The organism is Shewanella piezotolerans WP3 (assembly GCF_000014885.1).
GTDB lineage: Bacteria > Pseudomonadota > Gammaproteobacteria > Enterobacterales > Shewanellaceae > Shewanella > Shewanella piezotolerans.
This window is the reverse complement of record NC_011566.1, coordinates 4,009,968-4,067,638: the sequence shown is the minus strand read 5'-3', so window position 1 is coordinate 4,067,638 and position 57,671 is coordinate 4,009,968. Positions and strand designations below refer to the sequence as shown.

Genomic DNA, 57,671 nt, shown 5'->3' with positions numbered 1-57,671 from the left:
AGACGTTAGCATTTCAGATCAATGAGTCATCGATCGTTGTGAATGAGCTTGAGAAAGACAGTGAAACCATAGGTAGCGTGTTGAGTGTGATTAAGTCGATTGCTGAGCAGACCAATCTACTCGCCTTAAATGCCGCTATTGAAGCGGCGCGAGCGGGAGAGCAGGGGCGTGGCTTTGCTGTCGTTGCCGATGAAGTGCGCAGTTTAGCGTTGAGAACCCAAGAGTCTACTGAAGAGATCTCCACCATAGTGCAGAACCTACAGAGCCGGACTCGCTCAATTGTTCAAGTGATGAGCGCTAGTCGTATCCAAGGAGATGAAAGCGCAGTGCAGGCTGCATCGGCTGGGGACCTGTTACTGCAGATAAACAATGACGTCACCAACATTATGGACATGAGCACTCAAATTGCAGCTGCTATTGAAGAGCAAAGCATGGTCGCCACAGAAGTGAATAAGAACGTGGTCGTGATTAGAGACATTGCCCAGTCTACTGCCGATAGTGCCGCTCAGAACTCCGCCGCAACAGAGAATGTTAAAGAGCGCGCAGAGTATTTAAAGCAAGCAGTGAGCAAATTTAAGATTTAAGATACAAGGCTAAAATAGGAAGGCTAGCTAAGTGCTAGCCTTTTTTGTGCCCGTTAGTTATGGCTCCGCTCTAGGAATTAGATGCAGCGGCGCTGAATCACTGAGGTAAGCTTCGTCCACTTGATCGAGTTTATTGTAACGGATCATCTGCCTGATCCCGTCAATATACGCTTGGCCTCTTTCTGAGTATTTATCGAGTGTACCAGCCAGCTCTAGGCCCGTAATCGGCGAGTTATTAGCGCGTAGACTCGCTCTTAAACTACGTAATTTCTTGTATGCATTGTTTGTATTCAGGTTAAGCATATAACCCTCAACAGATGCCAATGGGGTATCGAAACGGGCGAGGCCATAATTGCCTAGCTCTTTGCGCTGCTGTTTCGGAACCATACCATTTCCACTAAAATCCCACTGTCCAAAAAAGGCATTGCCCTCAACGGTGAACCTAGATGTAGCCCAACCACTCTCTTCTGCGGCTTGCGCCAATACTAATGATGGGGGAAGAATGTCTATCTCTTCCAGCAATTGCTGCCGCTGTTGTTCGGTAATTGTTTCATCGACCCCTTTTATTATCCGATATTTGACCGCAATGTTCAGCAGTACAATATCATCTAAAGGGGCTGACTCAATTAAGCGCCGCTCTAGTAAAATATTTTCGTTAGCCACTAAAATAAGTGGTGCTATTAGCCGGAAAAAAATCATCTTTTTTTGCTGAACGGGGATCTCATTAGAGGTTTTTTGCCAGCGTTCACTGACTGAGTCAAAGGTTAACCTAGGAACCTCTCGATTACCCTCTTGCCAGCTTTTTGTGTTGTAACTTAATGAGTCAAACAGTGTGGAAAGCTCGTCAAGGGAGTTAATATGGATATCTTTAGGCGCTTTAGTCGGTCTGTCATCTGAAACCTTTATAAAGCTGGTTTGGGTCTGAGTTGAACCTGCATCTGTAGCAAGATCGGCAGCAACAAGACGTTGTTCCGAAGCGTTACTATCCGGCTGTTCGCTACTGTTTTTATTGGGATTTACCTTAGTTAATTTTTCAGTTTTTTTCGCTGAATCTAGAGTATTAACTACGTCACTATCATTATCTGGACTAAATTGGGAGTTAGCCGCATAAACGAGCAACACAATTGCAGCGACAAGTAGCGCGAGTTGTACTTGAGGTTTTCTAAGCATTGAAGGGTCCTTTAGCTGCTCTTAATGGATCAGTATAAACGGGTGGCTTACGTCTAAAAGTAGTCGATTGCTGGCTAATATTCCCGCATTTTTATCAACTTAACTCGATTTAACTTGAAAGCGTATCATCGCCAACCTTAATGTGAGGTGAATGCTGGGGGAATCGAACCGCAGTGACTATTAATTGGGTGAGCGATTATGGGAGAGTGTAGTAAAAAGGCGAGTGGGCGCAGAGTGTATAAGCCCAGAGTTGTATCTGGGCTCAGTGGTGACACTTAATTATTGGCTTAGGTCAACGGCGGTTTGTTGCGAATAATAGAGTGCAACATCTTTCATTTCTGTTTCTGAAAGCATACTCGCTTGCCCCTGCATGATGGGGTTTATTCGCTCACCACGTTTAAACTGTACTAGCTGTTTAAACAGATAAGCCCCTTTTTGTCCCTTTAGGTTAGGATAAGTTGACATCATTTTTAGCATGGCGTCACCATGGCAAGCAACACAGCGTTGGTTAGCTAACACTTCGCCTTTACTTGCATCGGCCTGATAGTTGAGTAGATCACTTTCTAAAGCTAACTCTTTGAGGGCAAGGGTCTCCTTGAAGGAGTTGTCCGCAGCCTGTACATTACTTATTACTAAGCCTGTCAGTAGCGTACTGCAACATGCAATTTTTAATATAGAGTGCTGCACATTAATGCTCCTTATTGGCTGACGATAGCTTCACCGGCATAGGTGGCATTTTGTCAGCGTCTAAAGGTTTACGTCTGAAGATCTTCATATCAATGCCTGTTTCGTTGTAATAGGTTTCAAGGTAATCAAGCACAGGTTCCCAAGTATCAGACAAGTCCCAAAGCCCCTGAGTGTCGATCATCCACTGAATAGTTTCTCGCCACACTTCTCGGCTACCAACATTTTGTGGAATAATTAGGCTGGTATGGCAGGCGTTACATTGCTGCTTAACCACTTCCCACCCAGGTGCCATAATCAGTCCTGTCGTCGGATCAACCGGATAGCTTTTGACTTGAATCGCGTCCGCGGCCATCGCAGCAGGCATAAGCATTGTGCTTAGCACTGTGATGGAAAAGAGTGCTTTTCTCATCATACGACCCTTACTGCGACACGATGACAACCGTTGAAGAGGTAACCTTTAGGGTTCCATTGAGGTTGCACCATTGGCTGAGTATCGCCTTTTGCATCCGTTGCGCGGGCCCATATTTCGTAGTAGCCAGTTTGTGGTAGCTTGAGCTCAATACTCCACTGCTGCCACGCCATAGGGTTTACTGCTTTGGTTAAAGCTGCTGTCTGCCACGTTGTGCCATAGTCATAGCTGACTTCAACTTTAGCCACGTCACGGGTGCCTGCCCAAGCATGCCCACTGACTTGCAAAGCCTCTCCTAAAGAGAGTTCACCACCTGTTTGTGGTGCTGTAATAAGTGACTTTACGATCATCTCTTCAATGATTTTAAAGTCCTTGTTGTCGACTTTCTCACCTGGAGCTACAGGGTTGGTTGGCACTTGGTAAGCTGGAGCTGCCATTTTTTTACCATCATGAACACGGTCCCTAACGCCCATACCTACTGCACATTTTTGTGAAACCGAGCCTGGACGACCACCAAATACGATTCGTAGAGGATAGCCATGCATGTAAGGAATATCTTCGCCGTTCATGCCCCAGGCAATCATTGCGTTTTCATTCATCGCGGCTTCAATTGGTACGCCTCGAGAAATCGCTGCACCTTTACCACTAATGTGTTTATCTGCACCATAATGAGCGGTATAAACAGCATCACTTTTAACGCCACAATCTGCCAGTACATCTTTAACTAACACCCCGGTCCATTCGGCACAGAAAACTGCTGTATTACTCCACTGATTACCTTTGGCATTTGGGTAGAAGTTCTCTCGACTATTGCCACCACACTCCAATACTAACTGTTGAGTCACAGTTTTAAATTTTTGCTTAAGTTCAGCAATAGTGTAGGTTCTAGGGGTTTCGATAGACTCACCGTCGACGGTGAATTCCCAAGTGCCAGCATCAATGTTTTCAAAGTCTGGCATCTGCCCATTCCAGCGTATAAATGCGACATCTGCAGGTGTTTTTACTGGAGCAAGCAGGTGCTCAGGTGGAAACGCATTAAGTGGATTTGAGTTCAACACTTTAAAATGGCTAGGTAGGTCATCGACTTTTGACCAGGTGACCGCTGATACGTCAAGCGGTACCATTCCTGCTGGGCGGTTTTGAGCAAATGCCCAACTTGTAGGCAGCATTACTGATACTGAGGTTGCAACAGCACCTTTTATAAAATTTCGTCTATCGATAGCCATTAGTGTTGTTCCTTTCCTGTATAGAAGTAGTTTGCCATCTGTTGCATCTGCTCTTCGGTTAGCAGTTTTGCGACCTTGCTCATCGTCTTATCCGGCCGTTGACCTGATTTGAATTGTTTGAGCTGCTCAACCATATAGGCTGCGTTTTGACCCTTTAGGTTGGGGATCGAGCTGTAACGGTTACTACCATCAACTCCATGGCAGGCGATACACATATTCAGCAATTTTTGACTTTCTTGTGCCTGTAACTGCGGCACTTGTCCTGCAAGTGGTGCGAGTACAAAAATAAACGCAGCTAACTTAACTTTCATAACACTCATAGATAGCCCTTTTCGGGGTGATAATTATCGCTATTTTCACGTTTTTGGCTGGATGCCGTTGGTGCTTAAATGCCCTTTTCTTGCTGCACTAGTATCTAGAAATTGCAATCAGGGCACGCAATCATCACCTAGGCAATTTCTGACTGCACATCAATATGTACAGTTGTAATGCGCTTGGCGATTGAGATCGTAAAACTACAGATAATTGTGATCTTTACCCTGTAAAAAGTTCTAAAAAGTTCTAAAAGTAACGATTTAATCGATTGAATGTCGCTATAAATTGCATTTGTTATCGATAAATACGAATTTAAAATAGCGAAAGATATTTTTGCTGGATTATTGAACTTGATGTTTTAGCCTGCTAGGGAGGTCGGTTTTATGTTGGAATAAGTAGGAGAACAAGAAATAATTGCGTTGGTCGACGAAAGAGTAATGGTGTTTCAATGATGATTGAGGGAAGGTTAAGGGCGAGCGATTAGTCATCTTTTTAGGGTTTAATCAATGTCTGAATTTATATTAATTTCCAAAATACTCGTGTCCATCTTAGCTGTGTTAGGGCTCTCTTTCATTGCAGAGCGCGTTAGCCCAAAGGTTGCGGGGATTTTATCTGGTTACCCATTAGGAACGGCGATCGCTCTTTTCTATATAGGCTTAGAGAATGGCGAGCAATTTGCAGCTAACAGCGCTGTGTTTACCCTTTCAGGTTTTAGCGCCTCCTTGGTCTTAGTTTATGTCTACTATCGAGTCTCTTTCGCACTAGATAATCAAGTTAGCTCTATCTCAGTGCCGATGAATGTTGCTATTGCATCGCTTTGCAGCATTATTGCGTTTTTATCCGTCGGTTTTTTACTGACTCAATTTGAATTGGCTTTACTACCCAGCTTATTGTTATCGATAACAGCAATCATCCTATTTGGCTACCGACTAAAAACAATACGAGATGCAAAGGTGCAAGCAAAATCAAAGTTAATAGGGCGGGTGTTGTTGCTGCGAGCGCTAGCGGCAGCTGCCATAGTGGTCGGTATTACTGGCGCGGCTAAGCTTATTGGCCCAAACTGGTCTGGGGTCTTTTCAGCTTTTCCTATCACTCTGTTCCCCTTTTTACTGATTATCCACCTTACATACGGTAGTAAGCAAGTGCACACTATCATCAAGCATTATCCGTATGGTTTGGGGGCGTTGCTAGTCTATGCGGTTTGCATAGTGAACTTGTATCCGACAGTGGGGTTACGACTTGGCACCTTGTTGGCGTTTGTTGCAGCATCGATATACTTGCTACTCTTAGCCTTGCTTCAAAAACGATTATCGCGACAAAACTTGGCTCGAAATCTAAGCTGAGTATAGTGCTTTACACTTGTCCTGAACGGATCTCTTTTTGAAGCATAGCCCAGTTGATCACGCCAACTATATTGTCCGAATTATCTTGATAAATGTAGACCTCGCCGCGTCGTTCTATAGACAAGCATAGGTAAACCTCATTGAGAGTCGCTGTGTCTGGTATCCCTTGGATCGGATGCCTAGTTAAGGTGGTGGCAGTATCACTGGCTTGCAGCTCAAGTTGGATCATCTCGACGGCGTCATTGGTATTACGCGCTAATACCGAGCGACCTTCTGCGCGCTTTAACACCTCTAACAGCAACTCATCATCGTCGCGAACAATCACAAACCGCTTATCCATAAGATGACGCACGCCAACCTTTTGTAGACCTAGGTTCACTGGCGCGACTTTATAACCAAGCCCCATTATTTCAAGCTGCTTGAAGAAGATTGATTTGGTTTTAAACCCTTGGTGTGAGATTAAGAATGCTGGAATAACGACGAACATCGACGGCAAAATGATAGAAGCGTTATCCGTTAATTCTATCAGAGCGACTAGAGCGGCCAGTGGCGCACTCAAGCAAACCCCCATCATGCCTGTCATGCCAATAATGGTGTACAGGCCAATATAAGGCGCAATCGATGGGAACCACATTGCACAAATTAAGCCGAGTATTGTACCGAGCAGGGCGCCTATACCATATAAAGGACCGATTAAACCGCCAGGGATCCCAAGTCCAATTGCAGCTATGGTGGTCACCATCTTGCCAATGAGTATTGCGCTTAAAAATAAAATGCTTGGGTGCTCACTAATTGTTTCTGCAATGGCCAGTTCGCCGCTACCAATAGCTTGTGGTAACACCAACCCAACTAAAGTCGTAATGGCTCCAGCCAGCAGTAGTCTTTGCATTAATGGCCACTTTTGACCCATTGCGGTAATGCTCAGTAGTGAACGGTTAAAAAAGGCCGCAATACAACCCAGTACAATGCCAAACAGTGCCAACAGTGGGTACTGGCTAAGGGGGATGACTGTTGCACCTATCTGTTCAAACTCATGCACATTACCAAAAACTATCTGACTGCTTAATGCACCGCAAATAGCAGAGATCATTACTGGGAAAAAGTAGTGAATTTTGTATTCACGCAGCACCACTTCAAATACAAAAATAACCGCTGCTAACGGCGCATTGAAAATGGCTGCGATACCAGCAGCGATACCGCTGGCACACATAATACGGACACTGTTATCGGGCAGTTTGAATTTTTCAGCGAGTACGCTAGCACTGACGGCGCCGAGATGAATCGCTGGACCTTCACGGCCAACAGAGAAGTTGGTTGCTAGGGCAAACAGCGCTTGAAAGAACTGCCCCGGGGCTGATTGCAGTGGGATTTTGCCATAATGCAGCTTAACGCGATGAATTACATAGGCAATTCCCATGCGTTTATATCGTTTAGATCCCATTTTTGCTACGCCCCAGATCAAAAAAGATCCGAAAAGCGGCAATAACACTCGCCAGTCATCGATGATATCCGTAAAATTCAGAGCCTGAGTCTGGGTATAGGTGTCAAACCAAACTAAGAGCAATCTAAAAAGCAGGATGACACCTGATGCAAACAAGGCAAAAAGCAATGCAAGTAGACACAGCTGAACACTTACCTTCGCTTGAGAAAGCGTGTCTTTAAGTTCAGTACTGAGATACTTTTTAACTTGCTGCTGCATTTTAACGATTGTTTGATACAAAGACATTTCCAAAATTTTTGATTGTCACATTTACTTTCGAATGTGAGATTTTTATTAAGGGGCTGTTACTTAATGGCAAATTATCATCGTTGGCTCGATCGCTTGCAAGTGATTGAGCGACAATTTCGTACCTCTAGTACATATTTATTTTTATTGATTGTCACCGCTTTTGTTCTAGGGGCGTTATGTTTTGATGTTGGTTCTCGCTATTTTACGCCAAAAGTTGAGCAACAGGCTGATCGAACTCAAGAGTATAATGCGCTGTTAAAGGAGCAAGCCGATACGTTAGCTGCGCGCAATATTGAGTTGGCATTAGAGCGAGAAGCCAACAGTAACATGCAAGCTATGTTTGTTGAGCAAGAAGGTAAACAGAAGGAGCTTTCTCGTGAGCTGGCATTTTACCGTAGTGTGATGGCGCCTGAAAACAGCGCAGAAGGCATAGCGATTAATGGTTTAGAGTTGATACCTGAGCTATTACCCCGTCAGTACCGTGTTAAATTGGTGCTGACTCAACTTGAAAAGCGTCGGCGTTCAGTGTCGGGGCGCAGTGAAGTGAGCTTTATCGGTCTGCAAGATGGTAAAGCTAAAACCATTAAGTTATCTGAATTAAGTGAAGCAACATTCAAATTTAAGTTTACCTATTTTCAGGTTCTAGAAACAGAATTTACTTTACCTGAAGGCTTCATCTTATCTAGAGTGAAGGCTAAGGTTGTTGTTCCAGCAAGTCGCTGGACTAAAGGGTCACAGACTGAACAGGAATATAGTTCACAAGAATTACTTGTGAATGAAAATGAGCAGAGCATATTACTTGAACAAAACGGTCAGGTATTAGATAATTCTGCACAGCAAATAGATGTAAGAGGTAGTAATGACTGAACAAGCTGAAGATGCTTTGCCAATTAGCTTTACTGATGCGGCTGCATTAAAAGTAAAAACCTTGCTCGATGAAGAAGAAAACGATGCCCTTAAATTACGTGTGTACGTAACTGGTGGCGGTTGCTCAGGTTTCCAATATGGTTTCACTTTTGATGAGAAAGTAAACGAAGGTGACTTTACTGTAGAGAAGCAGGGTGTTCAGTTAGTTGTTGACCCTATGAGCCTGCAATACCTTGTTGGTGGTGAAGTGGATTACACTTCAGGCCTTGAGGGATCACGCTTTTTCGTGAAGAATCCAAACGCGACGACAACCTGTGGTTGTGGTGCTAGCTTCTCAGTATAGGTCAATTGCTAGCTGAGAATTAGTATAAGTTCCGTCCATTAAAAAGCCGTCAATAGACGGCTTTTTTGTGTCTGGGTATTCAGTACTACTCAACGCATAATATTGAGATCCACTTTTCGATTAAAGTATGAGCCAACTTTAGCTGTGAACGCAATCCACACTTGTAAAATCGCTAATACAATCAATATGCTAAATATTATCCAGTCCGGCACTTGAGCTTTAAAGCTGCCGATAGCAAAACTTGAAGGGCCTGACGCTGCAAGGTTTTCAGGATCGTACAATACGACTGGCAACATGCTAACGATAGCCAATTGCAATGAAGTGTATACCCGCAGCATGATTAACGCTGCTTTTTGTCTGCCAATAATTGCCAGCACCATAAATAGGGTCAATATACAAAATAGCACCCCCTGTTTGGCAAGTAGGCCACTGACTGAAATTATCACTAAAAAAGCAAGTAGAGCGATAAGCCGTTTTGGCATGTTCACTTTAGCCGGTACGGCAGTATTGTTAGCGGTATTATTGGTTTCCACTTTTTAATCTCTTTGCAGGCGATAGGGAATTATGGCTAGCGAATCGCTAGCCATAAAACGATGGAAATTAGTGACGCTTTTTAGGGGCTAAACGCTCTTCAAGCTCGAAGGGAGGGATTACCACACCCAGATCGTCCTGAACAGGGAATACTGCAACGAAAAGATCGTCATCTTGCATACCTGGCACCCAACGCTCTAACCACTCATCGACGGGGATTGCTAATGCTTGGCAGTCTTTCCAGTCATCTACTGCCCAAAGTGCAGCCGCTTCTTCTGTTGGCCACATAGGAATGCAATCTTCATCATCGGTTGTCAGCATTACGCAACCGTCTAAATCTTGTAGTGACCATAATGTCTTGTGTTCTTTAACTTGTTCTACTAAGTAGTCGTAACGAGATTCTGGCGTCATTTCAGTAATTTGCTTTAAGCTTTTGCTTTTGTTGCTCATGGTGTACATCTCTTAATTTTAAATGGGGCGAGCGTAAGCTGTGCACGCAATGCGCCGAATTGGAGTGGATAATAACATTTAGTGTAAGAATGAAAAAGAAAACAGAGCCGAAATGGCTCTGTTTTAATTTGAACTAGTCTTTTGCGTTAAAGAACTTATAGATAACGCCTGCGAGTATGGCGCCAATAATTGGAGCCAGCCAAAATAGCCAGAGTTGAGACAGAGCCCAATCACCAACAAAGAGTGCGGGGCCAGTACTTCGAGCTGGGTTAACTGAGGTATTAGTTACTGGAATACTGATAAGGTGGATAAGCGTAAGACCGAGTCCAATAGCGATGGGAGCAAAGCCTTTAGGAGCGCGCTCATCGGTTGCACCCAAAATAATAATAAGAAAAAAAAGTGTCATGACTATTTCACACACCAGTGCCGCAGTTAGGCTATATCCACCAGGAGAGTGCGCATCAAAGCCATTAGAAGCGAAGCCGTCAGCGAGACTAAAGCCATCTTGTCCCGATGCTATTAGATATAAAATACCTGCTCCTGCGATACCACCCAATACTTGGGCGATAATATAGGGTGCAAGCTCCGATGCTGGAAAACGGCCACCGGCCCACAAGCCAAATGATACCGCGGGGTTGAGGTGACATCCCGATATATGACCAATAGCATAGGCCATGGTTAATACAGTCAGACCAAAGGCAAAGGCGACTCCGAGTAAGCCAATGCCAACGTCAGGAAAAGCTGCTGCGAGTACCGCACTACCACAACCACCTAACACTAACCATAATGTGCCGATAAACTCCGCCGCCATTTTTTGAGATATATTCATAAGTCCTAATCCTTTTCGATTTGACCGACATACCTCAATGAATAGTCTGGGCGACAATATCCATTATGTGGTTTATATGTAAAGTTCACGCACTGCTATTGAATATAAAGCATAATTTGAATAAATGTTAATTTGATGACTATCATTACGCTTGATATAGAGAGCAGCATGCGTGGCTAAGCTTAGAACCGATAAGTTATTGGCTTACCATCTGCATCAATATTGCGGCAATGTCGGTATTATCTTGATGACCTGTAAACGCCGTGTATCCCTTGCCATAAGCAAAAACCTGAACATCTACGCCATCGTGCCCACTCGTTGTCCAGCCTGTATAAGTGACTTCATCAATGAGTTGCTTTATAAAGCGGCTTAGGTACTTTGTTGGCTTTCTTTCAAGTTTTGCGTCGGCAACGTTTTTGACAAGTCGGGCATTTTGCTCTTTCGTCAGTGCTAACTGAGTGGTTTGTTGCCAAATTGAACTAGGCTGCTCTGTTTGCAGCATTTTTTCTGCAATAGCCTTTGGCATAGCCTTAATATGTTTTAATGATTGCCCCTTCCATTGGTAAGTGCCAGCTCGACCTAAACTGAGGCCACCGGTGGAATGATCGGCTGTCATCACTAGCAGGGTTTCTGGATGAGCATCGATATAGGCTTTTATTAATGTGACCGTCTTCGCCAAATCATCCATCTCTGCCATAGCACAGCTAATATCGTTGCTGTGGCCACACCAATCAATTTGACTGGCTTCGACCATCATCATAAAAGGCTTAGTACTCGCGCTAACAAGCTCAAGTGCTTTTTCTGTCATCTGCATTAAGCGCTGTGGGTACTGACTGCCAAGCGCTGGCTCTAAGCCTTTTTTTGCAAATAGCCCGAGTGCAGGCAACTGCTTTAGTCGATCGAGATCCGCCATGTTATTGATGTAATGATAGCCGTGCTCAACAAATCCTTTACTGAGATCTTTATCATTGCGGGTGAAATACTGTTGCCCCCCACCGAGCATTAGGTCGGCTATTGGCTGACCTGCAATTAGATTTTGCAGGTAACTATCGGCGATTTCATTGTAGTTACGGCGGTGCTCATTATGGGCAAGAAAGCTTGCTGGTGTGGCGTGATTAATTTGTGAGGTCACGACCACAGCAGTGGTTTTATTGAGCGCTTTTGCTTGCTCTAGCAAGGTCGTTAATGGCAGCTGCTCTTTCGTTACTGCAATCGCGCCATTATAGGTTTTGTGGCTGGTGGCTAAGGCCGTTGCCGCCGCCGCAGAATCGGTGACATAAGTGTCATCATCGGGGTAGGTACTCGACATGCCGACCAACAGTTGGTCGAAGATGGTTTTTTCCACCGCCTTTGTGTTTGGGTCATCATTAAAGTAGCGATAGGCGGAGGTGTAAGCTGGCCCCATACCATCACCGATAACGTAGATGATGTTTTTCGGTACTGTTAGTGTTGAGGCTGTTGTTGCCAATGTGCTGGCAGAGTGGGCGCTAAAAAGAGTGAGTAGTGATAACAAAAATGCACAGGATTTCATTAAGTACTGCATAGAAATACCCCTAATTGTAAACGTAGAAGTCCTAGGGATGCCATTAGCTTAAGTCGTTGTATTAGTGATGGGACCTAATCGGTTTTACGACTTAAGCTAAAGCATCTCAATGGAATAAAAAAAAGGCGTCTAGAAGGAGCAAGACGCCATCAAGGGTGTTGTTAGAACTTTTGTGAGTAACCGAAGAACACGCTGCGGCCAACGGCTGAATAACTGCTGTTGTCCTCTTCATAGAAGGGCCAGCTGTTGTGCTCATCATTTCGCTCATCGTATAAAGGTGGCATTTCGTCGGTGAGGTTTTTTACACCTGCGGTAAACTTACCATCCCACGGAGCGCTATAGCTTAATGTCAGGTTAAGGGTTTGGTAAGCGCCCAACGTGTCGGTGTAATCATCTTCTTCATACTCTTCACCATCTGCGTCGATAAGGGTAAAGGTGTCGGTGCCTTTAGCTTCGCCTGTGTAGTAGTAGGCTAAAGTCGCGGAGAAGTCTTCCATCTTCCAATTGATGCTCGCCTTACCTTTCCACTTAGGGAAGTAATCGGTTTCAGTCTGTTCTTCAATATCGCTATCAAGCGTTTCTTGATACTCTTTTTTGATTAAGTATGAAGCGGCTAGCTTAAGCTTAAACTCACCCGCTGCGGTTTCGGGGAATAGGTAATTAAAGCTAGCATCAATACCTTCAGAGGCTTCATAAGCGCTGTTGATTGGGCCTTTTCGCATGCACTGCAGGTTTTCTATGCCATCGTCATCAAACTCGTTAAGGTAACCGACGATATTCATTTGGTCGCAACTGGTGTAGTTACCTGTTTGATCATACTGAGCTGCATCATCTAACATCTCGTCAGTTGAAATTGTTTTAACAGCACCTTCGAGTTCGATATTCCACCAATCTAAGGTTAGATCGGCATTGTCTGTGATATTAGCGACTAAACCTAAGTTCCAAAAGTCACCTTTCTCTTCGGTGAGGTTTAAGTTGCCTGAACTAATGCCGTCATATTGATCTTCATACACTTCATCTGGAATCGTTGGGTGAGGGTATTCGGTCGAGCCAAAGCTACGGGTAATACCAGCATAGAGTCGATGCATATCTGGTGCCCTAAAGCTTTTTCCCCAGTTTGCTCTCACAAGTACTTCTTCAATTGGGCGATACATGAGCCCCACTTGTGGAGTGGTTGCGCCGCCAACACTAGAGTCATCTAAGTAGTGGTCGTAACGTAGTGCAGCAGACAGTTCTAATGATTTAACCGCTGTGATATCAGCCAATAGTGGGATCTGCAGTTCGCCTGCAATGGCAACGCGATCTCTATCGCCTTTACCGCCGGTGCCACCCATACCAATATAGCCACCGCTGGTGGTTGTAGCATCTAAGGTATCTTCATAGCTTTCACGAGCCCATTCTGCAGTCGTGGCAAAAGCAAGAGTTCCAGCCGATAGTTCTATTAAGTCGCCTGTAAACACGGCTTGTAATTGGTGCATGCTTGAGTCTGACTCTTTAGTTGAGTCGCCAATTAGTGACTCGGCTTGCTCAGTGGTCAGTTTATTGTTTGGATACCATTTGGATGCATCGGTATCATTTGGGTCAAATGTCACTAAATCGAGCAGTGCATCCGCTTTGACCATATGGTGGTTTTGTTTTTCGTATTTGTTGTAACTGCTTGACCAAGAAACATCGAGCTCGTAATCACCTATAGCGCCATCAATGCCAAAAGAGATAGCAGCTTTAGTATTTTGAGTATCGTAAGTGCGTGTGCCTGGGTACTCTTCCATGCGGCGACGCATTTGGAACTTGTTGTAGTCATCAAAGTCGGTTTTTTCATAGCTTAGTGCACCTGAAGCTGTGTCTTCGTAGATATAGGTGCCAAAGCCTTTCTCATCTTTGTATTTGGTTGACTCTTTATAGGAAGCGTTGACCATGCCGTATAGCTGCCAATCATCGTTGAGATCATAGGTGCTGCTAAGTACTAAATTTAGGCGGTCATATGCTGATTGTAAGCCGCGATCGGCGTACTTATCATAGTAACAGTCATACTTTCCTACAGGGGTGTAGACTCCCTTATCACCAAAGAGGTTTTCACATTGTGCTTCATCGACAGGGCTGTATTTGTCGCTGGTATAAACCTTATCGTAGTCACGCACCCACGAAGCCCAGCTTGATGCTGAAGCATCTCCATATGGACCCGCCCCCCAACGTGTTTCGCCCTCGTCATCTTCATAATAAGCAGGGCTATAGAAAAGATCTCTTTGATAGGTTTGGATCTGTTTTACGTTTTTATATTCGAGCATGACCAGTGTCTGGCTATTCTCAGTATTGAAACCTTGTAGGTAAGAAAGGTCTAGCTGTTCACCGCCACCTTGAGTAGGGTCGTTATATTTTACCGCAACCTTGGCTCCTTCATATTCCGTTTTAAGGATAATGTTTACTACACCACCAACGGCATCAGAGCCATAAATTGCAGATGCACCGCCAGTTAGGATTTCAATTCTCTGAACTGCGGCGGTGGGAATGTCTGACACGTCTACAAAATTTGAAGTGCCTCCCGCTGCGCTTGGGAATGAAGCTTGGCGGCGGCCATTGATAAGCACTAGGGTTCGGTTGGCACCCATTCCTCGTAAATTGACTGAGCTTGCACTGTCGGTAAAACCATCGCTTTCGCCATTAAGAGAGCCACCACTACTGGCAATTGAAGACTGCAATACTTCGGCAATAGAAGTTAGACCACTATTGGCTATCTCACCTGCCGAGATAACAGTAACGGGGGCTACCCCTTCAAAATCGGCGCGTTTAATGCGAGAACCTGTGACCTGAATTTTCTCTATTGGCTCGTCTGCAGTTTGCGTCTGCACTGCTTGTGCTGCAAAGCTAGTAGCGGGTGTAATGCTGGCGAGCGCAATCGCCATACTTAATATTGAACGTTTCATCTGTCATCCTTTCGTTTTTGTTAGCCATTAGCATTGGGAGACTTACTGGCTATTTTTTATAGGAACTTACTCACTAGAGTTGCTGTGACCTCTCCAAATTGCTCTGGGGTTATTTGTAAATTCTTTGTTAACCTCCAGCAACATTAAGAGAGTCGTTTCTTCGTTGTTTATATATCTATTTAATATCTATTTTGTTTTTAATTAATGGGTTAGTATGTTTTTAAAGTGTGCTGCAAATGTGTCTGGCATGTGACAATTTTACTTGGGGGGATTGCTGAGGTTGTAGCGGTTACCCTAAAAGCTACTCGTTAGGCTTTTTAAAGAGGTGAGGTGACTATGGTAAAGCTGGGAATTAAGTTTGAACTTGGTCGTTGCATCGTTGATCCAAGCGACCATAGCTTGCGCTTTCTGTCCTCGCTTGAGAGTGCCGAAGCTTGTACTACGTTGCAGCCTAAGTTTATTGAAGTACTTGCTTACCTCGCGAGCCGCTTTCCTGATGTCGTATCTCGGGAGGAGATTATTGAGCATATTTGGGATGGTAATGCGTATGTCGGTAGTAAAGCACTTACCAATGCGATTTGGCATTTAAGACAACAACTTAGTCCTATATCCGATGAGCCCATCATAGAGACTGTGCGTAAAAGTGGTTACCGCTTGCTGATTGAGCCTCAATATAGTTCAGCTGACTTAGTCGACGATGTTGACGTGTTGCAGCAACTACAAAGCCGGGCTGAATCGTTAACTATTGCCTTAAAGCGCAGTTGGATTACGGTAGCAGCTGTCAGCGTGATAAGCCTTATTACACTGGCCTATCACCTTTATCATGATCAGATAAAAATGATGGAACCTCAGGTTTCTAGACTGTCTTGGGGCGGCGAAGCTGAACGTTTCCCTGCCGTGTCCCCAGATGGCCAATGGCTAGTATATGGCAGTCGTAATAATGGCCAAAGCTATAGCCTGTACTTGAAAGATCTATCAGACTTTAACAGTAGCCCTAAACGACTAACCTCTAACGCAAGCCGAGAAGCTCGTGCAGTTTGGAGCTCTGACGGTACAGCGTTATATTTTCCAAGTACTGACAAGCGAACAGGTGATTGCTTTATAAAACAGTTCACTATCGCCACGGCCAATACGGTTGATCTTAGTCGTTGTAATAGCTATATGTCAGCACTTGACCTTGCCCCTAACGATACAGAGCTGGCCTATATTGGCTTTGACTTAGACACTAGTACTGGTGGCTTATATACAGTTAATCTGCAAGAGACAGAGGCGCCGCCCCGTAGGCTTTCTTGCCTGGTGGATTGCAACTACCGCGATCGTGATTTAGCCTACAGTACCGACGGTAAATGGCTCGCTATCGCACGACGTTTTGGTAATATTTCAGAGGATATTTTCATTCGAAACCGCGCGACCGGAGAGGAGCTACGCTTAACTGAGGGGTTGGAGGATATTCGTGGACTTAGCTGGCATCAAGATAATAAGCGCTTAGTATTTAGCACTGAAACATCGGGGGTGCGTAATGGGTTCATTATTGATATTAGTACTAAGCAGTCTAAAGCTTTAAACATCGCCGGCTTTAGTTACCCAAGCTTTCTTGCGAATAGCAATGCTCTGGTGTTTGAACGTCATAAAAAAGAGTACCAGATCGTTTATTTAGCAACCGATGCCGCTGTGGCTAGTGCACCATTTCCGATGTTGCAGTCAGGGTTTAGCTTTCGAAATCCAGATTATTCTGAGCAGACCAAGCGTATTGTTTATGTCTCTAATCTCACTGGCGCCAATGAACTTTGGACTGCAGATATAAACGGTGAGAATCGGCGTCAATTGACACGGTTAAATCAGCGAGTTGCTTACCCTAAATGGTCTCATGACGGAAAGAATATCGCTTTTTTAGCACCTGATGCTAAAGGCGAGGGGAATGTGATCCATATACTTAACTTGGCCAGTCAAAGTTTGAGTATATTAACCTCACCGTACATCGACCATGGACGATTGAATTGGAGTCATGATGATAGCGCTATATTTACCTCAACGGATGATGGTTTAACGCAGTTCTTTCTTTCTGAACACCAAGTTAAAGTTATCTCTGATGTGGATATTCGTTTAGCCCAGGCCACTAACGATGGACGCTTGTTATTTACGCGAGATGATAAAAATGGCTTGTGGGAAATGGAGCTTGATAAGCCTGATAAGCTCACTAAGATCATCTCTTCGTCGGTTTTTAGAGAGAAGCACAATTGGACTGTGGTTGATAACGGCCTTTTTTTTAAAGCCAATGGGGCTGGCTTTCAACAGATAAACTATTGGAACTTTTCAGAGAAGGCATTGAAACCCATTATACGTCTACCTAGCTCAAGCCTAAGTTCATTTGGTTCAATGAGCTACAGTATAGCGGAGCAACAGTTGCTGATGACGCTGTCTAAATATTCAGAGCGTGACGTGATGATGCTTGAGCATAAGTTGCTAAGGTAATAGCAACTTATGCTTTGAATACTATAAGGCGCTAAACTTTCCGCCGAGAATAGCTGCACGGTTTGCACCCGTCACGGCAGGTAAATTACCAGGTAACCCCAGGTGGAAGCGCATTGCTAGCCAAGCAAAAGCAATGCCTTCAACCCATTGCGGGTTAATGCCCAACTCGGCAGTGGTAGTGATTTTATAGTGGGGCAAAAGCTGTTTTAGACGGCACATTAGCTCGGTATTATAAGCGCCGCCGCCACAGACATACATCTCGCCCATCGTTGATAATGCTAAGGTGTCATTGGCAATACTAAAGCAAGTTAAATCGAGCAAGGTTGATTGAATATCGGCATCACTAAGGTGGTTAAACTCGGCGAGTTGCTGCTCCAGCCACGCTTGATTGAATAGCTCTCGTCCGGTGCTCTTCGGAGCGGCGAGTGAAAAGTAGGGGTGGGATAACAAATGCAGCAGCATCTTGTCGTCGGTGGTTCCCGTTTTGGCCCAAGCACCATCTTTGTCATAAGGTAAGTCTTGGTGATATTGGGTCCATGCGTCCATTAAGGTATTGCCAGGTCCTGTATCAAATCCGGTAACCGCTTCGGTGTTGCCTGGCAAGTAGGTAATATTGGCGATGCCACCAATATTCAAAATAATACGTTTATGCTCCGGCGTGGCAAATACCTGCTGATGAAAGGCTGGAACCAGCGGTGCACCTTGGCCACCAAGGGCGATATCTTTGCGCCTAAAATCTGCGATTACATCAATGCCGGTTTCTGCTGCAATGGTATTTGGATCGCCAATTTGCAAGGTAAAACCCATTTCAAGGTTGGGCATATGGCGAACGGTTTGGCCGTGGCTACCAATTGCAATAACTGCAAGCTTATCGACGCCTGCTTTATCTAGTAGCGTATTGACCGCTTTTGCAAACAGCTTTCCTACGGCGCGATCGAGATGGCCTAAACGATTAATCTCATCATTTCCGGGTAAACACAACTTTTGCAAATTTCTTAACAGGGCGGCAGGGATCTCTTCTGAGTGGTGCGCTATCAAGGATGGCGTATCACCGCTAAACTTAACGAGCACTGCATCGACACCGTCCATACTGGTGCCAGACATTAGACCAATAAAGTAGCTTTTATTCATGGTATTGATCTCTTCTGTTAACCTTGATTGAGCAAGCATTAATGCGATGCAAACTGTACTTGTTTATTGTGTTCAAGCTCACCCATCAGCTTTTTACTTACGATAGCAAATTGGGCTTTCTCTTTCTTAGCAATCGCTTGTGACTTGGGCAGCTTAACTGTGCGTGGGTTACGGTGAACACCATTTACAATAAACTCATAATGCAAATGCGCACCTGTTACACGCCCTGTCGAACCTAGGGTACCAATTATTTGCCCCTGTTTGACTGAAGCGCCAGTTTTCACTTTACGCTTTTTAAGGTGCAGATACTTAGTGGTGTAGGTGTCATTGTGCTTGATGAAAACGTAATTACCGTTGTATTGATTATAGGCTGATTTAATCACTCGGCCTTTACCCGCGGCTTTTATTGGTGTGCCAACTGCGGCAACATAATCAACCCCTCTATGGGCTCTAACTTGACCTGTGACTGGATGTAAGCGACGTGGATTAAAGCTTGAGCTTACATATTTAAAATCAACCGGGGAGCGTAGAAATGCTTTACGCATACTGCGGCCTTCAGCGGAGTAATAGTTGCCGTCTTTATAACGCACAGCGGTATACAGGTCACCCTGGTTAGTAAACTCAGCCGCTAAAATATTACCGTTGCGCAAAAACTCGCCGTCGGCGTATTCCTCCTCGAACAGAATGGAAAAACTGTCACCTTTCCTAAGGTCCAAGGCGAAATCAATATCCCAGCCATAGATTGTGGCCAGTTGCATGATTTGATTGGGGGTTAACCCAGCAGCAACGCCTGCATTCCAAAAGTTATTTTCAATGGTGGCATTGGCAAACTTGCTGCGAATTTCAACTTGCTTAGTGCTGATGCTCTCTTGATATTTACCATCAACTCGGTTGACCACTAAGGTTGAGATCTTGTCTAAGTGGTAGCGTAGCTGCATCAATTGGCCTTCATCGTTTTTAGCAATTACTAGCTCATCGCCAGGCATGATTTTAAGCAGGTTCTTTTTTGACTTAGGCAATTGAGTGACATCATAGACATCTTTAGCAGTTAAACCAGCACGGCTAAAAAGTGCTGCAAGGGTGTCACCACTTTTAACCTGAAAATGTTTTTCGTTTAATACCGGTTCAATATCTACAGTTGTTTGTTCTGTTTGCGCTTGGTTGGATGAAGACGATTGCGCTAGCGGCTGTTTTCGAGTCTCTGCATTATGTTGATTGATTGAATCAGAACCTGCTGGAGGAGTCGGTGTTCGAAATGCTAAAGGTACGTCATAACGGGTATTTAAGTCATATTCACCGTTTGATGACACCGTCTGTTTTGATGCTTGAACATCATCTGACGGTATTAACACAATAATTAGGGTGACAAAAACTAAGATACAAAGGAGTATTTGATGTAATTTTGGCAGTAATTTAAATAAAGTTATAACCTTTCCCATTGACCTCGGTACCAAATTCGCTCTTTCTTAGTGATCCCCTTAGTGTACACACTTTCATTTGTGCTGGCTAACAAGTAACATTAGTCCCCAGATTTTATGATTAGGCTCCCAGGAGTAACCGCCGACATGGCTGATTTAGAGCAAGCATTAGCAGAAATTAAACGTGGTACTGACGAAATTTTACTTGAAGCGGATCTGCTGGAGAAGCTAAAAGAGGGTCGTCCACTAAAGATCAAACTTGGCGCCGATCCAACCGCGCCAGATATTCATTTGGGCCACACCGTTATTTTAAACAAAATGCGTACCTTTCAAGAGCTAGGTCATGAAGTGATCTTCTTGATTGGTGACTTCACTGGTATGGTCGGCGATCCAAGTGGTAAAAACAGTACTCGTCCGCCACTGACACGTGAGCAAGTACTTGCTAACGCCGAGACCTATAAAGAGCAGGTGTTTAAGATTTTAGACCCCGCTAAAACCCGTATTGAATTTAACTCTAGCTGGTTAGAGCCGCTTGGCGCTGCTGGTATGATCCGTTTAGCATCGCAGCAGACTGTTGCGCGTATGATGGAACGTGATGACTTTAAGAAGCGTTATGGTTCAGGTCAAGCTATTGCGATCCATGAATTTATGTACCCATTACTGCAAGGTTACGATTCGGTTGCACTTGAGTCAGATGTTGAGTTAGGTGGTACGGATCAAAAGTTTAACTTGTTGATGGGGCGTGAACTACAAAAGTCGTCAGGTCAAAAACCACAGACTGTGATCATGATGCCGTTACTTGAGGGTCTTGATGGCGTTAAGAAGATGTCTAAATCTGCCCACAACTACATTGGTGTGAGCGAACCTGCTGGAGAGATGTTCGGTAAAATCATGTCTATCTCTGATGAGTTGATGTGGCGCTACTTTGAATTGCTATCATTCCGTCCGTTAGCTGAGATTGAGCAATTTAAAGCGGATATTGAAGCCGGTGCTAATCCGCGTGATGTAAAGATTGCATTAGCCAAAGAGATTATTGCTCGCTTCCATGATGAAGCTGCTGCAGACGCTGCCCATCAAGAGTTTATCAACCGTTTCCAAAAAGGCGCGCTTCCTAGCGATATTCAAGAGTTAGAAATCGCAGCGGGTGAAGGGATAGCGATTGCTAACCTACTTAAAGAAGCAGGTCTGGTTAGCTCAACATCTGATGCTATGCGCATGATTAAGCAGGGCGCAGCTAAAATAGATGGTAACAAGATTGAAGATACACGTATGCAGCTAACGGCTGGTACAACGGGTGTTTTCCAAGTGGGTAAGCGCAAGTTCGCTAAAATCACTTTGATATAGGACTTTATTTTAATATAAAGCCTTATATCGTCACAGTGCTCATAAAGCGCTGGTTATTAACAACGGTCTGTACCAAAGTGCAGGCCGTTTTTGCATTGCCAAGTAAGCTTAGCGGCATCTACACTCCACAAACCTTTCTGTTTTTCCATCGACAATATCAATAACATTTTTGGATGTTTACTGTTCTGTTGGCTAACACTGTAAGTGACCACTTTACCCTCGAAGTTTTTAATTCTCGCTAAGGTAAAGTTATCGCCTGAGTAATGGGCTGAGATAGATTCTGGTGCCTGTGTCCACTTTAATGACTCTTGTTGAGCTTGACCAAGTTGCTGATTAAATTTGTTTATTGGTTGCACAGCGTAAGATACCACGATCGGATTTTCATAGGCCGACGCAGCGCTGCAAAACAGGACTGAAAAAGCAAAAAGCGTACGAATAATATTGATAAAACTCATAACAACCTACAGCAAAAAGTATGTCTCTATTACTTTGACAGGCTAGATTGAAAAAGTTTCCTACTGCAGCTTTAAAATGCGATCCAGCGCTCACTGAAGATATTCAGTTTGCTGGTTACCCGCAAATTTTTGCGATTATTGAGTGGATAGCTGATCCGACATGGTTTGATAGTCCATCAGATCTTGGTGCTCTTTGACGCGATTATTCGTCATATCTAGGTTTAAAGTTGTCACGCCTGGGATGGCGAGATCAATAATACGGCCGGGCTTACCAAATTGCTCTCCAGGGCCTCTATAGTGGTAGTTACCAATTAGAATAACCAAAGAGCCTGAGTTAAACATATGCTCAATATTAAAGTCGTACTCAAGTACGCCTTTATGGGCCCGTTTTAAAAAACTTAATATGTGGCGCTTCCCAGTGTATTTGCGGCTTGCGGTTCTGTCATTAAACACGCTGTCACGATTATAAAATGAGGTTAGCTTAGCGTAGTCTTGGCTAGTGAGAGCTTTAATATACCTGACTGCTAGTTGTTGTTCTTTAGGCATGTCACCGATGTTGGCGAAGCTTGGCAAACTGAAAAAAACCAGGAGTAAACTAAATAATTGTAATCTCATTTTTGTTGCGTCTTTAAGTCAAATGCAGGTAAGGATAGATGCCAGCGTATTGCAGCTAATCTTATAGTTAATGCGGTCGCCATAGCAAACAGCAGCGCAAACATATCTGGCGCTCCCCAATATAAGCTAATGGTGTAACAGATCCCACCCATAATTGATGCAGTAGCATAAATTTCTGTGCGCAATACCATTGGCACTTGTTGGCAAAGCAGATCACGTATGATACCACCGCCTACACCGGTTATTAGCCCCATCACAACCGCTATCATGCCACCTAGCTCGAGGCTCAAAGCCTTCTCTGCGCCAATAATAGTAAACAGAGCTAAACCGAAAGCATCAGCCACAGGAAAGATATATCGAGGTACACGTTTGGGTTTACGCACGAATATCAGTGTCAGTAGCACGGTCGCTAAAATAACAATAATATAGTTAGGATCCTGGATCCAAAATACAGGCGTAGTGCCTAATATCGCATCGCGAATACTGCCGCCACCCACGGCGGTAACAGAGGCTAAAACAATCACCCCAAACGGATCCATTTTATGTCGACCAGCTGCTAGCGCACCAGAAAGCGCAAATACAGAGGTGCCGCATAGGTCGAAGAAATAGATCCAATCTATCATTTGTCTAACTCTTTCAGGTGGATGTTTAACGCATCGACAGAGATGCGGATTTCAATGACAGACAACAGCAGCGAGTAAAGCAATAACAGCAAGCTACAACCAAAAATTAGCGAACCAATTTTATTAAAGCCAATATAGATAAAAATCATACACAGTACACAGAGCGCAAAACTGAGTACGCCTGATTCTTGCATTCTTTTGATTATACTAATTCGCTGGCGTAAGTTTTTTAGCTGGCTGTCGTGGATTGGTTGGCCATCTGCACTTAAACTGCGGATAAGTGCAGCTAGCGCAAAAAAACGGTTGGTATAGGCGAGCAATAGCAGAGAAATTGCCGGAAACAGCAATGCAGGTGTTGTAAGTGACACATGGATGTTATCTAGCAAACTGAAAGCCTATTACGAAGATATTAACTAGGTTAAGAATAATACCTATGCCAACAATATATACAAGAAGGCGATAATTTTCTGGATGAATTTACATCAAACTGCTTAATTATGATTCATCGCGGCGCCAGAGGTTACAATAGCGAGCACTTTAACCATTGATAACTCGCAATGCCCCCCAGAGCGTTGGGAGCAAAATGATCGCAAAGGTCCATAAGCCAAATGCCATCGAGTTGAGTTTTAACGCGCGCTGAATATCCGCATGTCCTGGCAGTGGGCCATATTTTAGCTTGGGGAAAGTGACCTTTTTATCTGTGTCGTTGCCACTTTGAAATTTTGCTGGGCCACCAAGCTCAATACGCAGAGCGCAAGCAACAACGGCACTGGTTTGATACTCAACAATGGGAGGTGCATTGACTTTCGGGTTCATTAGCACCGCTAAGCTCTTGGGTCCCCCCTGAAGTGCAAGGCTAAAGCTCCATAGTTTAGCGGGAATGAAATGAACAACACTACTAAGTGCATACACCCCGACGCCAAAGAAACGATATTGCGGGTTATAAACAGGCCAAGCGTTATCTAACTGCTTAAGCATTCTAGCTGCGAGGAGTAATGGCACTCCGCCGATACTGTAAAACAGCGCAGTAGAGGCTATACCGTAGGTGGGGGTTGTTGCTAAGCGCTCAATAGTGACTTTACTCAATCCTACATTAGACAAAGATTGGGTGCGTCGATTGAGCCAAGGTTGTAATAATGTGCGAGCGCGGCCCTTATTATCTCTTTGAATAGCAATTGAGACTTCGCGGGCTATGTATCTAAAATGGTCATCTTGCAAACAAATATAGATAACGAGTGCTTCAAAAAACCAAGGGAACTCAGCAAGCTCGATAAAGAAGCTGATAATAAGCCAAAAGGGGAGTAGCAAAAGCAGCATCGATAGTACGCCAGCAATGATCTGCTGCGATGGTGCTCGGTGGGTATGATTAACTTTAATACTTAAATTCAACGCTAGGTTGTTCAGCCACACAAGAGGTTGCAATTGGCGCGGTAACGGCGCCATACGTGCGAGCAGAACCGACATTAACAGCACTATAGCACCGATATAAAGTTGACTATCTTGTGAGAAGATTTTTGTAAACTCCGGAACCATAGTGTCTGTTATATCCTTATTCTATTTGCTAAATATTATGTTTTACAGTTGCTTAATGAGTGCGATAACCATTAACGCTGAATGCAGACCCGCTTTAATAATATATTCGTCAAAATCGACAGCTGAGTCATCGTTAGCATTATCTGATAGCGAGCGGATCACCACAAAAGGTACTGCAAACTGATGGCAGACTTGAGCAATTGCTGCCGCTTCCATTTCGCACGCTGCCATCGTTGGGAAGTTCTCTAACATAGTCTTAGTGCGTACAGGATCGCAAATAAAGCTATCACCGGTACAAATCAGGCCTTCAATCGCTTTGACCTCACCAAGACTAGCAACGGCTTTTTGCGCTGCAGCAACCAGTTTAGCGTCTGGAAGAAAGGCAGCTGGCTGTTGTGCCATTTGGCCAATTTCGTAGCCAAAAGCAGTAACATCTACATCGTGATGACGCACTTCTGAAGAGATGACAATATCGCCAATAGCAAGATCATCGGCGAAACCGCCAGCAGAACCGGTATTGATAATGGCGTCAGGCGCATATTTCTCAATAAGCAGCGTTGTAGCGATACTGGCGGTAACTTTACCAATACCAGAGCGAGTAACAATGACTTCTTGACCGGCTAATTGACCGGCGACAAACTCGATACCCGCAATAGTGGTAGAAGTCGAATTTTCCATCGATTCAACTAAATGCGCAACTTCTGGCTCCATAGCGCCAATAATACCGATTTTCATGAAATGACCTTTTTTTAACTGCCTGAATGATTATGGGCGCTAATATACCACGGCCTATGGTGATAGTGAAAAAGCCATAGTGGTAAGTTGAGATATGATGCAAGCGCGGCTAGCTGCAGCTTGCTGGCTGCAAGCCATTGGAGTTGTTTCTGCTCGTGGTTAACTGGGATGTGTCTCAAAGTTAATTGGCCTTCGAATGAAGACTGATTACATTTTTTGAATTGTGTTGCCAAGCAACCTGTTTGAACTTGTGTTCCCGACACCATTACGACATTTCCCATATCCCTATGGGTTAAATGTGAATGAACGATCGCATGTGTAGACACTGCCGTGACACGCAGCAAGTCCATCCATGGAAGCTCGGCCATGACGTCCATGTCATGGACGGTCACGGCCGTATCTGCACTTGGATAATTGGTGTTTTAATTTGTAGTGTAGTGGCAAGGCTTCTAGTACGGAAATACCCCAAAGTCATTTTCACTGATTAAAATGGTTAGTAGCACAATAAAAAGTTTGGGCTTACAAAAGCTAATGTGGGACGCAAGATAAAACACCTGCCCCCGAATTATCATATATGCCGCAGCCTAGAGACTTTTCTTCCTGCGTGAGCATTGCACTTTATGCAATGATAGAGGTTCTTTGTTTCACTCAGTCAAAGAAACAGGGAATCAGTTCTTTCTATGTTATAACTCATTGTTGATACGTTGTTTTACTGTTAATCTTGAGTGATTAAAGTACTAGCAGCTTGTTCTTATTAAGACCGTTCTTATGCGGAATTCAGCCTAATATACTGTTAGCCATCTTTTTATTCACACTAGGATTTATTAATGACGACAAGAGACGACAACCCTAAAGTTTTTATTTCTTATAGTTGGAGCAGTCCAAAACACGAAGAATTTGTTTTGAATTTAGCTGAGAGACTTATGGCTGACGGAGTACATGTATTACTTGATAAGTGGGACTTAAAAGAAGGGCATGATAAATATACATTTATGGAAAAGATGGTTACTGATCCTGATGTAGCTAAAGTCCTTATAATTTCAGATTCAAAATATGCCACAAAAGCAGACTCCCGCGCGGGAGGTGTTGGCACTGAATCACAAATAATCTCCAACGAAGTATACTCGAAAACAACTCAGGAAAAATTCATTCCTGTTGTTACTGAATATATTGATGGTGTAGCATGTTTACCTGCTTTCTTAAAACCCAGAATATATGTAGATCTAGCTACTGACGAAGTGTTTTTTGATGAATATGAAAAACTATTACGGAATATCTTTAGTAGACCCAAAATTGTAAAGCCAGTGTTGGGTAAAGCACCTTCTTTTCTTTTTGATGAGAGTCCAATATCGGTAAATACCGCTTCTATATTTTCCTCAGTAAAAGACTCAATTGAAAAAGAAAAGAAATCTTATAAAAGGTTAGTTAAGAGTTATTTATCAAAACTTCTAGAGTCCATTGAATCCTTTAGAATTACAGAAACGTCTGAAGAAATTGATGAAAGAGTAGTTGAAAGTATCAATGAATATAAACCTTATCGAGATCAGTTTGCTGAATTAGTAGAATTGCTCTGTGATTATGGTTTAGTCAATACCTGTCGTGATGAGATGTTTTCATTTTTTGAAAACTCTTTGGCTTTAAACGAACCTTCATCAAACATGGGTTCATATAACGATATGTGGTTTGATAACGTTAAATATATGAACCAAGAATTGTATTTATATTTCATTACCATATTAATTAAGTCTTCAGAATTTGATGAGATAGAATTTTTCTTAACAGAAAAATATTTTACTCGTGGTATTAGGGGGCGAAAAGTTAAAGATTTTACAGAGTTTAATTCATATATCTCTGTTTTAGATAAGCGCCGTAAGAATCGATTAAAAATGAACAGAATTTCTATAACTGCTGATATGTTACATGATTCAGCTAATGTTAAAGGCATTTCATTTGACTCATTAATGCAGACTGATTTCATACTTTGTATGAGAAGTATTTTGAATTTAAATGATTACTATAATCGGTGGTTTCCTAGAACTTTGGTATATAAAGGTAGATGGGACAGCGAAGCGTTTGAACTGTTTTTGAGGGCGGAGTCTAAAAGTCATTTCGAAATAGTGAAAAAACTATTACTTATTAAATCTAAAGAAGATTTAATAGAAAAGTTTTCTGCCGCCGATAAAGCTTATAACCTTCAAAACTGGAGATTTGATTATGACAGAATCCCATTTGAATCTTACCTAAATTTAGAGTCGTTATACAATGGCTAACAAGTCGTTTAAACGGAATAAAAACAGTTGGTTATCGCTGCGCGATTTTAACCAACCATTTTTATCCGCTTAACGAGGCGTTAGCTGTATGGCATTGACCTGTCGTTAAGGTGACGTAAATGTGTCGTATACATAAAAGGAATTTTTCAACAGGATATAGCTTCAATATATTCATGTGATAAATATAAATGGAAATGAAAATACACGCTGAAAAAATCATAGAAGAACGTAAAGTTAGAGCTTGGAGCCAGCAACATTTAGCCGATGTTAGTGCTGTAAGTTTAAGAACGATTCAAAGAGTCGAAAATAATGGTTCTGGTTCACTCGAAACGGTTAAAGCACTAGCTTCTTGTTTTGATCTAGATGTGGCTAAGTTATTTCAGCCTGAAACCCCATCGAAGAAAAGTTATTCTAAATCTAAAATAGCGATATTATCTTCAACGATAGCGGCCATTTTTAGTAGTGTTTTATTCCTAGCGCCGTCTACGATGGCATCTGATATTAAAATATACTCAGATGAAGTCATAACATCTACAAATAATGATTACCGAGTCTACAGTAACAATGTAGAGATTTTCTTGCCAAAAACTCTTACTTATGAGGTTTTAGTTGATTCAAAGTGGGAAACAGCTACACCAGAAATCGCCAGTGGTAGTGTTAAGGTACACTTGGAAAACTCAGTTGTTTTTATTGAGAAAGCAATAATAACGAAAACTGAAAAAGGAACTAAAATCACTACTAATTATGCAAAATTTGCTTACACTGAGTAATTTACTGCAATAAAGGCATTCAAACGGACAAAAAACAGTTGGCTGTTTTCCTTCGTTCAACATTTTAGCCAACACTTTTTTGCTGCTTAATGTGGCGTTAGTGTTCCTTAAAGATGGGCTTTCAAATTTAAGATGAATGGAGAAAACGAAGATTACTTTATAGCAAAATATGTGGCTGGTGCTTGTGATACTGATGATTTGGTCAACTATGCAAATGATAAGTTAAACAATGGCGTTTATTCTGATGAGTTACTGGATATCATTGATGCAGAACCTAAGTGTTGGGATATCGTTTCACCTCTTTTTGAAAAACTTATTGCTCAACTTCCTTCATTTGAGGATTCAATTCATTTAATAATCAAACATCACTTAAAGTTGATCGCCGGTGAAAAATTAGACCCATTCATTCAATTTCGGCTGTTACTCAATGATATTGATAATTTTGATTTACATGAAAATGTGACTAAATATGTTGGAGATAATGTAGGGATCGAGCATCTATATGGATTTTATTACGCTAGAGATGAATTAGAAGTAAATGATAATTATGGTGTTATTGAAATAGGCGCTCTAATGCAAGAAGAATCTAAAAAGTGGCTATTGGAACACTAATAAACCGTTCAAGAGAGAAAATTTACAGTTGGCTGTTTTCGTTCCTCAACGTTTTAGTTAACAATTTTTTGCCCATTAGTTAGGGCTACATGGACTCCCCTTTGTCAAGCAATAGTAATCACACAAAAACAGTGGATCTGACAGCAGCTCTACATTCGGCGTTTGATTAGCTTGCTGCCTAAACAGCTTTTGGCTATCGCCCTGATGATTTGCGCTTGAGCAAAGATCTCATTCGTTAAACAGTATTACTTTCTCTTTCAAGAAAGATGTACTTCCCAACTAACCAGATTCAATCGCTCTCGGTCTGACCGTGTTATCGTCAATTGCTAATGCGTCGACTCGGTGGGGTTAACCGTTTGGGTTAATCCTTTTTACGTTTTTACATAGTTAACTTGGTACTCTTGTCCTGATTGCAATAATGACCAAATTAGCCGTGCATTTTTAGCTGCCAAAGCAATGACAGCTCTTTTGAAACCTCTTCGCTCGATAAGGGCTTTAATCCATAAACTAGTTCTATCTATTTTATTGGCACAGTTTGCGATGACAGCGCGAGCACCATGGATTAGCGAGGTGCGGATATGCTTCTCACCGCGTTTACTTATTCGACCTAGTGTTGGCTTTCCGCCAGTGGAATACTGCTTCGGCACCAAACCTATCCAAGCTGCAAATTGGCGGCTAGTTGAGAAGTGTTTTGCATCACTGACTGTCGCGACTACTGCTGTTGCGGTAACTTCGCCAATACCTGGTATGGTCATTAACCGCTTAGCGTCTTTCATCTGGTTAGCAAGGGCATAGAGCTTTCGGTCAGACTTTAATATGTCTTGGTTTTGTTGTTTTATGCTCAGCCATAAATCATGGAGTAGTTCGCGGGCTAAATCAGGCAAACCGTTCTCAGCATCCTCGAGAATTTCAACAATATGCTTTTGAGCAGGATAACGACCTTTAGGCATAATAATACCAAACTCGGATAGTAAGCCACGTAATCGGTTTATCATCGCCGTACGGTCTTTGATTTGGCCTTGTCGAATGCGGTGTAGGCATAAAACGGCTTGTTGCTCTTCGCTTTTAATACAAACAAAGCGTGTTTTTGGTCTAGTCACTGCCTCACAAATGGCTTCAGCATCATTGGCGTCATTCTTTTCACTTTGGCGATAAGGAATAACGAATTTAGATGCCATGATACGTACGTCGTGGCCGTATTTTGTAAACTCTCTTGCCCAGTAGTGAGCGCCAGAGCAAGCTTCCATCCCGATAATACAGGGTGGAATGTTAGCGATTTTTTCTAACAGCTTGTTTCTTTTAACTGTTTGCTTTAGTTTAGTTTTACCGTATTCGTCAACACCATGAATACTAAAAACTAATTTGGCTAAATCGATGCCAATTGCTTTAATTAAGGACATATGGACTCTCCTTGATTGAATGTTTGCACTTTCAATATGGCACATAGTGGCCAATTGGTAAGGGGAGTCCATATCATTCGTTACCACATATCCGATTGCTATATTTTCACTAATGAAATTCATCACTGCAAGAGCTTTAGCTCTAAGGCATTCCTGTCCAATAATGAGCTTCCCCGTTGGGCAGATATCTAGTGACTAACAGCCATTACAGACTCACCTAATACACCCATTCCCCATCGGAGTTGCCGAAGTACGTTGAAGAAATAGCCGTAATGCCCACATGGACGTGGGCATAGCTTTCGCGGGACAGGATGTCCCATCGGAAGCGCTAGGCTATTTCGAATAAGTATGAGGAAGACAACTTCGTTTGGGGCGCAGAGGGATTGTTAAGGGGCGCAAGCGCTTTGCCCCTTGGCTCGGGGGTGGGCGAAGCGCCACGATCTTATATCAAACGAAGTTTGATTGGTTTGGCTTTTAGATGTCGAAGTGCTCAAGCACAAACAAACTTTTGTCCAATAATGAGCTTGGTCGTTGGGCAGATATCTAGCGACTAACAGCCATTACAGACTCACCCAATACACCCACTCTCCATCGAATAAGTATGAGGAAGACAACTTCGTTTGGGGCGCTGAGGGGGGGACTCATGTGAAATCAAGAGCTGGGCGCAAGCGCTTTGCCCCTTGGCTCGACTCTTTGTTGCAAGTCTGGGCGAAGCGCCACGACCTTGGCCAAGCGAAGCTTGATATGTGGCATAGCCACGACTTTAGTTGTTAGACGCAGCCTAACTCTGGATAAAGGGGAAAACGTTCGCCCCACTTTTAGATATTGGTTTGCGTCCCGTTAACGAAAGACAATGATTACTCATTTACAACAATAGCTTACAGATGATAAGTTTGCGACTTAAGTATGATTTACCAGTGTTTAGATCTGCTACTCATAACTGCCAAAATGGTAAGTGATTTAATTTATAGGGATATAAAATGGAAGTAAAAGTATTTAACCGGACTGAAACCAGCGATAAGATCATCAGTGGTTCTGTTTATAATCTTGTTATCGGCCTAACTTTGATTTGGGGCTTTGCCGTAAATTGGTTGATGGTTGTCAATATCCCTGTTGAATCGATAAGTAGTATTAACCCGATAATGTTCTTTATTGGTTATTTTGCATCATGCTTTTTTGGTATCTATCTATTCAGTAAATCCGATAGCCCGATTGTTAGTTTCATCGGTTACAATTTTGTGGTGGTACCTTTTGGGTTAATCATTAACTTGGTGGTAAGCCGATATGATCCCAATATTGTAGTAGAAGCAATCAGAGTCACGGGTATGGTAACGTTTGTGATGATGCTACTCGGTTCTATGTATCCAGCCTTTTTCAACAAAATAGCAGGTGGCCTTACCGTCGCACTGCTGTGTGTTATTGTGGTAGAACTCATTGAAATATTCATTTTTAACACTCATCACGGTATCTTAGATTGGATCGTTGCGATTATCTTTTGTGGTTATATTGGCTACGATTGGGCGCGAGCAAATGCTATTCCGAAAACCTACGATAATGCAGTAGATAGTGCAGCTGCTTTATACATGGACATTATTAATTTGTTCTTACGCATACTGAGAATATTAGGTCGTAAATAGTTGCTAAAAGAGAAGGTTACTCATGGCTAACATGCAGCTCCGAGTTGGAGAGTTAGACAACCCGCAAGTGATGGTGCTGTTGCAACAGCACCATCAAGATATGTTGTCCCATTCGCCCGCAGAGAGTGTTCATGCACTTGATACCTCGGGGCTTAAGGCGGTTAATGTTACCTTTTGGAGCTTGTGGAGCGCGGAACATTTAGCAGGTATTGGCGCGCTAAAACAGCTGGATGAATACCATGGTGAAATTAAATCAATGCGCACGAGTCTTCAGTTTCTTCGCCAAGGTGTAGCGCATAAAATATTGGCGCATCTGATTGCTGAGGCACGAGCACGAGGTTATCAGCGCTTGAGCCTTGAAACGGGTTCAATGGAAGCGTTTCAGCCCGCAAAAAAATTATATGAACAGTTTGGCTTCCAAGCGTGTGCGCCTTTTGCAGACTACAAAAACGACCCTTACAGTTCTTTTATGACCCTTTCTCTATAAATTGAGCATTACAACTTCTGCTTCTTTGTCCCCTTCATCGAATTGCTCTGCAACTTATTACAGCATCTAATCTGGATGCTTCAACGTATGCACCTTGCCATTCTTTACATAAGTAAATTATTAAATCCCCATTTGAGCCTCATTTTTAACTGTGTTAAATTTAAATGAGAATCATTCGTATTTGAGCGTTGTTGAATGCAATTTAATAATCTTACTGCTGTTCGGCTGACTTATAACGAGTGAATAACCTAGTGCAACTAAATGGTGATGAAATGGAAAATTGGCAGCAACTCATGAACTCTGGCAATCAGCATTTTAAAGAGGCAGCTTGGCTGGATGCTCAATATTGCTATCAGCAAGCAGTTTCTTTGATTGAGAATGAATGGTCACATCAGTTGAGTGACCGGGAACTATTGTTTGCTTGGATAGCAGGCATGCACAATTTAGCTCATCTGTATGAGTCTCAACACCAAAGCGAAATGGCATTACATTATTTGAAGCACGCTCATAAACAGGTGCAAACATTATCTGCCGATGATTCTGTCTGCGCCGAAGTGCGGAGTTCTGCTTTTAACAGCTTGAGTTTAACCATCCCGCCATTACTTGACTTTGCTAAGCGACATCCAATTTGCGATGACTGTGTATCAGCATTAGAAGATACGGCAGCATCACTCGGCGGACAAAGTAGCGCATTACATTAGTCACCAAGAGCACTATCTATACGGGCATTAGCCTGCAGAGACCGTTTGTTAAATAGTTCAATTTGGATGCTCTGAACGTTTTGCATCAATTTATACATAAAGGAATATCGATGAATAAAAATTACCTGATAGCAATTATGACAAGCTTGCTAGTCATATTCTCAACCTCTGTTTTGGCCCATCCGGGCCATGATCATAGTGCAGAGTCTTCAAATCTCATCCATTTGCTATGGGCAGCTCCTGTAGCTGTTGCTGCCATATTGGCTTACAAAATACTTAGAACAGCTTTGGTAAAAAGATCATCGTTTGATGGAAATAAATAGGAGCTAAAATGTTAGCGAAGTTACTAAACCAAATTGACAGCAAGCACCCTTTTACGACAGTCTCGGCCCACTGTGATATTCCATGTAAAATCTACGATCCAATTACAGCGCAACTTGCTGTGTTGACGATGATCCGCATGGTCGATTTGCTTAATGAATTACCTACAGCAAATGAAATGTCGGCGGCTCAACTAGCACAGTTCAATCGTTTGCTGGGAGAGAAAGAGTTGCATGGGAAAAAAGTGAAAGCTGAAATACAAGTTATCTGGGGCGATTATATAAAACAACCTCAACTTGATGCTTTTCCTGAGTTACACTCGCTCACACATAACATCATGTTAGCTGCGTCAAAAAGCAAACAGCACATTGATCGGGCGGCAACGATGGAACTGCTTACACTGGTCAATCGCTTCGCAGAGATATTCTGGCTGAGTAAAGGGGTAGAGGTTTACTCGGCAAACTGTCCGTATCCACCTGCTGAACTTGTCATTTATCCAAAACTAGCGTCGTAATCTGCAACCATGTTTGGATTTAGCCTTAATAAAGTCGTTGGAAACAGCATGTTTCCTCGGCTTAAAAGTGGCAACTTCGTACTGTTATCAGAACACTTTGATAAACAGGCTCTAAAAGTGGGTGACATTATCAAACTTCTTCACCCTCGATATGGCTACATCGTCAAGACTTTAGTAGGGATTGACCATACTGGTCGGTATTGGTTTAAAGGCGAGAATAGGGATAGCGTAGGCATTGACGAAATTGGGCCTATTAAAGCCTCGCAAATAAAGAGCAAAGTGATACTGGTAGTGGGTTAATACCAATCAGTATAATAACTATGCTCTTCATTCATTGCTAACCACATGGATGTGGTGAATGTCATTAATGCAGGAGCATTTAATGACCTTACCTCAAAGTCGCTAAACTCTCGCTGAGCGATCAAATCTTTATACTGATTGGTATAAGTGCTTTCAAGGCCGCAATCGAGCCTTGAAGTTTAATGGATATAGGCTGGTTAATTAGCCTTTAGCGGCATCATCTGCTTGGATCTGTCCAACCAAAAGTACTGGCGCAGCGTCTAGCTCGTTGGCATCCATCATTGAAGCGATACGTTCAACTGACGATAATAGCTGGCTTTGTTCCCACTGCTCTAAATTCTGATAGCGGGTAATAAAGTGTTCTTGTAATGGCTTTGGTGAGTTGCTTAGCAGTGCTTTACCTGAGTCGCTGAGCGATAAATGCACCTTACGCTTATCGGTTTCACTGCGGGTTCTAACCACCAATTGACGGCTTTCTAATTTATCGACAATAGTGGTTACCGTCGCTGGACTTAAAGACACCTCTTTAGCTATCTCTTTGGCCAATGGCGCATCAAGCTGTTCGATATTTTGCATCACCATTAACTGCGGCCCCGTAAGCCCTGACAGTTTATTCAGTTGCCGAGAATGGATATCAATGGCACGGATCACTCGACGCAATGAGATCAATAATTCTTCGTACTTTTCCATAACTTTCCCATGCTGGTGATACTGAATTAACGGTAATTTTACGCCAAAAATAAAAATACGGCATAACGACAGAGCGTTATACCGTATTTTAGACTGCATGTGCAACTTAGCTAAACGATCTAAAAGCTAATCGCTATACCAATTGCATTAAGTATTTGGCCAGTTCAGAGCCCCTCAGCCTTTTCAATTCAAAGCGCATTGGTAAAGAAATGGTTATTCCCTTTTAAGCCAATGCAAAGCAGAAGTGGAAAGACTGAGGGTCTCACCTAGTGCGGCTGAGGTTAAACAAATTGGCAAACGCTGTATGCTTCGCTATGGGATTTGGAAATAGAATAACTATTAGCTCAAATTCCACTACTTGCCTACAGCGTTTTTAATTCCCGCTCAATGGTCAAACTTTTAATGCAGTTGCTATTAGAAGTTAAAGGTTCTTGCAACAGACAGTACGGCGCGAGTATCGGCAGTATCGATGTCCATACTGGTGTCTTCAACGGCTAGGTTAAAGTCGAAACCTTTCCAGCTTGTCATGTACTCAGCGCGGTAATGGTTGTAGGCTTTATCGCCATCCCAAGACCACTTGGCTTCATCGGTAGAGGTAGAACGATCAAAGCTAATACGGATATCATGACCTTCTGCAACAGTAAAGGTGTGTGCTGCCATCATGATGTAGTGACCTGCATCAACACCAAAGTAATCCCAGGTATACCAGAAGTTCAACTCGGTTTGCCCTGCTGATGAAGCGTAACCAAATTTGGTGTAAACCTCTGGGTATTTGTAATCGCTAGAAGCGTCGTCACCATGGTAAGTATAGTAAGCTATACCTGCATCGAGAGAAACACGTTCGCTTAGCTGGTAAAACATACCACCGTAAAAGTCTAGTTCTAACCAAGTGTCATCGCCAGAGCCGTAATCAACGTTCGATGCCCACGTTCCAACATACCAACCCGCATCGGCTGCATAGTCGAGGCTTGCCTGCAGGGCTGGACCATTGTCTGTTTGGCTCACACCGTTAAAGGTGTAATCAGAGGTCGCGTTAACGGTTGAGCTTACACCTGCAAAGGCAGAGGTAGGTAAAGCCATTAGACCTACTAGCGCAAGACTTTTAATTGTTGTTTTCATCATTTCCCTTTCTTTCTTATTAGTTAGCTAATTCAATTTTGCTAAAATCAATTTTGTTTTCTTTTGGTGAATGCTCAATCGCAGCAACCTTGTTAAATTTGGTGGCTAAGATATAGCCGAAACAAGCCAATATGAGTGCAATGGCTAATGCGCCAACCCACTGGATCTCAAGGAAGTTAAGCTGGAACAGTAGCGTCAGGCCACTCATCAGTGCGATATTGCCGACGATATATTTGGTCTTGCCGAAACGTTCGACCGTAAGGTTTAGGTTGTCGGTGTATAAGCGGATCAATGAGTCAAGTGAGTTGACTACAAAGGTAATGCCCACTAACACCATGGCGATGTTGTAGAAGCCTGTGGTGGCTATTTCATTGGCACTATAGTAGTACAGCACTGTAAACCAAACGGCGATAGGCAGTGATGGAAATACCATCATCGCAATCAATACCTGATAGGTTTTCATGCCGCCGACAAAGCGAGAAGTAAACTGACCAATCATGATGCTCCAAGCAAACCACCAGAAAAGGTAGAACTCGTGGTAATCATTGAGTGGCAGCACAAACTGGTGGATATTACCGAAGTAGTCCCCGAGCATGGCAAAGGTAGTGACAAATTCGCCCACACCAGAGTCTTTTGATAAGAATGCGCCGGCCCACATCAAGACAATTAAGCCCATAAACAACCAAGTGCTAGCTAAACTCAACTTACGTACGTAGCGAATACTCGTGCTTGAGTAAACTGCAGCGGCAATTATCACAAATACGATGAGATAGAAGCTACTAACAACCGTTTCGCCATCGCCCATCTCAGGTAGATACCAAGGTAAGTTGGTCAGTAGTAGGTAAGCGGTAAACGCACAAGTACCAATAATTACCACGTTATTAATGAACTTGATCAGCGGGATTTCGAAGAACTTGACTCTTGGCTCTATGACACAAAAATAGAAACAGGTCAGAAAGTAAAACGCCCAGATCAGAAATGCCCAAAAGCCAAACTCAATCGCGAGCGGATTGGTAAAGCCGTATTCAGGGCTAGCCGCGACATCAGCGTAGCCGCCAAACTCGGTCAGTGGGAACATAATCAGTCCCACGTCTAACCCTGAGGTAAACAAAATGGCGATAAAGGTGAAAGTACGCACGGGGGTGACTCCGACACACTTAACATTGCCCCAGCGGTAAATCACAAAAGCGATGGCTGCGAACGTAAATAATATCCCTATAGTAAGCCAAGTAGTCATTATAGAACTCCAGACTTATTGTTGTTATAAAACATGGGTTTAAATCCTTATGTTTATTGTTATTATGCTAACTTGCAGCAAATTTTGGCCGCAAAAATCCCTCAAGCCTTAATTATCGATTTAACGAAAGTTAAGGTTTGATAAATTACAGTTGGCGATTATGGCCATTTAGCCCTACTTGGCTTAGGCTGACCGAGGCCTATACCCAGCTATTTTGAAATGCGCAAATTGATTGCGGATCATCTCCAGTTCGCTGGGGACATCGACTGGCTTAGCACTTAAATGCTGCGCTAAGCCAAGCGACCTATCTTGTGGCGCTATCTCTTGGGTAAATGGTTGCGCTGTTGTTGCTGCCAATTGTTGGCGGTAATCACTGGCGCTGTACTCGGCGATAATGGGCTATGACCTAAAATCAAGTCTGCTGCTCGCTCTGCGACCATAATGGTCGGCGAATTTAAATTGCCGTTCGGAATGGTAGGGAAAATAGAGGAATCAACCACTCTAAGGCCTTCCATGCCGTGTACTCGGGTTTGCGAATCAACCACAGCCATCGCGTCTTCGCCCATTTTGCATGAGCAAGATGGGTGGTAAGCACTCTCAACAGAGCTTCTGACAAAACTGTCTATCTGCTCATCGGTTTGCACGCTAATACCTGGCTGGATCTCTTCGCCGCGATATTCATCGAGTGCGTTCTGATTGCTGATCTCGCGAGTAAGGCGAACACAGGCGCGAAAGCCTTCAATGTCATCTTGATGCGACAGGTAATTAAACTGAATACTTGGCGCAACATGCGCATCACTAGAAAGCACTTTAATACTGCCGCGGCTTTTAGGCTTGTTATGGCCAATGTGCACCTGAAAACCATGGCCTGCAAAAGCTTCTTTGCCGTCATAGCGCATGGCAGCAGGCAAGAAGTGATATTGTAAGTCTGGCCACTCAAGTCCAGCTTTTGAGCGAATAAAGCCACAAGACTCAAAGTGATTAGTGGCGCCCAGTCCAGATTTATTTAAGATCCAACGGGTACCGATAAATAGCTTATTCAACGGGTCGAGTTTGCCGTTAAGCGATATTGGCTTAAGGCACTTAAATTGGAAGTAGAACTCTAAGTGATCTTGTAGGTTTTCACCGACCCCTGGCAGTTCATGGACTTGCTCAATGCCAGCTTGTTTTAGCGTATCGGCTGCGCCAATACCTGATAGCTGTAGAATGTGCGGCGAACCGACAGAGCCAGCCGAGAGGATGACCTCTTTATTGGCGTTGACCTCTATGTGCTTACCTTTACGCTCAAAGTGCACCCCGACCGCTTTTTTGCTTTCGCCAGCTTTAGTCGAGAACAACACTTTATGTACCAGAGCATGGGTGATAACAGTGAGGTTACTGCGCTTCATCGCAGGGCGCAGATAAGCATTAGAGGTTGACCAGCGCACACCATTTTTAATGGTCATGTGCATGGCGCCAAAACCTTCTTGCTGTGCGCCGTTGTAGTCATCAGTGGCTAAGTAACCAGCATCAACTCCAGCGTCAACAAAGGCTTTATAGAGCGGATTTTTCATCTCATTGCCGTTATTAACCGCAAGAGGCCCGGCTACGCCGCGGTAATCGTCTCCACCAAATGCCCAGCTTTCTGCTTTTTTGAAGTAGGGCAGGCAATGGGCATAATCCCAATCTTTAGCACCCTCTTGCTGCCACTCATCAAAATCACGCGCATGGCCACGCACATAGACCATGCCGTTAATTGATGACGAACCGCCCAGTACCTTGCCGCGAGGGCAGTGCATACGGCGGTTATCAAGATGCGGCTCAGCTTCGGTTTCAAACTGCCAGGCATACTTAGCGGTATTCATTGGAATAGACAGTGCCGTTGGCATCTGGATAAAGATGCTCTTGTCACTACCACCGGTTTCCAGTAGCAGCACTTTGTTGTTGGCATCGGCAGATAGGCGGTTGGCGAGTACACAGCCCGCACTCCCTGCACCAACAATGATATAGTCGTACTTTTCATTTGATATAGAGGTCATGTCAGCGCCTTAAAACGGACTTTCAAGCGGCTGCATACCAACGTATACGGCTTTGATTTGAGTGTAAGCTTTTAGGGTTTCACTGCCGTTTTCACGGCCAATCCCCGACATTTTATAGCCGCCTACAGGCATCTCTGCCGGTGAGGCACCATAGGCATTTATCCAGCAAATACCTGCTTGCATCTGATGGATAACGCGGTGCGCGCGGGTAATGTCTTGAGTAAACACGCCTGCGGCCAAGCCTAAGCGGGTGGCATTCGCGCGGCGAATAACTTCATCTTCATCACTAAACGGCAGTACCGACATCACCGGACCGAAGATCTCCTCTTGGCTTAAGGTCATTTCATCGCTGCACTGACCAAAAATAGTCGGCGCAACAAAGTAGCCACTAGGGCTGTTATCAGGGCTTAAAGTGTGGCCGCCTGCGAGTAGCTCTGCGCCTTCTTGCTTGCCAATCTCAATGTAACTCATCACCTTGTCGAGATGCGGCTTTGAGATAAGCGCGCCAAAGTTTGTTGCCGGATCCATCGGATCGCCACAGACAATATTCTCTTGAGTGCGTTTAAGGAGTTTTTCAATAAACTGAGGGTAGATATCCTGCTGCACAAATACCCGTGTGCCATTGGTGCAAATTTCGCCCTGGGTGTAGAAGTTACCTAGCATGGCAGCCGATACTGCGTTGTCGAGATCAGCGTCGTTGAAGACGATTAGCGGTGATTTACCGCCAAGCTCCATAGTGACCTCTTTGAGTGAGCTGGCAGCAGCTGCCATTACTTTTTTGCCTGTGCCGACTTCACCGGTGAACGACACTTTTGCTATCTCTTCATTATGCGTTAGCCAAGCGCCCACGCGGCCATCACCTTGCACTACGTTAAATACACCATCGGGTACGCCCGCTTCGGTAAATATCTCTGCAAGCTTTAATGCACCTAAGGGCGTTTCTTCCGATGGTTTAAAGATCATCACATTGCCGCAAGCCAGCGCCGGCGCTGATTTCCAGCAGGCGATCTGTAGCGGATAGTTCCAAGCGCCAATCCCGGCACAAATACCTAATGGCTCGCGGCGGGTGTAATAGAAATCATCACCAACGGTTTGCTGATTGCCCTCAATACTTGGCGCAAGACCGGCAAAGAACTCAATTGAATCTGCACCGGTTACCACGTCAACCACTGACGCTTCTTGCCAGGGTTTACCTGTGTCTTGCACTTCTATTGCTGCTAGCTCGTCGTTGCGCTCGCGAAGCAGTGCAACGGCTTTAAGCAAAATACGACTGCGCTCGAATGTGCTCATTGCAGACCAAACGGCAAAGCCTGTTTTTGCACTGTCGATTGCCGCTTGCTGGATCTTTTCATCGGCAACTTCAACTAAATAATTGACCTTGCCAGTCGCTGGGTTAATCACTTCAAAGGTTTCGCCGCTACTGTTTCTAAGGGCTTGTCCGTGGATATAGTTTGGATATACAACTAGTGACATCGGGTTTCTCCGTACTGCATGATCACTGCCTCGATAAAGGCCTTACATAAAATTTGTGCCTGTTCGAACTCTTTCTCTGGTGCAGCGCTCAACGCACTACGTAGCCAAAAGCCATCAATCATGGCGGCAGTTTGTTTGGCTGCAGTGATGGCGCTGGTATCGGGAAGTAGCTTTTTGAAAGAAAATAAGAGGTTGCTATATAGACGTTGGCTGTTGATATGTTGCAGCCTTGCAAGCCCTGGCTCGTGCATTGCTTGTGACCAAAAGCTTAACCAGGTCTTGGTTGCCGGTCTTGAGCGTTGCAACTCGGTAAAGTTGGCCTCAACAATGGCGTGCAACCTCGCCAGTGGCAATAGCTCTTTATCTGCTGTGCGACTCAGTAGCGCTTGTTTAAGCTGATCGAGCAAATACTTTTGCGTTGCTTCAATTAACCCTTGTTTGCCGCCAAAGTAATGGCTAATTAATCCTGATGACAACCCAGCCAAACCACTAATCGTATTGATGGTGGTGTTGTGTAACCCATGTTGTTCAACCGAGACTAAAGTGGCGTCGATGAGCTGTTGTTGGCGGACGGTTTTCATTGGCGGGCGCGGCATAAAAGGCGAGATCCTGAATGGCTATTATTGTTAGTATTTTTGTAGCTCAAATTGTTAATTGAACGTTCAATTAATAACAACTCTAATGGTTAGAGCTGTAACTATCAACCTTTATTGAAATTTGCGACCTGAATCACAGAATCGTTTTGTGAATTTATGCTTGGAGTGACGTTGGTGTAAGTGTCTGATTAAATTGGCACAAAATCATAGAATGATAAGTGTTCAATAGTCGCTGTTTTGCAAAAAATAAAGTTTGAACAAAAATTAGTTTCAACCGTAATCTTTAGCATTCGATAGCTCTTAGATGTTGTTACTCGAACTGAGGGGCTTTTGTATTTAGCGGAGGCGATTAGCCCACAATCAGCTGATTGGCGTTAAGGGTAAACCCAGCATTATGACCACTGATTAAAAGCACTTTTAAAACACAAGTTTGATATACGAACCAAGTTGTTCTCTTTTTTGTAGAAGTTCTTGGTTTTATCACACTCCTTGTTTAACACTGTCCGTATATTAGGGGGTTGTTAAGCTGCTAAGCTTTTTACGTATTCACTTTTAACTCATTTGATATTGATGTTTATGTCGCTAGGCGCTTAATGTGCAACAGCGCAACCGCTGGGTATCGATATCACGAAAACAGGATGATAGATTCAATGACTAAAAAAATAATATTAGACACAGATCCAGGGATTGATGATGTCATGGCGATCCTGTTCGCTGAGGCGCATCCTGACATCGAGCTCAAGGCGATAACCACTATTTACGGTAATGTGGCCATTGCGGGCGCGACGCATAATGCTTTGTACCTAAAACAAAAGTATGGCTTTGGGGCCGATGTAGCAGAAGGCGCTAGCAAACCTATTGTTAGACCTCCGGTTGGCCCTACTGTCGCGGTACATGGCGAAAGTGGATTTGGTGATGTCCAAGTACCTGCTGATGTGGCGGGCGAGGCCGATAGTCGTCCTGCTTACCAATACATCATTGACGCGGTAACGGCCGAGCCAAACGAAATCACTTTAGTGGCTATTGGACCTTTGACTAACCTCGCACTGGCGCTGAAAGCTGAGCCTAATATTGTTAATTTGGTTAAAGAAGTGGTGATTATGGGCGGCGCATTCGGGGTTAACGATCACCGCGGTAATGTGACGCCATATGCAGAAGCTAATATCCATGACGATCCCCATGCTGCTGATATTGTATTTGGCGCCGCTTGGCCAGTAGTGATTATTGGGCTTGATGTTACTGAGCAAAGCTTCTTTACGGCAGACTATTTAGACCAGTTGCGTGATGATGCCGCTGAAGTGGGTCAGTTTATTTGGGACGTTAGTCGCTTCTACCTTAAATTTTATAAAGAGAAAGTGGGCTTAAATGCTTGTCACGTACACGACCCATCGGCGATTGCTTATGTGATTAAGCCAGAGTTGTTCACCCTCAGAGAGGGGCCTGTACGCGTGGTGACCGAAGGACCTGCAGAAGGGATGACTATTCAGAAATTCGATGGCCGTCAATACATGCATGATGAGTGGCAAACTCAAACATCACAACGTATTGGGGTTGCAGTGAATGATAGTGAGTTGCTGGAAATTTACCGCCAAACCATTATTGATTATGGCCAAAAGCAACGATGATTATCAGGCTTGAAAATTTTAAGCTGTTTAAAGATTAGAACCGTTTTTAAGTTGTGAGTATCGTTAAAAAAAGCCTAGTGTTTAATACTAGGCTTTTTTGTCTCTAGCGGTCGTATGCGAGTAGGGAAACTGTTATAGCTCGGGCCATTACAGCCTTGCAGCCACTAAGCTCACATCTGGCATATTCGCTGCGCCTTCGCGCTCTACAGCCAACGAGGCATAGGCGTTGGCAAATCTTGCTGCATCTAATAGGCTGTCGCCCTTTACTATTTGTGCCACCAGTGCACCGTTAAAGGCATCCCCAGCACCCGTGGTATCGGTCACTACGCATTTTACTGCGGCAACTTCGCTGAAACGGCCGTTTTCATACAAGAGTACCCCTTGTGCCCCTCGGGTTATCACCACCTTGTTTACCCCCATTTGACTGATTTTTATTGCGGCTTGTTTAGCGCTATCGAGATCTGTCACTTCGATGCCTGTCATCAAAGACGCTTCAGTTTCATTTGGGGTCACCATATCCACATACTCCAGTAAGCTTGGAGTCTCGTTGTGGTAGGGCGCAGGGTTTAGCACAACACTGACGCCATGGGCATGAGCTATCTGCATTGCGCGCTTCACCGCATCGATATTGTTCTCCAGTTGAGTCAGCAGCAAATCAGCCCCCACAATGTGTTGCTCCGCTTGTATGATCTCTTGCTGGGTAATTTCAGTATTGGCACCAGAGTGCACTGCAATCATGTTTTCACCGGTTTGCTGGCAGACATAGATGAGGGCATTGCCTGTAGGGCTGTTGTCTGATTCGGCGATAATGGTGTTATTGATCCCCGTCGTAGCCAGATGCTCTTTAGCGAAGTGGCTAAATTGGTCTTTACCGATTTTGGTCATAAAGGTGACATTGGCGCCAGCCTTTGCCGTTGCATATGCTTGGTTTGCCCCTTTACCGCCAGCACCAATATTGTTGCTCAGTGCATGTAACGTTTCACCAGGTTGGGGAAAGCGCTCCAATGTAGAGACGATATCGACATTAAAAGAGCCGAGTATAAACACCTTGTTATTCATTTCATTACCTCTACGTTTACTAGGAGTCTGTGCGGATGGACTCGATAAACTGGCATTGCTGGTTAACTGTGATAACAGGTTATCCAGACAATATTTATCAGCATCGAACTCCGCTGAGATCTGTACACCACCATGAGTCCTTATCACTTGCCGCTCATTTTGCAGTAACACCAGATCGCAACGAATGGTCTTGGGTGTGACTTGCAGTAACTTGGCCAGTTGGGCATTGGATAAGGTTTTGTGTTCACTGAGCAGTTTTAAGATCACTGTCAGTCTTTCATTTCGGCTGAGTTTGTTCATAGGGTTGAATATACGCGTAGCGGTTTAAAGAGGCTGTGATTTAGCTAAAAGCTTAGCATGGGAAGTGAACCAAAAGGTTTGTTTTTTAGGGGGAGTCTCAATTGGCGTAAGCTAGCCCGTATATTTACATGTTTGCAGAATGCTGATTTTATTCTAGGTGCACCTAGCGGCCGAGGATAATCACTTTCGATATACGCGAATGAACGTTAAGCTTGCCTTCTATCAATCTTTAGCTTCTTAAATCTATTTCTGTGTTGTCTTTAATGAATAGTGACGTTAAGTACTGAAAATATCGGGGGTTAAATCCACTGACTCACATAGAGATGGGATATTAACGAGAGTAATGTGATTGCCAGATTCGATGATATGGCCGTCTGCCTTTAGTTTCTTGATCGCTCTTGAGAGTGTTTCGGGAGTCATGCCTAACTGGGTCGCGAGTAGCTTTTTGGTGACGAGCAGGGAAACTCGGCCTTGTTTGATACTTTGTGAGCGATAAATATCAGCAAGTTTCATAACCAGTCTCTGGTTGGCGTTGACCTGGGTCAGAATATTCATATTGTCCATTAGTTGGCAGATTTTATTACTCATCAATGCCATCACTTTCACCGAAAGCTCTGGTGAGCTCGATACAATCCCCAGAATATTGCGGTAGAAAAATGCGGATAACTCACTGTCTTGCTCGATTCGTGCGCTCATAGGGTAGCGGCGTGGCTGCATGAACATCGCCATCTCAGCGATAAGTTCTCCGGCCATAAACACCTTGAATAGCTTCTCGTCTCCATTTGGCATCAAGCGATATATTGAAACCTTGCCTCTGTCCACTAAGTACATAGTGTCTGCACTCTCTCCTTGGCTAAATAGTTGATAACCCAGGCTGTAATTGACCTTTTTACACGCAGCAAATAACTGCTTTTTTTGCTGTTCATCAAGTAAAGAGATGAGGGTTCCCGGCACGTTACATTCCTTGGCTTGATAATAATCAAGAGGTGAAGTTTGCTATTCAAGATATAGTGCAAATGATAATCATTATTAATAAAAGTGCAACATATAAAGGGAGCGATTATGGAAGCGATAAGTCCTGCTTTTCGATGGATAAGCGTGATAGCGATTATGGCTATATGGGTTCCTGTTGTACTTTTAGCCTAGGAGTCGATATGTCAGAAAAAATGGCAATGCCAAATGAACACAGAAATGTATCAAAAACACCAGGGCACTGGGTACTTGCTCAACTGGGTAAAAAGGTGCTGCGTCCAGGTGGTAAAGAGCTCACGCAAAAAATGTTGCAGAGCTTGAAAATAACCACTGCTGATCGCGTTGTGGAGTTTGCTCCAGGTATGGGGTATACCGCCCGCCTTTGTTTAGAGAAGGCTCCTAAAAGCTATACCGCCATTGAACAAAATGAGCAGGCCGCTGAGATAGTTCGCTCCTATTTAAAGGGGGGCTTACAGCTTTGCAAACTCGGTAATGCACAGCAAACGGGTCTTGAAGAAAGTGTGGCGACGGTCGTGTACGGTGAGGCGATGTTAACTATGCAGTCCGATAGCCGGAAAAACGAGATCATTGCTGAAGCGTCGAGAATTCTAGAGGCGGGCGGTCGCTACGGCATTCATGAACTGTGTATTTCGCCCGATAGTATTGCCCCAAGTGCTAAACGGGCTATTCAGAAGGAGGTTTCAGAGGCCATTCAACACCCAGCTAAACCGATAACTCCGGTAGAGTGGAAACAGCTTATGTTGGATAATGGTTTTGAGATTGAATTTGAAGCTGTTGCGCCTATGCATCTTCTGGAACCGAAGCGAATGATAGACGATGAGGGAATATTGGGCTTTCTTAAGATAGCTAAAAACCTGTTAACTCGACCAAAGGCGCGTGCCCGGGTGCTCGGTATGCGTAAGGTATTTAGTAAACACAAACATAATCTGGCTGCTATTACGCTGGTGGCGAAGAAAAAACAAATCTAGATTAGGTAAAATACCGCGTTTGCTTTGCTCTAAGTTAGTGACCTAATCGCTTAAGGAACAAAAAAAAGCGCTCCATTCGGAGCGCCAATCACAAACAACTCTTTAATCGTCCACTTGAACCGTTAGCTCTCTTAACACTAGCGCTAAATCTTAGTCCTCAAAGAAGTTGAGGATCCCCATTGCAGCGTCGCGGCCTTCAGCAATGGCGGTGACCACGAGATCTGAGCCTCTAACCATATCGCCGCCGGCAAACACTTTCGGGTTGCTGGTCTGAAATGGGTTGTCGGCCACTTTTGGCGCTTTGACTAATCCCCAATCATTGAGCTCAATGTTGTAGTCGCCGAGCCACTTTGCTGGGCTTGGCTGGAAACCAAAGGCGATAATGATCGCGTCGGCGTCCAATACTTGCTCGCTACCAGCAATAGGCTGTGGACGACGACGGCCGCTTTCGTCGGCGTCACCTAACTCGGTTTCGATGCACTCGATACCAACCACTTTGCCGTCAATGGTTTTGATCTCACTAGGTTGACGGTTAAACAGAAACTCAACCCCCTCTTCGCGGGCATTTTGTACTTCGCGGCGTGAACCAGGCATGTTCTCTTCGTCACGGCGATAAGCACAGGTGACTTGAGTGGCACCTTGACGCACAGCGGTGCGAACACAATCCATGGCGGTATCACCACCACCTAGAACCACTACACGCTTACCTTCAAGACTTAGGTATGGGTTATCAGCACATTCGGTGCCCATTACATTGTGGGTGTTACCGATAAGGTAGGGCAGGGCTTGATGCACACCGGTCGCATCTTCGCCGACGAGGTTGGCTTTCATTGCTGTGTAGGTGCCCATGCCTAAAAATACTGCGTCGTAGTTTTCTATTAGCTCTTTAAAGTCGACATCTTTGCCAACGGTAACCCCAAGCTTAAACTCTATCCCCATGCCCTCAAGCACGTTGCGGCGAATTTGCATCACCTCTTTGTCGAGCTTAAAGGACGGAATACCGTAAGTAAGTAGGCCACCAATCTGCACATTCTTATCATAGACAACGGCTTGCACTCCGTTGCGAGCCAAGATATCGGCGCAGCCAAGACCTGCTGGGCCAGCGCCAATAATTGCCACTCGCTCTTTGCGGGCGGTGACTTTTGACATATCCGGTCGCCAGCCTTGTGAAATAGCTGTGTCGGTAATGTACTTCTCGACGTTACCAATGGTGACCGCGCCAAACTCTTCGTTAAGGGTACAAGCCCCTTCACAGAGCCTGTCTTGTGGGCAAACTCGGCCACAGATCTCTGGCAGGGTATTGGTCTCGTGGACTAAGTCCGCCGCTTCCATAATACGTCCCTGTTTGGCCAGTTGCAGCCAGTTGGGGATGTAGTTATGCAGTGGACACTTCCACTCACAATATGGGTTACCGCAGTCTAAACAGCGGTCTGCTTGCTCTTTTACCTGTGGTTGGGCAAAGGGCTGGTATATTTCAATAAACTGCGTAGCGCGCTGTTTGGCTGCGTGTTTAGTTGGGTCTTTGCGCCCAACTTCAATAAACTGGAAATCATTGCTCATTATTCATTACCCCGCTCTGACTGCTAGTGCAGGTTCTGGTTGCGCTAACTTTAATAGGTCGTCAACTGCAACATTCTTAGGTTTCACCAAAATGAAGCAATCTAGCCAGTTTTCGAAATCATTTAAGATCATCTTGGCGTGTTCGCTGTTGGTCTCTTTAACATGCTGCTCAATCAATTCACGCAGATGTTGCTGTTGAATTGGCGACTGTACTTTATGAGTGTCAACCATCTCGGTGTTAACACGGCGGTTAAAGTGACCAAATTGATCGAAGATATAGGCAAATCCGCCCGTCATACCAGCGCCAAAGTTAACCCCTGTTTGACCTAGTACCACCACGATGCCGCCTGTCATGTATTCACAGCCGTTATCACCTAGGCCTTCTACTACCGCTATAGCACCCGAATTACGCACTGCGAAACGCTCGCCTGCTTGACCCGATGCAAACAACCTGCCGCCAGATGCACCGTACAAGCAGGTGTTACCCAAAATGGTTGAACGTTCGGTTTTGAACGGACTGCCCAGTGGCGGATAAACTGAAATCTTACCGCCTGACATGCCTTTACCGACATAATCGTTAGCATCACCGCAGAGCATCAGCTCAAGACCTGGTGCATTCCACACGCCGAAGCTTTGACCAGCACTGCCATTAAACTTAAGTGTAATTGGCGCTTTGGCTCCATCGCGGCCGACGTGGGTGGCAATAAACCCTGAAAGGCTGGCACCTACTGAGCGGTCAGTATTGTTGATATTAAAGATTTCGCAGATAGGAACGCCTGCTAATACCGCTTCTTTACAGTCTTCAACCAGACGTTGATTAAGTTCACCTTGATCTGATGGCGGGTTAGTTTCGCGCCAGGTGACCGCTGAAGTTGCAGGCACTTCAGGTTTATACAGAATTGGCGCTAGATCGAGTGCTTGCTGTTTAGCAGTGTCCCCTTCAATCGCACTTAACCAGTCGCTGCGGCCAACAAGTTGCTCAAATTCGGTAACACCGAGATCTGCCATGTACTCACGGATCTCTTGCGCAACAAACTCGAAGTAAGTCATTACTCGCTCTGGTAGACCGTGGTAGTGCTCATTACGCAACTGCTTGTTTTGAGTCGCGACACCTGTTGCACAGTTATTTAGGTGGCAAATACGTAGGTATTTACAGCCAAGTGCAATCATCGGCACTGTACCAAACCCAAAGCTCTCGGCGCCAAGTAACGCAGCTTTAATCACATCTTTACCGGTTTTTAGACCGCCATCGACTTGCAGGCGGATTTTATGGCGCAGACCATTGGCAACCAGAGATTGGTGTACTTCAGCTAAACCTAGCTCCCATGGGCTACCTGCATATTTAACCGAGGTGATTGGGCTTGCGCCTGTACCGCCGTCATAGCCTGAAATGGTGATCATATCGGCATAAGCTTTAGCAACACCAGTAGCAATGGTACCGACACCAGGCTCTGATACCAGTTTGACTGAAACCAGCGCCTTAGGGTTAATCTGTTTTAAGTCAAAAATTAGCTGAGCCAAATCTTCGATAGAGTAGATATCATGGTGCGGCGGCGGTGAAATGAGTGTGACACCTGGGCGAGCGTTTCGAAGCGCGGCAATCTCAACGCTAACTTTATCGCCTGGAAGTTGTCCACCTTCACCAGGTTTCGCACCTTGCGCCACTTTAATTTGTAGCACTTCGGCATTGACCAAGTAATGCGCGGTGACGCCAAAGCGGCCTGAGGCTATCTGCTTAATCGCTGAGTTCCCTTCGCTGTTAAAGCGGCGTGGATCTTCTCCGCCTTCACCTGAGTTTGAGCGGCCGCCTAAACGGTTCATGGCAACAGCAAGTGCTTCGTGAGCTTCAGGGCTTAATGCGCCAATACTCATGGCTGCACTATCAAAGCGAGTGTAAAGGGTGTTGGCGGCTTCAACGTCTTTAATATCGACGGCAGACAAGTCACCTTCGACCTTAATTAAATCACGTAAGGTCGCAATAGGGCGGTCATCAACTAACTCGGTAAAGCGTTTGTAGTTTACATAGTCTTGGTCACGCAGGCTGGCTTGCAAGGTGTTAACCACATCAGGGTTAAAGCAGTGGTATTCGCCGCCCTCAACGTACTTAAGTAATCCACCTTGAGAAAGCTGTTGGTGCGCTCTAAAGGCGTGCTTATGTAACAACTGCTGATCTTTCTCAATCAACTCAAAGTTAGCGCCTTGAATGCGACTAATTACGCCGTTAAAGCAAAGGTTGACCACTTCGTCAGCTAAACCTACCGCTTCAAACTGCTGGCTACAACGGTAAGATGCCACGGTACTTATGCCCATCTTAGACATAATCTTACGCAGGCCTTTATCGATACCTTGACGGAAGTTAAGCATCAAGTCACGCGTGTTTTCTACGCCGTTGCGCTGGGCAAGATCTGAAATGCACTCATACACCAGGTAGGGGTAGATGGCGGTCGCGCCGAAGCCGAGTAGTACCGCAAAATGGTGCGGATCTCTTGCCGATGCCGTTTCTACAATAATATTGGTGTCGCAGCGCAGGCTCTTAGTGACTAAAATTTGTTGTACTGCACCCACGGCCATTGCCGCAGGGATAACCTGCTTAGATTTAGCTGTTGCTCGGTCTGACAGGATAAGCAGAGTTGTACCTGTTCGGGCTAGACGTTCAGCTTCGTCACAAATACGCTTAACAGCAGCTTCAAGTCCCTCTGCTAAGTCGTAATTTAAATCGACAGTATTGGCACGATAGTAAGTGCTATCCAATGCCATTAGCTGATTAAAATCGCTAAAGAGCAGTACTGGCGAGTTGAACATCACGCGGTATGCATGACCGGTTGTTTCGTTAAATAGGTTTTGCTCGCGACCTGCGCAGGTGGTGAGTGACATCACGTGTTTCTCACGCAATGGATCAATAGGCGGATTGGTGACTTGAGCAAATTTTTGGCGGAAGTAGTCATAGATGGTGCGTGACTTTTTAGACAGCACAGCCATTGGCGTATCGTCGCCCATGGAGCCTGTAGCCTCTTCACCTTTTTGTGCCAGTACCCAGATAACCTGTTCTAGTTCTTCGCGTGAGTAGCCAAAATGTTTTTGATATTGCAGTAATTGGTCATCGTTAAACTCACGCGTGCCTTGATCGTTAGGACCGAAATCTTCGGCTGGTTTTAATATCTTACTGTTTTTAGCCATCCACTCTTTGTATGGGTGACGGCGTTTTAGATCGTTATCGATCTCAAACGACGAATAGAGCTGGCCATTAAGTGTATCTAGTACCAGTAATTCACCGGGACCGACGCGACCTTTCTCTATCACTTCATCGGGGGCGTAGTCCCAGATGCCAACTTCAGAGGCGAGGGTTAAAATGCGATCTTTAGTGATCACATATCGTGATGGTCGCAGGCCGTTACGGTCAACGGCACAAGCAGCGTGACGACCATTGGTCATTACGATGCCAGCGGGGCCGTCCCAAGGTTCCATATGCATGGAGTTGAAATCGTAAAAAGCTTTCAACTCTGGATCCATCTCTGGATTACTTTGCCACGCTGGTGGAATAAGTAAACGCATGGCTCGATAAAGATCCATACCGCCTGCGAGCAGCATTTCTAGCATATTATCGAGTGATGATGAGTCTGAACCAGTCTCATTGACGAAAGGCGCAGCTTGCTGCAAGTCAGGCAACAGAGGTGCATGAAACTTATAAGCACGGGCTTTAGCCCATTGGCGGTTACCAGTAATGGTGTTGATTTCACCATTATGGGCCAAATACCTAAACGGTTGTGCCAGTGGCCACTTAGGTGAGGTGTTGGTTGAGAATCGCTGGTGGAATAAGCAGATGGCGCTTTGTAAACGAATATCTGCCAGATCGCTATAAAAAGCGGGCAGATCGGCAGGCATCATTAAGCCTTTATAGACGATAACTTGGCCTGAAAGGCTGGCAATATAAAAATCTTTGTCATGATGAAGTTGCTGCTCTACTCGGCGCCTTGCCATATATAGGCGTCGTTCAAGGTCTTTTTCGCGCCAGCCAATAGGCGCATTAATCAATACTTGCACTATTTGAGGTTGGCTAGCTTTGCCAATAGGACCTAGTACGTCGGTATTAACGGGCACATCACGCCAGCCTGCGACACTTAAGGTCTCTTTTTGCAACTCTTGCTCTAGCAGATGCTTGGTTTGTGACGCTAGCTCTTCATCTTGGCTCAGAAAAAGCATGCCGACAGCAAAACGACGGCTTAGGTGCCAGTCATTTTCAGCTGCAATAGCTTTAAAAAATTCAGTAGGTAGTTGCATTAGTAATCCGCAACCATCACCTGTGCGTCCATCTGCGGCAATACCACCACGATGCTTCATGCGGTCCAATCCGTGAATCGCGGTACGTACTATACGGTGACTCGCTTCACCGTCCATTTGAGCAATAAGCCCAAACCCACAATTGTCCCGTTCAAAACTTGGATGATATAAGCTCATTGGTATACTCCTAACCTCAACTGACTACAACACGGGAGATAACGCAAAAATATTCTATAGATATTCACCCGAATCAATCAAATTAACCTTAAGTTTGCTAAAGGTCAAACCAATTTATTGCATAACATTTAAGCATTGCCAGTTAATTCATACGCTTGTATTACTGGGTTTACCTTTACGTAAACTGTAAAATGTTGTCTATAACCTTATGAATAAAAAGAATTTTAAATTAGTCGCCTGAACCTGTTTACTAATTTGTAACAACTGGGGCGATTATTGTCGATTTCAAGAAAGTGATTTTTATTGCAAATACAGTGAAATGATAGTCACTTTCATTCTTGACTAATTATGCAGAAGCGACTGTTACTTATGAAATAATGTTTACCAGATAAAGATGACAGCGAAATTACCATTATTTGAGCTAGCGCTAATAAATGATTTAAAGAAATGAATAGAATGGCGCAAATTCTATGGTAGGTGATTGGCTTTGGGCTTGGATAGTTACGTTAAGACGTTTGGCAGTGTGTGTAAGCAGCAGTATGGAGAGCGGATCCGTAAGCTGACGATTGATGCTAAGTTTACCTGCCCAAACCGAGATGGCACCCTTGGTAAAGGTGGCTGCACTTATTGTAACGTTGCATCCTTTAGCCACGAACATAAAACTGAACTGTCAATTCAAGAGCAGCTAACCCAAGGCCGTGAGCGATTATCAACTAAGCCGTCTAAATACATCGCATATTTTCAGGCGTACACCAGTACTTACGACGAGTATTTGGTATTAAAGCAGAAGTATGATGAAGCGATCAAAGGCACCGACATCGTTGGTCTGTGTGTGGGCACTCGGCCAGACTGTGTGCCTGACGAAGTGATTGAGCTGTTGGCACAATATCAGCAGCTAGGGCTTGATGTATGGTTAGAGTTGGGATTGCAGACTGCTAATAATAAAACATTGAAGAGGATCAATCGTGGCCATGATTTTGATGTCTACGCTGATACTGTAAAGCGTGCTCGCGAGCGCGGCATTAAAGTCTGTACCCATTTGATACTGGGGTTGCCGGGTGAGGGGCACACTGATTACTTAGAAACACTTAATAAAGTACTTGATGCTGGTGTTGACGGGTTGAAACTGCATCCTTTGCATATAGTAGAGGGCAGCACCATGGCGAAAGCCTGGCGTAACAACAAGATGGACTTATTAACGATAGAAGATTACGCCTTTAGTGTCGGTGAGCTTATACGTCACACCCCTGAGGATATTATTTTTCATCGGGTCACCGCCTATGCGAAAAAGCCGATGTTATTGGCTCCTGATTGGTGTGCGTTTCGTTGGGATGGTTTAGTTGCTATTGTTGATGATTTAGCAGCTAAAGGCGGTCAAGGCCACTATTTGAAAACGAACCTCAGTTAACTGGCGTAAGAAACTTGTGATGCAGTTGGAGCTGCGCTAGCAAAAATCTCGACATATCGCACAGAGTGATGTTTTTTGATTAACGAAAAGTTAAAATAAGGTTAAATTAGCAATGAATTTAACTACATATGACACTAGTTGTTGCACCAAGCATTTTAGCGGGTATTATGTGGTAAAATCGTCTTTTTATTACACGGCAATCATTTTGAGAGGTGCCTAAATGGCAACAGCTGAATTAGAATCAATTTTGGATCTTAATACACTGGAGCAGTACTGCAGTGCAATTGGCGCAGGTACGCTACTTAAAAGTGTCGTATTGTTTGAACAGTTAATGCCTGAATATGTAGGTAACTTAGTCAATGCATATGAAGCAAACGATAAAGATACTCTTTGTAGTGAAGCTCATAAATTTAAAGGTGCTGCTGGCTCAGTAGGCCTAAAGCGCATTCAACAGTTTGCGCAACTCCTTCAACATGGCGAAGAAGCTGCTTGGGCTGATGAGCATTCAACTTGGTTAAATGAAATTGTTAACTATGGCTCTAGCGATCTGCAAGAGTTAAAGCAATATCTTGAATCAAAAGCATAAGTTCTAGTCTAAATATTAAAATGGCGCTGTTTAGTTCACTAAACAGCGCCATTTTTTTATCTACTTACCGACTTACTCTCCTATATATCGATATCCTCAAGAAATTGCTTGCCATTACTTTATTACAACTGTTTGCGGCGCCTCACACTCTGCTAGATATTTTCAAGGATGCCTTGAGAAATCTATGGTAAGGTTAAATTGAACTATTCGATAAATAATGTCATTGGTAATCTGCTTTATGAAACATCTTCCTAGTTTAAAAAACCTGTTTTATTTGGTTAATTTACATCAAGAACAAAATTTTAATCGCGCTGCAAAAATTTGTCATGTTAGCCAGTCAACGCTATCTAGTGGTATTCAAAACCTCGAAGAGCAATTAGGTCACCAGTTGATCGAACGCGACCACAAATCTTTTATCTTTACCGCTATTGGCGAAGAGGTGGTGTTACGTTCACGCAAGTTACTCACTGATGTGGATGATTTGGTCGAGCTTGTTAAGCACCAAGGTGAGCCTATGACGGGCGAAATCCGTTTGGGTTGTATTCCAACTATTGCGCCTTTTCTTCTCAGTCGAGTGGTTCAGCATTGCAAAGAGGTTTATCCAAATCTCACTCTGTTCTTGAAAGAGGATACCACTGATAGGTTGGTAGACGCGCTTGGTAAAGGTGAGCTGGATCTGTTGTTGCTTGCCTTGCCAGTGGATACTAGTGGTTACCACAGTATGAAAGTGGGTATCGACCCGTTCAAAATGGTTGTGCATGAAGATCTCAGTGATGCGATTCATGAACCGATTGATTATCAAGATCTGCCAGACGAAAGTATCTTTTTATTGCAGGCTGAACATTGTATTACTGGGCATGCTATCAGTGCTTGTCAGTTAGGGGAAAGTACCAAGATTAATCCGTTTGCAGCAACGAGTTTACATACCTTGGTACAGATGGTGAATTGCAAATTAGGAACCACATTCTTGCCACAAATGGCGATAGATGCCGGGATATTAAACAATACAGAACTGACGACTATGGCGCCTCCTAGCGATACACCATATAGAGACATCGGCCTTGTTTGGCGTCAGACCTCGAGCCGTATTCTGACATTTAGAACACTAGGCTTAGAGATCCAAAAGCTGCTTGAACAACATAATTAATGAGTAGAATATAGAGAATGGATAAAAAGGCCGATACTGTGTATCGGCCTTTTTGTATTTAGGGTTTTTAATACCAATTGCATTAAGTATTTGACCAGTTCAGAGCCCCTCAGCCTTTTCAATTCAAAGCGCATTGGTAAAGAAATGGTTATTCCCTTTTAAGCCAATGCAAAGCAGAAGTGGAAAGACTGAGGGGCTCACGTAGTGCGGCTGAGGTTAAACAAATTGGCAAACGCTGTATGCTTCGCTATGGGATTTGGATATACGACTAAATGGTCTATTTTGTTCCATACAAAATAAGACATTCCGGCCCTCCTTGGCGGTCAGATTTAGGAGGTACGAGACCAAGGATGGTCGAAGGTAGAATAATGCAGGAGCAATTATCGAGAGCGAAGCAGGATGCCAGAGCCGAGAATAACTATTGGCTCAAATTCCACTACTTGCCTACAGCGTTTTGAATTCCCGCTGAATGGTCAAACTTTTAATGCAATTGGTATAAAGCTCTATGAAGGCGCTTTAGGGGTTACGCCAAACACTTCGATTGAGTGTTGCTTCCCCTTTAGTTTGATAGGGCCAAGATTATTGAGGTTATAGCGCGTATCGGCAAAATCGAGTCTGGATTTTAAAGAACCTGAGATCAACATTCTTTGCCCGAGTGGGTTACATTGATCTTGCAGTCTGGCCAAGGTATTGAGTACATCACTAAAGAAGCTGATCTCTTGTTTTTGAACGCCTACAACCGCTGCAACTACTTGACCACAATGGGCTGCCGCCTTAAATTTAGGGACGAAGCCATACTGCTCTTCAAAATACAGTCGTTGCCAGCTTAGCTGTTGTGAGAATTCATGATAGATATTAAAACAGCGATCTTGTTTGATGCCGTCTTTTAATGGCCAATGTATGAGTACGGCATCGCCCATATAGCGATAGATCTCAGCTTCGTTATTGGTCACGGTATCTGCCAATAAACTAAAACTATCTTGGATCAAGCGACTGAAACGATAGTCACCTAAAGATTCTGCGTGGGTGGTAGAGGCTACCATATCAAGGTAGAGAAATAAGCGCTGCTCATAGCGTGGTTTATGATACTTACCAAGACCAATATTAAATAAAACCCTGGGTCCGACGAGTAGAGCCATTTGCTCGATAAACGCCAAGCCTACCCGAACAACAACAAGATAGGCGATTAAGGCTTGGAATGCCGGGCTATACAAAATATGCGCGGTCAGCATTTGCCTTAAGGTTGTCATGTGGTTTTCGATGGCCCACATATTTAGGTACTGGGTGATATATGCGAGTGTCGTTGCACCGAGCAGAAGAAATAAACCTTTAAATATGACTGAAAATACATAGGGCAGGCGGTTAATGGCACTGAAGTCGGCAATGAGGTTAGACATCCAATGCAGGCTGCCAAAAATGATCCCCATATAAATTGAAAGCGTCGCTAAATCAGCGGAACCAATGGCCCACTGTGGAAGTTCTGGAGTCTGCGCGTATCTGAAAAATACGAATGCCGCCATGGCTACAGTCCAAGCGAAAATAGCGAAGGCTAACTTCTTCGCTTGTATACGTGCTCTCACGGTTTTAGGGGTATCCAACTACTACTTTTTTACGATGGGCTAGTTTATAGAAAATCACCTTACTATATCCAGTAGTATTTGTGATCTAAGTCAAATGAATGCGAGTTTTGGAGCGAAATTTACTCAAAGTAGCCCAGAAAGGATCTTTTGGGTAAATTGAGTCTTCAAATAAAAACCGCGTGGGTTAGTTTGAGACTGTGCGCCATTGTGATCAATACTCTGGGTGAGCACTTGACTGTTGGCCGCTTTAGGTCGTAACTGCAAGACTTCACCATGACGGGCGGTAATGCTTTCGACTTTGCCGATAGCAATTAGCTCCATGATCTCTTCCCAGTCCTGCTTCAATAATGCAGCCTCTTCAAGAGAAGGGCTCCATAAAACAGGAGAGCCTATTTGGCGCTCAGTCAATGGGATCTCTCTAGCACCCTGTACGGGGATCCAAAGCACTTGCTGCAATTTGTGACAAACAACACTGTTTTCCCAGGTTAAACCGAGAATGTTAGTGAGTGGAGCGACGGTAACATAGGTCGTTTCGAGCACTTTTCCGACTTGGTTGACCGGGATGGTTTTGA

At 44.1% G+C, this 57,671-nt stretch carries 53 protein-coding genes (2 of these 53 cut by a window edge); 21 read left to right on the top strand and 32 right to left on the bottom strand.

Features of this window, described 5'->3' with window-relative positions:
- On the top strand, positions 1-584 hold the 3' end of the coding sequence (locus SWP_RS17195) for a methyl-accepting chemotaxis protein (RefSeq protein ID WP_020913877.1). It extends 1,279 nt beyond the left edge of the window; only the last 584 of its 1,863 coding nucleotides appear in the window; its start codon lies beyond the left edge, outside the window; it ends in the stop codon at positions 582-584.
- 57 nt (positions 585-641) lie between these two features.
- Here the strand turns inward: SWP_RS17195 and SWP_RS17190 are convergent, their stop codons facing one another.
- The 5 genes from SWP_RS17190 to SWP_RS17170 all read right to left on the bottom strand — a co-directional run bounded on the left by SWP_RS17190 (position 642) and on the right by SWP_RS17170 (position 4,396).
- The gene (locus tag SWP_RS17190; protein ID WP_020913876.1) at positions 642-1,754 is read right to left on the bottom strand and encodes a glucosaminidase domain-containing protein; all 1,113 of its coding nucleotides are present in this window, start codon (positions 1,752-1,754) and stop codon (positions 642-644) included.
- Between the two features lie 279 nt (positions 1,755-2,033).
- The gene (locus SWP_RS17185) at positions 2,034-2,441 is read right to left on the bottom strand and encodes a c-type cytochrome (RefSeq protein ID WP_020913875.1); all 408 of its coding nucleotides are present in this window, start codon (positions 2,439-2,441) and stop codon (positions 2,034-2,036) included.
- 1 nt (position 2,442) lies between these two features.
- Positions 2,443-2,850 carry a hypothetical protein gene (locus SWP_RS17180; protein WP_020913874.1) on the bottom strand — a complete coding sequence of 136 codons (408 nt, stop codon included), beginning with the start codon at positions 2,848-2,850 and terminating at the stop codon, positions 2,443-2,445.
- A complete protein-coding gene (locus SWP_RS17175; protein ID WP_020913873.1) occupies positions 2,850-4,076 on the bottom strand; it encodes a sulfite oxidase in 1,227 nt (408 codons plus the stop codon). The genes SWP_RS17180 and SWP_RS17175 overlap by 1 nt, the downstream gene beginning before the upstream one ends.
- Positions 4,076-4,396, bottom strand: a complete 321-nt coding sequence (locus SWP_RS17170) for a c-type cytochrome (protein WP_020913872.1) — start codon at positions 4,394-4,396, stop codon at positions 4,076-4,078. The genes SWP_RS17175 and SWP_RS17170 overlap by 1 nt, the downstream gene beginning before the upstream one ends.
- 501 nt (positions 4,397-4,897) lie before the next feature.
- Here SWP_RS17170 and SWP_RS17165 point away from each other — a divergent pair.
- Positions 4,898-5,734, top strand: a complete 837-nt coding sequence (locus SWP_RS17165) for a hypothetical protein (RefSeq protein WP_020913871.1) — start codon at positions 4,898-4,900, stop codon at positions 5,732-5,734.
- 10 nt (positions 5,735-5,744) lie between these two features.
- Here the strand turns inward: SWP_RS17165 and SWP_RS17160 are convergent, their stop codons facing one another.
- Entirely contained in the window at positions 5,745-7,460 is a 1,716-nt protein-coding gene (locus SWP_RS17160; protein ID WP_044556049.1) for a chloride channel protein, read from the bottom strand.
- A 66-nt stretch (positions 7,461-7,526) separates the two neighbouring features.
- Between SWP_RS17160 and SWP_RS17155 the strand changes: the two genes are divergently transcribed.
- Positions 7,527-8,330 (top strand): DUF6776 family protein, encoded by an 804-nt coding sequence (locus SWP_RS17155; protein ID WP_020913869.1) that lies wholly within the window; start codon positions 7,527-7,529, stop codon positions 8,328-8,330.
- Complete coding sequence (erpA, locus tag SWP_RS17150) at positions 8,323-8,673, top strand: iron-sulfur cluster insertion protein ErpA (protein WP_020913868.1); 351 nt, start codon at positions 8,323-8,325, stop codon at positions 8,671-8,673. Before SWP_RS17155 ends, erpA begins: the two co-directional genes overlap by 8 nt.
- 89 nt (positions 8,674-8,762) lie before the next feature.
- Here erpA and SWP_RS17145 read toward each other — a convergent pair whose 3' ends face one another.
- The 5 genes from SWP_RS17145 to SWP_RS17125 form a co-directional block, all read right to left on the bottom strand.
- On the bottom strand, positions 8,763-9,155 hold the full coding sequence (locus tag SWP_RS17145) for a hypothetical protein (RefSeq protein ID WP_079892005.1): 393 nt from the start codon (positions 9,153-9,155) through the stop codon (positions 8,763-8,765).
- A 118-nt stretch (positions 9,156-9,273) separates the two neighbouring features.
- The gene (locus SWP_RS17140) at positions 9,274-9,654 is read right to left on the bottom strand and encodes a DUF2750 domain-containing protein (RefSeq protein ID WP_020913866.1); all 381 of its coding nucleotides are present in this window, start codon (positions 9,652-9,654) and stop codon (positions 9,274-9,276) included.
- 133 nt (positions 9,655-9,787) lie between these two features.
- Positions 9,788-10,483, bottom strand: a complete 696-nt coding sequence (aqpZ, locus tag SWP_RS17135) for an aquaporin Z (protein WP_020913865.1) — start codon at positions 10,481-10,483, stop codon at positions 9,788-9,790.
- Positions 10,484-10,679: 196 nt separating this feature from the next.
- Positions 10,680-12,026, bottom strand: a complete 1,347-nt coding sequence (locus tag SWP_RS17130) for an alkaline phosphatase (RefSeq protein WP_228371077.1) — start codon at positions 12,024-12,026, stop codon at positions 10,680-10,682.
- A gap of 161 nt (positions 12,027-12,187) precedes the next feature.
- Positions 12,188-14,947: a TonB-dependent receptor plug domain-containing protein gene (locus SWP_RS17125; protein ID WP_044556048.1), complete on the bottom strand. Its 2,760-nt coding sequence runs from the start codon at positions 14,945-14,947 to the stop codon at positions 12,188-12,190.
- Positions 14,948-15,283: 336 nt separating this feature from the next.
- On the opposite strand from SWP_RS17125, the gene SWP_RS17120 reads away from it, so the two are divergent.
- Positions 15,284-17,419 (top strand): winged helix-turn-helix domain-containing protein, encoded by a 2,136-nt coding sequence (locus tag SWP_RS17120; protein ID WP_020913860.1) that lies wholly within the window; start codon positions 15,284-15,286, stop codon positions 17,417-17,419.
- Positions 17,420-17,440: 21 nt separating this feature from the next.
- On the opposite strand, the gene SWP_RS17115 is transcribed toward SWP_RS17120, so the two are convergent.
- Together SWP_RS17115 and SWP_RS17110 are read right to left on the bottom strand one after the other, a co-directional pair.
- Positions 17,441-18,550, bottom strand: a complete 1,110-nt coding sequence (locus SWP_RS17115; protein WP_020913859.1) for an anhydro-N-acetylmuramic acid kinase — start codon at positions 18,548-18,550, stop codon at positions 17,441-17,443.
- A 38-nt stretch (positions 18,551-18,588) separates the two neighbouring features.
- Entirely contained in the window at positions 18,589-19,989 is a 1,401-nt protein-coding gene (locus SWP_RS17110) for a peptidoglycan DD-metalloendopeptidase family protein (RefSeq protein WP_020913858.1), read from the bottom strand.
- A 126-nt stretch (positions 19,990-20,115) separates the two neighbouring features.
- On the opposite strand from SWP_RS17110, the gene tyrS reads away from it, so the two are divergent.
- Positions 20,116-21,312 carry a tyrosine--tRNA ligase gene (tyrS, locus tag SWP_RS17105; RefSeq protein WP_020913857.1) on the top strand — a complete coding sequence of 399 codons (1,197 nt, stop codon included), beginning with the start codon at positions 20,116-20,118 and terminating at the stop codon, positions 21,310-21,312.
- 56 nt (positions 21,313-21,368) lie between these two features.
- Here tyrS and SWP_RS17100 read toward each other — a convergent pair whose 3' ends face one another.
- From SWP_RS17100 to mtnN, 6 genes are all read right to left on the bottom strand, one after another.
- Positions 21,369-21,767, bottom strand: coding sequence for a hypothetical protein (locus tag SWP_RS17100; RefSeq protein WP_020913856.1), 399 nt, complete (start codon positions 21,765-21,767; stop codon positions 21,369-21,371).
- A 135-nt stretch (positions 21,768-21,902) separates the two neighbouring features.
- Positions 21,903-22,382, bottom strand: a complete 480-nt coding sequence (locus SWP_RS17095) for a nuclear transport factor 2 family protein (protein WP_020913854.1) — start codon at positions 22,380-22,382, stop codon at positions 21,903-21,905.
- Entirely contained in the window at positions 22,379-23,005 is a 627-nt protein-coding gene (locus tag SWP_RS17090; RefSeq protein ID WP_020913853.1) for a trimeric intracellular cation channel family protein, read from the bottom strand. The genes SWP_RS17095 and SWP_RS17090 overlap by 4 nt, the downstream gene beginning before the upstream one ends.
- Positions 23,002-23,379, bottom strand: a complete 378-nt coding sequence (locus tag SWP_RS17085) for a DUF2721 domain-containing protein (RefSeq protein WP_044556497.1) — start codon at positions 23,377-23,379, stop codon at positions 23,002-23,004. Before SWP_RS17085 ends, SWP_RS17090 begins: the two co-directional genes overlap by 4 nt.
- Positions 23,380-23,542: 163 nt before the next feature.
- The gene (locus SWP_RS17080; protein WP_020913851.1) at positions 23,543-24,538 is read right to left on the bottom strand and encodes a cobalamin biosynthesis protein CobD/CbiB; all 996 of its coding nucleotides are present in this window, start codon (positions 24,536-24,538) and stop codon (positions 23,543-23,545) included.
- Between the two features lie 42 nt (positions 24,539-24,580).
- On the bottom strand, positions 24,581-25,273 hold the full coding sequence (gene mtnN / locus SWP_RS17075; protein ID WP_020913850.1) for a 5'-methylthioadenosine/S-adenosylhomocysteine nucleosidase: 693 nt from the start codon (positions 25,271-25,273) through the stop codon (positions 24,581-24,583).
- Between the two features lie 827 nt (positions 25,274-26,100).
- On the opposite strand from mtnN, the gene SWP_RS17065 reads away from it, so the two are divergent.
- The 3 genes from SWP_RS17065 to SWP_RS17055 all read left to right on the top strand — a co-directional run bounded on the left by SWP_RS17065 (position 26,101) and on the right by SWP_RS17055 (position 28,925).
- On the top strand, positions 26,101-27,543 hold the full coding sequence (locus SWP_RS17065) for a toll/interleukin-1 receptor domain-containing protein (RefSeq protein WP_020913849.1): 1,443 nt from the start codon (positions 26,101-26,103) through the stop codon (positions 27,541-27,543).
- Positions 27,544-27,731: 188 nt separating this feature from the next.
- Complete coding sequence (locus tag SWP_RS17060; protein WP_044556046.1) at positions 27,732-28,313, top strand: helix-turn-helix transcriptional regulator; 582 nt, start codon at positions 27,732-27,734, stop codon at positions 28,311-28,313.
- Positions 28,314-28,445: 132 nt separating this feature from the next.
- The gene (locus tag SWP_RS17055; RefSeq protein WP_020913846.1) at positions 28,446-28,925 is read left to right on the top strand and encodes a hypothetical protein; all 480 of its coding nucleotides are present in this window, start codon (positions 28,446-28,448) and stop codon (positions 28,923-28,925) included.
- A 371-nt stretch (positions 28,926-29,296) separates the two neighbouring features.
- On the opposite strand, the gene SWP_RS17050 is transcribed toward SWP_RS17055, so the two are convergent.
- Positions 29,297-30,325, bottom strand: coding sequence for an IS110-like element ISSpi2 family transposase (locus SWP_RS17050; RefSeq protein ID WP_020912047.1), 1,029 nt, complete (start codon positions 30,323-30,325; stop codon positions 29,297-29,299).
- Between the two features lie 531 nt (positions 30,326-30,856).
- Here SWP_RS17050 and SWP_RS23980 point away from each other — a divergent pair.
- The 7 genes from SWP_RS23980 (at position 30,857) to SWP_RS17020 (ending at position 34,285) form a co-directional block, all read left to right on the top strand.
- Positions 30,857-31,099: a hypothetical protein gene (locus tag SWP_RS23980; RefSeq protein WP_020913844.1), complete on the top strand. Its 243-nt coding sequence runs from the start codon at positions 30,857-30,859 to the stop codon at positions 31,097-31,099.
- Between the two features lie 206 nt (positions 31,100-31,305).
- Positions 31,306-31,962, top strand: a complete 657-nt coding sequence (locus SWP_RS17045; protein ID WP_020913843.1) for a Bax inhibitor-1 family protein — start codon at positions 31,306-31,308, stop codon at positions 31,960-31,962.
- Between the two features lie 31 nt (positions 31,963-31,993).
- Positions 31,994-32,449 (top strand): GNAT family N-acetyltransferase, encoded by a 456-nt coding sequence (locus tag SWP_RS17040; protein ID WP_044556496.1) that lies wholly within the window; start codon positions 31,994-31,996, stop codon positions 32,447-32,449.
- Between the two features lie 272 nt (positions 32,450-32,721).
- Positions 32,722-33,150 (top strand): DUF2753 family protein, encoded by a 429-nt coding sequence (locus SWP_RS17035; RefSeq protein ID WP_044556045.1) that lies wholly within the window; start codon positions 32,722-32,724, stop codon positions 33,148-33,150.
- A gap of 110 nt (positions 33,151-33,260) precedes the next feature.
- Complete coding sequence (locus SWP_RS17030; protein WP_044556044.1) at positions 33,261-33,473, top strand: hypothetical protein; 213 nt, start codon at positions 33,261-33,263, stop codon at positions 33,471-33,473.
- Between the two features lie 8 nt (positions 33,474-33,481).
- Positions 33,482-33,985 carry a superoxide dismutase, Ni gene (sodN, locus tag SWP_RS17025; protein ID WP_020913840.1) on the top strand — a complete coding sequence of 168 codons (504 nt, stop codon included), beginning with the start codon at positions 33,482-33,484 and terminating at the stop codon, positions 33,983-33,985.
- Between the two features lie 48 nt (positions 33,986-34,033).
- On the top strand, positions 34,034-34,285 hold the full coding sequence (locus SWP_RS17020) for a S24/S26 family peptidase (protein ID WP_048908474.1): 252 nt from the start codon (positions 34,034-34,036) through the stop codon (positions 34,283-34,285).
- A gap of 201 nt (positions 34,286-34,486) precedes the next feature.
- Here the strand turns inward: SWP_RS17020 and SWP_RS17015 are convergent, their stop codons facing one another.
- From SWP_RS17015 to betI, 6 genes are all read right to left on the bottom strand, one after another.
- Positions 34,487-34,975: a MarR family winged helix-turn-helix transcriptional regulator gene (locus SWP_RS17015; RefSeq protein ID WP_044556043.1), complete on the bottom strand. Its 489-nt coding sequence runs from the start codon at positions 34,973-34,975 to the stop codon at positions 34,487-34,489.
- Between the two features lie 414 nt (positions 34,976-35,389).
- Positions 35,390-36,094, bottom strand: coding sequence for a TorF family putative porin (locus SWP_RS17010; RefSeq protein WP_044556495.1), 705 nt, complete (start codon positions 36,092-36,094; stop codon positions 35,390-35,392).
- Positions 36,095-36,113: 19 nt separating this feature from the next.
- Complete coding sequence (locus SWP_RS17005) at positions 36,114-37,331, bottom strand: hypothetical protein (RefSeq protein ID WP_020913835.1); 1,218 nt, start codon at positions 37,329-37,331, stop codon at positions 36,114-36,116.
- Between the two features lie 317 nt (positions 37,332-37,648).
- Complete coding sequence (gene betA / locus SWP_RS17000) at positions 37,649-39,349, bottom strand: choline dehydrogenase (RefSeq protein WP_020913833.1); 1,701 nt, start codon at positions 39,347-39,349, stop codon at positions 37,649-37,651.
- Positions 39,350-39,358: 9 nt separating this feature from the next.
- Positions 39,359-40,822, bottom strand: coding sequence for a betaine-aldehyde dehydrogenase (gene betB / locus SWP_RS16995; RefSeq protein WP_020913832.1), 1,464 nt, complete (start codon positions 40,820-40,822; stop codon positions 39,359-39,361).
- A complete protein-coding gene (gene betI / locus SWP_RS16990) occupies positions 40,813-41,418 on the bottom strand; it encodes a transcriptional regulator BetI (protein WP_020913831.1) in 606 nt (201 codons plus the stop codon). Before betI ends, betB begins: the two co-directional genes overlap by 10 nt.
- A gap of 650 nt (positions 41,419-42,068) precedes the next feature.
- Here betI and SWP_RS16985 point away from each other — a divergent pair.
- Positions 42,069-43,043 (top strand): nucleoside hydrolase, encoded by a 975-nt coding sequence (locus SWP_RS16985; RefSeq protein WP_020913830.1) that lies wholly within the window; start codon positions 42,069-42,071, stop codon positions 43,041-43,043.
- 147 nt (positions 43,044-43,190) lie between these two features.
- Here SWP_RS16985 and rbsK read toward each other — a convergent pair whose 3' ends face one another.
- Both rbsK and SWP_RS16975 read right to left on the bottom strand, forming a co-directional pair.
- Positions 43,191-44,369 carry a ribokinase gene (gene rbsK / locus SWP_RS16980; RefSeq protein ID WP_266197737.1) on the bottom strand — a complete coding sequence of 393 codons (1,179 nt, stop codon included), beginning with the start codon at positions 44,367-44,369 and terminating at the stop codon, positions 43,191-43,193.
- 309 nt (positions 44,370-44,678) lie between these two features.
- Complete coding sequence (locus tag SWP_RS16975; RefSeq protein WP_044556041.1) at positions 44,679-45,356, bottom strand: Crp/Fnr family transcriptional regulator; 678 nt, start codon at positions 45,354-45,356, stop codon at positions 44,679-44,681.
- A 200-nt stretch (positions 45,357-45,556) separates the two neighbouring features.
- Between SWP_RS16975 and SWP_RS16970 the strand changes: the two genes are divergently transcribed.
- Positions 45,557-46,363 carry a class I SAM-dependent methyltransferase gene (locus SWP_RS16970; protein WP_020913827.1) on the top strand — a complete coding sequence of 269 codons (807 nt, stop codon included), beginning with the start codon at positions 45,557-45,559 and terminating at the stop codon, positions 46,361-46,363.
- Between the two features lie 150 nt (positions 46,364-46,513).
- Here SWP_RS16970 and SWP_RS16965 read toward each other — a convergent pair whose 3' ends face one another.
- Both SWP_RS16965 and gltB read right to left on the bottom strand, forming a co-directional pair.
- Positions 46,514-47,923 (bottom strand): FAD-dependent oxidoreductase, encoded by a 1,410-nt coding sequence (locus tag SWP_RS16965; RefSeq protein ID WP_020913826.1) that lies wholly within the window; start codon positions 47,921-47,923, stop codon positions 46,514-46,516.
- Between the two features lie 6 nt (positions 47,924-47,929).
- Positions 47,930-52,378 (bottom strand): glutamate synthase large subunit, encoded by a 4,449-nt coding sequence (gene gltB / locus SWP_RS16960; protein ID WP_020913825.1) that lies wholly within the window; start codon positions 52,376-52,378, stop codon positions 47,930-47,932.
- Positions 52,379-52,865: 487 nt separating this feature from the next.
- Between gltB and mnmL the strand changes: the two genes are divergently transcribed.
- From mnmL to oxyR, 3 genes are all read left to right on the top strand, one after another.
- A complete protein-coding gene (gene mnmL / locus SWP_RS16955) occupies positions 52,866-53,786 on the top strand; it encodes a tRNA modification radical SAM protein MnmL/YtqA (protein WP_044556040.1) in 921 nt (306 codons plus the stop codon).
- A gap of 220 nt (positions 53,787-54,006) precedes the next feature.
- On the top strand, positions 54,007-54,372 hold the full coding sequence (locus SWP_RS16950; protein ID WP_020913823.1) for an Hpt domain-containing protein: 366 nt from the start codon (positions 54,007-54,009) through the stop codon (positions 54,370-54,372).
- A 238-nt stretch (positions 54,373-54,610) separates the two neighbouring features.
- Positions 54,611-55,519, top strand: a complete 909-nt coding sequence (oxyR, locus tag SWP_RS16945; protein ID WP_044556039.1) for a hydrogen peroxide-inducible genes transcriptional activator OxyR — start codon at positions 54,611-54,613, stop codon at positions 55,517-55,519.
- Positions 55,520-56,022: 503 nt separating this feature from the next.
- Here the strand turns inward: oxyR and SWP_RS16940 are convergent.
- Positions 56,023-57,099, bottom strand: coding sequence for an adenylate/guanylate cyclase domain-containing protein (locus SWP_RS16940; RefSeq protein WP_020913821.1), 1,077 nt, complete (start codon positions 57,097-57,099; stop codon positions 56,023-56,025).
- 123 nt (positions 57,100-57,222) lie between these two features.
- Positions 57,223-57,671, bottom strand: the 3' portion of a protein-coding gene (gene mutH, locus SWP_RS16935) for a DNA mismatch repair endonuclease MutH (RefSeq protein ID WP_044556038.1). The gene runs 223 nt beyond the window's last position; the window shows 449 of its 672 coding nt (coding positions 224-672); its start codon lies off the right edge, out of view; the stop codon is at positions 57,223-57,225.

What these genes read in the sequence shown, in the direction of transcription:
- SWP_RS17190 (WP_020913876.1), bottom strand. Translation starts at nt 1,754, where the DNA reads ATGCTTAGAAAACCTCAAGTACAACTCGCGCTACTTGTCGCTGCAATT.
- SWP_RS17180 (WP_020913874.1), bottom strand. Translation starts at nt 2,850, where the DNA reads ATGAGAAAAGCACTCTTTTCCATCACAGTGCTAAGCACAATGCTTATG.
- SWP_RS17175 (WP_020913873.1), bottom strand. Translation starts at nt 4,076, where the DNA reads ATGGCTATCGATAGACGAAATTTTATAAAAGGTGCTGTTGCAACCTCA.
- SWP_RS17170 (WP_020913872.1), bottom strand. Translation starts at nt 4,396, where the DNA reads ATGAGTGTTATGAAAGTTAAGTTAGCTGCGTTTATTTTTGTACTCGCA.
- SWP_RS17165 (WP_020913871.1), top strand. Translation starts at nt 4,898, where the DNA reads ATGTCTGAATTTATATTAATTTCCAAAATACTCGTGTCCATCTTAGCT.
- SWP_RS17160 (WP_044556049.1), bottom strand. Translation starts at nt 7,460, where the DNA reads ATGTCTTTGTATCAAACAATCGTTAAAATGCAGCAGCAAGTTAAAAAG.
- SWP_RS17155 (WP_020913869.1), top strand. Translation starts at nt 7,527, where the DNA reads ATGGCAAATTATCATCGTTGGCTCGATCGCTTGCAAGTGATTGAGCGA.
- erpA (WP_020913868.1), top strand. Translation starts at nt 8,323, where the DNA reads ATGACTGAACAAGCTGAAGATGCTTTGCCAATTAGCTTTACTGATGCG.
- SWP_RS17145 (WP_079892005.1), bottom strand. Translation starts at nt 9,155, where the DNA reads ATGCCAAAACGGCTTATCGCTCTACTTGCTTTTTTAGTGATAATTTCA.
- SWP_RS17140 (WP_020913866.1), bottom strand. Translation starts at nt 9,654, where the DNA reads ATGAGCAACAAAAGCAAAAGCTTAAAGCAAATTACTGAAATGACGCCA.
- aqpZ (WP_020913865.1), bottom strand. Translation starts at nt 10,483, where the DNA reads ATGAATATATCTCAAAAAATGGCGGCGGAGTTTATCGGCACATTATGG.
- SWP_RS17130 (WP_228371077.1), bottom strand. Translation starts at nt 12,026, where the DNA reads ATGCAGTACTTAATGAAATCCTGTGCATTTTTGTTATCACTACTCACT.
- SWP_RS17125 (WP_044556048.1), bottom strand. Translation starts at nt 14,947, where the DNA reads ATGAAACGTTCAATATTAAGTATGGCGATTGCGCTCGCCAGCATTACA.
- SWP_RS17120 (WP_020913860.1), top strand. Translation starts at nt 15,284, where the DNA reads ATGGTAAAGCTGGGAATTAAGTTTGAACTTGGTCGTTGCATCGTTGAT.
- SWP_RS17115 (WP_020913859.1), bottom strand. Translation starts at nt 18,550, where the DNA reads ATGAATAAAAGCTACTTTATTGGTCTAATGTCTGGCACCAGTATGGAC.
- SWP_RS17110 (WP_020913858.1), bottom strand. Translation starts at nt 19,989, where the DNA reads ATGGGAAAGGTTATAACTTTATTTAAATTACTGCCAAAATTACATCAA.
- tyrS (WP_020913857.1), top strand. Translation starts at nt 20,116, where the DNA reads ATGGCTGATTTAGAGCAAGCATTAGCAGAAATTAAACGTGGTACTGAC.
- SWP_RS17100 (WP_020913856.1), bottom strand. Translation starts at nt 21,767, where the DNA reads ATGAGTTTTATCAATATTATTCGTACGCTTTTTGCTTTTTCAGTCCTG.
- SWP_RS17095 (WP_020913854.1), bottom strand. Translation starts at nt 22,382, where the DNA reads ATGAGATTACAATTATTTAGTTTACTCCTGGTTTTTTTCAGTTTGCCA.
- SWP_RS17090 (WP_020913853.1), bottom strand. Translation starts at nt 23,005, where the DNA reads ATGATAGATTGGATCTATTTCTTCGACCTATGCGGCACCTCTGTATTT.
- SWP_RS17080 (WP_020913851.1), bottom strand. Translation starts at nt 24,538, where the DNA reads ATGGTTCCGGAGTTTACAAAAATCTTCTCACAAGATAGTCAACTTTAT.
- mtnN (WP_020913850.1), bottom strand. Translation starts at nt 25,273, where the DNA reads ATGAAAATCGGTATTATTGGCGCTATGGAGCCAGAAGTTGCGCATTTA.
- SWP_RS17065 (WP_020913849.1), top strand. Translation starts at nt 26,101, where the DNA reads ATGACGACAAGAGACGACAACCCTAAAGTTTTTATTTCTTATAGTTGG.
- SWP_RS17060 (WP_044556046.1), top strand. Translation starts at nt 27,732, where the DNA reads ATGGAAATGAAAATACACGCTGAAAAAATCATAGAAGAACGTAAAGTT.
- SWP_RS17055 (WP_020913846.1), top strand. Translation starts at nt 28,446, where the DNA reads ATGAATGGAGAAAACGAAGATTACTTTATAGCAAAATATGTGGCTGGT.
- SWP_RS17050 (WP_020912047.1), bottom strand. Translation starts at nt 30,325, where the DNA reads ATGTCCTTAATTAAAGCAATTGGCATCGATTTAGCCAAATTAGTTTTT.
- SWP_RS17045 (WP_020913843.1), top strand. Translation starts at nt 31,306, where the DNA reads ATGGAAGTAAAAGTATTTAACCGGACTGAAACCAGCGATAAGATCATC.
- SWP_RS17040 (WP_044556496.1), top strand. Translation starts at nt 31,994, where the DNA reads ATGCAGCTCCGAGTTGGAGAGTTAGACAACCCGCAAGTGATGGTGCTG.
- SWP_RS17035 (WP_044556045.1), top strand. Translation starts at nt 32,722, where the DNA reads ATGGAAAATTGGCAGCAACTCATGAACTCTGGCAATCAGCATTTTAAA.
- SWP_RS17030 (WP_044556044.1), top strand. Translation starts at nt 33,261, where the DNA reads ATGAATAAAAATTACCTGATAGCAATTATGACAAGCTTGCTAGTCATA.
- sodN (WP_020913840.1), top strand. Translation starts at nt 33,482, where the DNA reads ATGTTAGCGAAGTTACTAAACCAAATTGACAGCAAGCACCCTTTTACG.
- SWP_RS17020 (WP_048908474.1), top strand. Translation starts at nt 34,034, where the DNA reads ATGTTTCCTCGGCTTAAAAGTGGCAACTTCGTACTGTTATCAGAACAC.
- SWP_RS17015 (WP_044556043.1), bottom strand. Translation starts at nt 34,975, where the DNA reads ATGGAAAAGTACGAAGAATTATTGATCTCATTGCGTCGAGTGATCCGT.
- SWP_RS17010 (WP_044556495.1), bottom strand. Translation starts at nt 36,094, where the DNA reads ATGAAAACAACAATTAAAAGTCTTGCGCTAGTAGGTCTAATGGCTTTA.
- SWP_RS17005 (WP_020913835.1), bottom strand. Translation starts at nt 37,331, where the DNA reads ATGACTACTTGGCTTACTATAGGGATATTATTTACGTTCGCAGCCATC.
- betA (WP_020913833.1), bottom strand. Translation starts at nt 39,349, where the DNA reads ATGACCTCTATATCAAATGAAAAGTACGACTATATCATTGTTGGTGCA.
- betB (WP_020913832.1), bottom strand. Translation starts at nt 40,822, where the DNA reads ATGTCACTAGTTGTATATCCAAACTATATCCACGGACAAGCCCTTAGA.
- betI (WP_020913831.1), bottom strand. Translation starts at nt 41,418, where the DNA reads ATGCCGCGCCCGCCAATGAAAACCGTCCGCCAACAACAGCTCATCGAC.
- SWP_RS16985 (WP_020913830.1), top strand. Translation starts at nt 42,069, where the DNA reads ATGACTAAAAAAATAATATTAGACACAGATCCAGGGATTGATGATGTC.
- SWP_RS16970 (WP_020913827.1), top strand. Translation starts at nt 45,557, where the DNA reads ATGTCAGAAAAAATGGCAATGCCAAATGAACACAGAAATGTATCAAAA.
- SWP_RS16965 (WP_020913826.1), bottom strand. Translation starts at nt 47,923, where the DNA reads ATGAGCAATGATTTCCAGTTTATTGAAGTTGGGCGCAAAGACCCAACT.
- gltB (WP_020913825.1), bottom strand. Translation starts at nt 52,378, where the DNA reads ATGAGCTTATATCATCCAAGTTTTGAACGGGACAATTGTGGGTTTGGG.
- SWP_RS16950 (WP_020913823.1), top strand. Translation starts at nt 54,007, where the DNA reads ATGGCAACAGCTGAATTAGAATCAATTTTGGATCTTAATACACTGGAG.
- oxyR (WP_044556039.1), top strand. Translation starts at nt 54,611, where the DNA reads ATGAAACATCTTCCTAGTTTAAAAAACCTGTTTTATTTGGTTAATTTA.